Origin of the sequence: Chromobacterium sp. LK1, from assembly GCF_001043555.1 — a bacterium.
Classification (GTDB): Bacteria; Pseudomonadota; Gammaproteobacteria; order Burkholderiales; family Chromobacteriaceae; genus Chromobacterium; species Chromobacterium aquaticum.
This window is the reverse complement of sequence record NZ_LDUI01000008.1, coordinates 56,892-112,967: the sequence shown is the minus strand read 5'-3', so window position 1 is coordinate 112,967 and position 56,076 is coordinate 56,892. Positions and strand designations below refer to the sequence as shown.

The following is a 56,076-nucleotide window of genomic DNA, read 5'->3' as shown; positions in this document are numbered from 1 at the left end:
CCAACACGCGGCAAGCCTGGAGCAGGCTAACCCACGCGCGGATACTGCCGCGCCAGATAGTCCCAGAACGCCTTCAGCGCCGGCCGCCTGCGCTTCTGGTCCAGATAGAGGCGGATTTCCATTTCCACCTGCCAGCCCTCGTCGCCGGCGGCGGCCAGCAGCCCTTCGAGCAGTTCGCGCCGTACCGAGCTTTCCGGCAGAAACGCCAGGCCATGCCCTTCCAGCACCATATGCTTGAGGCCTTCGGCCATGTCGGTTTCGTAATTGAGCGCCAGCCTGGCCGGCTGCGGCGCCTGCTCCAGGATCACATCGCTCATCAGCCGGAAATAGGCATTGCTGGCATAGCCGAGGAAGGGCTGCGGCCGTTCCATGCTGCCGGGCAGTTGGTGACGCGGCCGGCCATTCTCCGCGATCGAAAACGGCCGCAAGCGTTCCACTCCCAGCCGCAGGCCCAGATAGCGCGGATCGGTCAACTCCACCGGCTGCTTGGGATGGTGGTAACACATCAATAGATCGCTGCCACCCTCGACGAAGGCCAACAAGGCGTCGTGCACATTGCTGGCCTGCAGGCGGCAAGGCAGCGCGCCGTAGCCCTGCTGAACCTGGGACAGCCACTTGGGGAAGAAGGAGAAGGACAGCGTGTGCGGCACCGCGAACTCCAGCGTGCCCGCGGCCAAGGGCTGCAAGCCGCGCAGCAAGGCGCGGGTGGTGTTGAGCTGGGACAGCATGCCCACCGCCTGCTCGCGGAACAGAACGCCGGCTTCGGTCAGCCGGGTGGGATAAGTGGTGCGGTCGATCAAGTCCGCGCCCAGCCAGCTTTCCAGCGATTTGATCCGCCGCGAAAACGCCGGCTGGGTCAGGTGGCGCAATTCCGCCGCGCGGGTGAAGCTGCCGGTTTCCGCCAGCACCAGAAAGTCCTCAAGCCACCGCGTTTCCATCGCGCCGCTCCGCCAGGAAGATTCAAGAGCTGCGATAGTACCGCAAGCGGGGCCAAAGCCGTCGACCTTTGACCTGCTTCAAGCCCAAAGTCATAAACCGGGTTAGAATGAAGCAACTATCCGGCTCCACCTGCATGCATATCACTCACTTTATCTGGCAGAGGCTGCTGGGCATGGCGCCCGGCGAAATTCAGAGCGGAGACACCCTCTGGCTGCTGAGCCCGCGCCAGCACATGCCGCTGCTGGCGCAGCGGCGCGCGCTGATGCTGCTCAATCGCTGCCGGCTGTTCGCCATCCTGTTTTCGGTGCTGACTCCGGCCTGGGCGGTGATAGACCTGCTGACCCTGCCCTACCCGCTGTCCTTGCAACTGACCGCGCTGCGCTTGCTGGTCACTGCCGCCTTCATCGCGCTGGCGCTGTGGCAGCCGATGGATGGCCGCCTGCGCTCGGCCTATCGCGGCATCGCGCTATTGTTCGCCACGCCCACGCTGTTCTACATCGCCTCCCACCTGCTGCTGCGCCGCTACCATCTGGAGGGGCTATCCGCCGCCATCGGCGCCGGCTACGCCTTCCTGCCCTTCGTGCTGCTGGCCGGGCTGGCGATCTTTCCGTTGACGCTGCTGGAGAGCCTGGCCTTTGCCAGCCCGGTGCTGCTGGGCTTCATCCTGGCCGGCCTGCTGGACCTGAGCGGCGCCAACCTGCCCAGCTTCGGCGGCGAGTTCTGGCTGCTGTCCTTGCTGGCCGGCGTGTCCGCCATCGCCGGTATCAGCCAGCTGGCCTTCATCATCGTGCTGGTTCACCAGGCGATACGCGACCCTCTGACCGGGGTATTCTCGCGCCGCAGCGGCGAGGAAATGCTGGGCTTGCTGCAAATGCAGGCCCAGCGCGCGCGGCAGCCGCTGAGCCTGGCCTTCATCGATCTGGATCATTTCAAGGCGATCAACGATCGCTACGGCCACCTGGCCGGAGACCAGGTTCTGCGCCATTTCGCCGCGCTGATGCTGGCGCGGCTACGCCGCAGCGACATCCTGGTGCGCTGGGGCGGCGAGGAGTTCGTGCTCTTGATGCCCGGCGCCACTCGGGAGCAGGCGGCCCAGGTCATCGCCCGCTTGCGCGAACAAGGCCTGGGCGAGCGGCCGGACGGCAGCGGCCTGAGCGCCAGCGTCGGCGTGGCGGAACTGTGGCGCGATGACTGCGCTGACTGGTGCGCGCTGGTGGACCGCGCCGATGCTCGCATGTACCAGGCCAAGCAAGCCGGCCGTGACCGGGTGGTGTCGACCGGCTGACGCCGGCTTTACCCCGCGGCCGAGTTTGCTTATCGTTGAGCCCTGATGATCCATTCCCTCCCCCTGCCCGCCGCTGGCCGCCGCCCGCTGGCCGTCGCCATCGCGCTCAGCCTGCTCGCCCATGTCGCGTTGTTGCTGAGCCGTCCCGAAGCCGGATCTCCGCCACAGCCCGCGGACTCCGCGCTGCGCGTGCAATTGCGTGCCGCCGAGTCCGCTCCGCCGGCCCAGCGACAAGCCGCGCCGCGCCCAATGGAAGCCAAGCCGGCAAGCGCGCGTCCCGCCATCCAAGCGGCGCCCGCCACGCGCGCGCCTCGGGTCCAGCCGCAAACCGCGCCATCCGGCGCGACCCTTGTACCTCCGCCAGCGGACGACACGACAAGGCCGGCGCTGACGCTGGACGGCCTGCGCCGGCAGGTGCGGGAACAAGCCGCCGCCGCGCCGGAACAAAAGGCCGCGCCGCTGCCGGCCGATCCCGCCAAAACGAAAATGGCCCGCTCGATTGAGCGGGCCGAAAAGCCTGACTGCAAAACCCGCTATGCCGGGCTGGGCCTGTTGGCGATCCCGGTGCTGGCGGTGCAAAGCGCGCGCGAAGACGGCTGCAACTGGTGAGCCGGCCTCAGTTCTGCAGCACCACCCAGTCCTGAGTGGCGTCGGCGGCGCGAAACTCGCGCACCGCCTGTTGCAGCAAGGCAAACGCCGCCGGCGCGTCCAACCGCCGGCAAGCCTCGTCCATGTTTGCCAGCAGATCACGCATCTCCGTCTCCGACAGGCAGTACTCCTGGGCACGCATGATGCGTTCGTGATCGGTGGCCAACACGTTGTCGCCGATCAGCAACTCCTCGTACAGCTTTTCCCCAGGCCGCAGACCGGTGATGCGGATCTCGATGTCGCCGCCGGGCCGGGCCGCGTCCTTCAACTCCAGTCCGGACAAATGCACCATGCGCCGCGCCAGGTCGATGATGCGCACCGGCTGGCCCATGTCCAGCACGAACACATCGCCACCATCGCCCATCGCGCCGGCCTGGATCACCAGCTGCGCCGCTTCGGGGATGGTCATGAAGTAGCGGGTGATATCGGCATGGGTCAGCGTGATCGGCCCACCCGCCTTGATCTGCGCGCGGAACAGCGGCACCACCGAGCCGGAGCTGCCCAGCACATTGCCGAAGCGGACCATCACGAAACGGGTGGCGCTGCCGCGCGCGTGGCGGGTCTGCAGCATCAGTTCCGCCATGCGCTTGGTGGCGCCCATCACATTGGTGGGGCGCACCGCCTTGTCGGTGGAGATCAGCACGAAGGTATCGACGCCGCAATCCTCGGCCGCGCGCGCGGTGGTGTCGGTGCCGAACACATTGTTGACGATGCCGGACACCGGATTGTGCTCCACCATGGGCACATGCTTGTAGGCGGCGGCGTGGTAGACGGTGTCCACCTTGAACGCGCGCATCACCTGGACCAGCCGCTGGTAGTCGGTGACCGAACCCAGTATCGGCGTGCGCGGCAGCCCGGCGGCGGCGCCGCGGGCCAGCTCCTGATCTATCGCGTACAAGGCGTATTCCGACTGCTCGAACAACACGATGCGCGCCGGCTGGTTCTTGGCGATCTGGCGCACCAGTTCCGAGCCTATGGAGCCGCCGGCACCGGTCACCATCACCACCTTGCCGCGGATATTGCGCGCCAGCAGCTCGGGCTTGGGCGGCACCGGGTCACGACCCAGCAGGTCCTCGATTTCGACCTCTTTCAGTTCCTCCACCCGCGCTTCGCCGGACACCAGGTCCGCCATGCCGGGTAGCCGCTTGATCGGCACCCGCAGCAGTTCCAGCGCTTCCAATATCTCGCGCTGGCGGCTGCGACTGACCGAAGGCATGGCCAGCAAAATGCTCTTGGCTTCCAGGTCCTTGACCAACTGCGGCAGCTCGCGCGGCGGATGCACCGCCACGCCGCGGAAGGTGCGGCGGTGCAGCTCGGGATTATCGTCGACAAAGGCCATCGGCCGGTACTCGCGGCCGGCTTGCAGCGCCAACATCAATTGCACGCCGGCGCGGCCGGCGCCGTAGATGATCACGTGCTCGCGCGGCGCGTCCACCGCGTCGATGCGCCGCACCAGGCCGCGCAACAGGAAGCGGCTGCCGCCGATATAGGCCATGGCGAACACCCAGAAGATGATCACCGAGGTGCGCGGCATCGCCCAGATGTGCGCCATCTGTATCACCGCCTGCAATACCAGCACCGACAAGCTCACGCCGGAAAACACCGTCACGATGATCTTGTCGTCCAGGTATTTGAGCACCGCGCGGTACAGGCCCAGCTTGATGAAGATGGGAATCGCCCACAACGGTGGCACGATGAAGATCCACAGATGCGGATTGAGCTTGGGGTCCCAGTAGCCGCCGAGGCGCAGGAAAACCGCGCTCCACAAAGCCAGCGGCAGCAGCAGCGCGTCCATCAGCGCCAGCATCGCCATCTTGTTGTGGCGGGAGAAGGCCAGCAATTTTTCAAACATGGTCATTCTTTCGCGTCCGGCGGCCGTTGATACAGCGCATCCGGACAACATTCCTCATTGTCTTGGCCATCGCCCAGGCTCAGCAGCGCAAAGCCGTGCGCCTCGTAGAAACGGCGCGCGCGCTGATTGGCCTGGAACACGAATAGCCGGCAGGCCGGCGCCGGCGGCGCCAGCACTTGCTCCAGCAAGGCCCGGCCGACTCCGCCGCCGCGATGCCCGGCGCCGACATAAAGCTGGTCCAGCCATAACGCGTCGTCTTGCAGCGACGTGGCGGCGAAGCCGGCAATCTCGCCGTTCCGCTCCGCCAGCCATGCGCGGCCGGACGGCAGCAGCGCGCCGGCGAACCAGGCATGCACCGCAGCATCGGCATGCGCCAGCGGCGCGTAGCTCATCTCGCGGCGGCAGGCCAGATAAATGTCCGCCAGAGCGCCAGCGTCGGCGGCTCCGGCCAAGCGGATGGAAATCGTCATCGGCTGACGATCCGCGCCAGCGTGGCGACGATGATGCGCACATCCTCGAACAGACTGTGGCTTTCGGCGTAGCGCACGTAGTACGCCAGTTTTTCCGGCAGCACCTGCTCGATGTAGGCGCGCTCCGGATCCTCGGCCCGGCCCAGGATTTCGTTCTCGTCTATCATCTTGATCGACGCCCAGTCGGTGATGCCGGGGCGCACCGACAATACGATGTCGCGGACTTCGTCCGGGTAGTGGGCGACATACTTGGGCACCTCGGGCCGCGGGCCGACCAGGCTCATATCGCCGCACAACACATCGATCAACTGCGGCAGCTCGTCCAGCTTGGTCTTGCGCAGCAAGCGGCCGGCGCCGGTGACGCGCGCGTCGGCGCCCACGGTCAACTGGCCGTGGCACTCGGTGTCCACTTGCATGGTGCGGAATTTGTGGATGCGGAACAGCGTGCCGTTGCGCCCCACCCGCACCTGGCGGAAAAACACCGGGCCAGGGGAATCCAGCTTCACCCACAGCGCCACCGCCAATAACGGCAAGGCCAGCACCGCCAGGCCGAGGCCGGCGGCGGCGATGTCGAAGCCGCGCTTCAGCAGCCGCGAGCCGTGGCGGCTAGGCCGGCAGCAGGGTGGCAGCAGCTCGCCACCCTTTTTTTCCAACCGCTCGCTCATGCGCCCAGAATCTCGCGCACCGCGGCGATCACACGGCTCTGATCCGCGTCCGTCATCCGGGTATACAGCGGCAGCGTCACCTCGGCTTCAAACGCCGCATCGGCCACCGGGAACTGCTCGCGCGTCAGTTGATAGCCGTCGCGCCACACCGGCTGGCGATGCAGCGGAATGAAGTGCACCGAGCAACCTATGCCTTTTTCCGCCATCCGGGCGATGAAGTCGTCGCGGCTGATGCCGGCCTCGGGCTTGATGCGCACCGGGTACAGATGCCAGGCGTGATTGCTGCCCGCATCCTTGGGACGCGCCGGCAGAATCAGCGGCAGATCAGCCAGTTCGCGGTCAAAACGCTGCGCCATCGCCTCGCGCAGTTCCTGGAAGCGGCGGATCTTCTTCAATTGGTGAATGCCCATCGCCGCGGCGGTGTCCGGCATATTGTATTTGAAGCCCGGAGCAACGACTTCGTAGAACCAGGCCGGGGTCTTGGACACATAGCGGTCGAAGGCGTCGCGGCTGATGCCGTGCAGACGCATCACCTTGCAGCGCGCAATGATGTCCTTGTTCTTGGACACCACCATGCCGCCTTCGCCGGTGGTCATGGTCTTGTTGGCGTAGAAGCTGAACACGGTGACATCGGAGTCCAGCGTGCCCACCAGCTTGCCCTTGTAATAAGTGGGCAGCGCGTGGGCGGCGTCTTCGACGACCTTCAAGCCGTGCTCGCGGGCGATGGCGATAATCTCGTCCATCTCGCAGGCGAGGCCGGCGAAATGCACCGGCATGATCGCCTTGGTCTTGGCGGTGATCGCCGCGCGGATAGCATCCGGGCGGATATTGAAGGTGGCCGCGTCCACGTCCACGCACACCGGATCCGCGCCCAGGTAGCGCACCACTTCGGCGGTGGCGGTGAAGGTGTAGCTGGGCACGATGACCTCGTCGCCGGGGCCGATGCCTATCGCTTCCAACGCCAAGTGCAGGCCGGCCGTCGCCGAGTTGACCGCGATCGCCTCGACGCCGTCGCCGATGAACTGCGCGAAGTCGGCCTCGAACTGCTTGGTCTTGGGACCGGTGGTGACCCAGCCGGAGCGCAGCGCGTCGACCACTTCGTTGATTTCGTCCTCGCCGATGTCCGGCAGGGCGAAGGGCAGGAATTTTGTTTCGCTCATATCATTCTTTCCGCTATCGTAAGCACGGCGGGCCTCGCCTGCCGTCATATGAAATCTTTTAGCCCCGCCCGGCGCCTTAGCGTCGGCAATCTCCAGAATCGCCGTCATACGGCAACACTCGCGGAGCCCCCAAGCGCACGACTTTCAACAAGCGCGCCGTGTCGTTCACGTCGCTAGGCGTCAAGTCGGCGATATAACGATCCACCTGCACCGTCGCTTTACCCTTCAGTTCGCAGGTCTGTTTCTGCTTCAGCAAGGGCAAGACATTAAACATGCGCTTGGCCTGGGCGGTATTCTCAAAACAGAACCAACGACTTCTATCATCGCCTCGCTCTCGCGGAATCCGCTTCGCGGACAATTTTGTCGGCGTGAAACAAAATTGATCGCCCACCATGTCCATATCACTTGCGCCACGGGCGTAAACGTATTCCCCCTCCAGCAATACAGAGCCGGAATAGAAATATTGGCTACCTTCCACTTTCTGTTTCACCAAACCATCGGCGCAAGCCTGAGTCACGCATGCGGCTACCAGCAAGCCTAGATCCTTTTCCACTTTGCCAAAGTACTGCAGCCGCTTCTTGTAGGCATCGCGCACGCACAAGGCATCCTCGCACTTGTTGCGCACTTCCTTCAGCCAGCGCGCTTGTTCCTTGCCGTAGGGATCAAGCCGTTTGCCAGTATCGCCGTCTATGCCTTTAGTCTCATCCTGAATCGCGGTGAAACGCTTGGCCAGTTCCGAATCCAGCGACGACAGCTCTGCGTCGGCACAGATCATTTTTTCCACCTCCAGCTTGGCGTAAGCGCAGTTGAAGCCGGCGGACTGGGCTGGCAGCGTGACCAAGCCTATGCAGACGGTCACCACCGCCATCCAGGTTTTCTTCATCATATTGTTCTCTTTCTTCTTAATCGCCACATCCAGCGGAAGGCCCAAAAACGGGCTTCCTGCCTACAATTCGGTTACAGCCTCACCGCCGCCAAGAAGCGCCGCGCCAGCACCGCGTAATCATGGTGCTCCAGCACATAGGCCTGACCCGCCGCGCCCATGCGCGCGCGTTCCTCGGCCGGCGTCGCCGCCATCCGCTGCGCCGCGTCGGCAATCGCGGCCGGGTCCTCGGCGCCCACGCTGATGCCGGCGCCGGCGTCCTGCACCATATCGTTGCCGGCCTCCACCGAATGGATCACCGGCTTGGCGGCCATCAGGTAGTCGAACAGTTTATTGGGGTTGATGCCAAAGCGGTAGATGGGCAGCTTGCGCCAGCCTATGTAGAGGGCGTCGCACTCGGCGAGGAAGCCCGGCACCGCGCGCTTGGCGATGGATGGCAGGAACATCACATTGTCCAGCCCTAGCTCGGCCGCGCGCGCCGCCAAGGCCTCCTTGTCCGGACCGTCGCCGACCAGAACGAAAGTTACCGGCGCGTCCCGCATCAGCGCCGCCGCCTCCAGCAGATAATCCAGCGCATTGGCCAGGCCGTGCCCGCCGGCGTAGCCGATCAGGAAGCGCCCTTGCGCTTTCAGTTCCGCCAGCCGCATCCGGTGCTCGGTCGGCAGGGCCTCGGCCTCGCCGCGCCATTCGGCGACGTCGACGCCGTTGGGGATCACCGCGTACTTGGCCGGATCCATGCCGTGCGCCACCATATAGTCCTTAGCGCAGGGCAACATGGACACCACGGTGTCGGCCTTGCGGTAGCCGAAATCCTCGGCCCATTGCAGCAGGCGGATGAAGGGATGCTTGGGCGACATGCCGCCCACCTCCACCGGGGTCAGCGGCCACAGATCATGCACCTCGTACACCAGCCGCGCGCCGGTCTTGGCGGCAATCCACGCCGCCGGCACGGTATCCAGCGGATAGGTGGAGGAGGCGATCACCACGTCCGGCTTCCACTGCTTCAGGTAGCGGCCGGACAGCCCCATCACCCGGGCCAGGAAACTGAAGATATTGAGCACGCGGCCAAGCCCGTTGCCCTCGTAAGGGCGGGTCTTGCACCAGGTATAGCGGATGCCGTCTATGTCTTCGTCGCGGTATTTGCCATCCACTTGCGGATGGGTCTGGCGCAGATGGGAGACATCGGCGGCCAGCATATTGACTTCGTGGCCGGCCTGCGCCCATTCCCGCGCCAGATAATAGGGACGGAATTCCATGCCGTGCCGGGGACTGCCGGCATAGTGGTTGATGTAGAGAATTTTCATGATTTACAAGGTCGCGTACAGCTTGACCAGCTTGTCGGCCTCGGCCGCCCAACTATATTTGTTCAATACCGCCTGCTTGCCGGACTCGCCCAGCGCGCGCATGCGCGGCTCGTCGGCCATCAGCTCGTTGACGGCGGCGGCGATGGCGGCCGGGTCCTGTGGGTCCACCAGCAGGCCGCAGCCGGCGTCGTCCACGATCTCGCGCCACACCGGAAAATCCGACGCGATCACCGGCATGCCGGCGGCCATGTATTCGAATAGCTTGATCGGCAAGGCGTCGACGTAGTTCGGCGTCGGAAACAAGGTCACCAGGCCGATCTTGCTCTTGGCCAACACCTCGGCCACGCCCTTGCGGTCCAGCACGCCCAGGTCGTTGACCCGCGCCCAGCCCGGCCGCGCCGATACCCGGGCCTTCAGATCGCTCTCGCTCCACGGCCCGGCCAGGTTCAGCCGCGTCGCGGTGTCCGGCAAGGCCTCGACGATGGGTTCGATGCCGCGTATGCGCGAGATGCCGCCGATATAGCACAGCTCGTTGCGGCGCTGCTCCCACGGAGTGTCTCGCACCAGCTCTTCCAGGATGGGGAAATTGCACACGTCCAAGGCACGCGCGCCCAGCTTCTCGAAACGCTTGCGGATGTGCGGCGTCGAGGTCACCACCGCGTCGAAGCGGCGCGCCGCCCAGTCTTCCAGCGTCTCGAAACCGCTGGACACCAGGGGGCGCACCGCGCCGGGTATCCAGTACTTGGCCAGAATCTGGCGCGGCACGTCCTCGTGCACGTCGTAGACCACCTTGATGCCGGCCTGCTTCAGGCGCAGCGCGGCTGGGATCAGTTCCGGGTCGTGGAAGTGGACCACGTCCGGGCGCAGCTTCAGCGCCGCCTGATACACGCGCTTGACGGTGCCGGTCATCCGCGCCAGCCGGCCGCCGGTTTTGGGGCCGACGTCGTGGAAGCGCACGCCGCGGTTGATCTCTTCGCCCTGGCCGTCGGCCACGATCAGCGTCACCTCGTGCCCGGCGGTGGCCAGGCTCGCGCACTCCTTGACGAAGATGCGGATGTCGTGGCGCGGATGGGCGGAAGTGAGATGGGCAATTTTCATATTGAGGCTCTGTTTAACCGCCGCCGGCTCCGCGCGACGACATCGTTCAAGCGTCGCGAGTCCGCGGCAAAGTGTCCTAATGATCCGGGTTCAGCAATTCCCGGTACAACTGGGCGAAGCCGGCCATATTCGCCTGGTGCAGGCCCTTGTCCGCCACCAGCCGGCGATTGAGCGCGGCGACTTCGTCCAGCCGCGCGTCGTCGCCGGCCAGTTCCATCGCGCGCAGCAGTTCCTCGCCCAAGCGTCCGACATCCTCGGCGATCACCCCGTTGAGGCCGTCTATCACCCATTCGCCGTTGGCCGGCAGATTGGACAATAAGGGCAGGCAGCCATGGCCCATCGCCTCCAGCAGGCTGATGCTGGTGGCGTCCGAACGCGGCACGCTGACGAAGACCCGGGATTCGGCGTACATCCGCCCCAAGGTCGCGCTGTCGACAAAGCCGGCGAAATCCACGCGGCTCAATCCCAGCTCGGCGGCCAGGCGTTTCAGCGCCTCGGTTTCGCTGCCGCTGGCGGCCACGCTCAAACGCCAATCGCCAAAACGGCCGCTGCGCTCCACTCGCTGCCAGGCGCGCAGAATGGCGTCGATGCGGTAGAGCGGCTTGTGCAGCCGGCAGGACAACACCGTGCGGCCCTTGCCGGCGCTGGCCGCGGGCGCCGGCAACGCGTCTATGCCGTAATTGAGCAGGCGGATGCGGCAGCCCTCGCCGGCCAGCTCGCGGATTTTCGCCGCCATGTGCAGCGAATCCGAGGTGATCGCGTCGGCGGCGAGTAGATTGGCGCGCACCATCGCCCGCATCAGCCGGTTGCGCTCCGGCAGCAGCAGCACGTCGGAGCCCCAGGCAGTCAACACCGTGGGCAGGTCCAGGCTGGCCGCGGCGCGGCTGCCATGCCAGGCCACGCTATTGGCCTGGTGGATATGCAGCAGCCGCGGCCGCGTTTCGCGCAGCCAGGCGCGCAGCCGCGCCACCGTGCCCAGCGCCGCCAAGCGGAAATCCACGCGCAGGCTGCCGGCCAGCAGCGCGGCCACATCGGCCGGCGCTTCGCCGTTGCAGGCCAGGTACACTTGCTCCACATGCGGCGCGATGCCGCGCAGGAAGCGCCAGGTATGCACCGAGGCCGAGCCTATCACCGCGATGCTGGCGATCTTGTCTCTCAGCGGCTCAGCCATGCGCCCAGGCCTCGTACAAGGGCAGCAGCTCCGGATGCTCGTCCAGCCACTTGGCGTCCAGTTCGCGGGTATCGCCCACCACCCGCGCCGGGTTGCCGGACAGGATGGCGAAATCGGGATAGCTGCCGGCCGGCACATAGCTGTAAGCCGACACCATGCTGCCCTTGCCCAGCTCCACGCCCGGCATCAGCACCGAGTGCGGACCGACGAAGCTGTAGCGGCCCAGCTTGGTGGGCTTTTTCAGATAGCCGACGTGATTGTTGCTTTCCAGGTAGCGGTCGCCGTACAGGCGGATGGCCACATGGCTGGAGTGGGTCAACAGAGAAACGTAATTGGTGATCTGACAGCCTTCGCCGATATACAGGCCGCCGGAGGCGTCGATCAGATTGAAATGACCGATGTAGACGTTGTCGTCCACCATCAGCTTGTTCACATGTTCGATGCGGGTCATGTTGGACACCCGGGTGCGTTTGAGGAACACCCCGTCGCCGCGGGTGAATCCATACACCATTCTGGGCTGCACCCACGCCGACAGGCGGAAGCGGATGCGGCTGAATAGAGCGTGCCAATTCATCGGGCTGCCTTGTAAAGCCAAGAGAAATAAGCCAGGAAGTAAGCGGCCATCACCACCGACACCAGTTGGAAGGTGGCCACCGCGTCGTTCCATAGCGCGAAACCGGCCCACATCGTACCCAGAAACAGCATGGCTTGCAGCAAGGACCACAGGAAAGCCTGCCGCTGACGGTTGATCACCGGCGGCACCATGCCCAGCGGCGAGGCGACGAAGTGGAACAGGATGTAGAGCGACATCGCCTCCGCGTAGCGGCCGGCGGTGGCCCAGTTATGGCCGAACACCAGCGAGAACAGCGGCTCGCCGGCCAGCTGTATCACCAGGAAGGGCAGCAAGGCCATGCCGCCCAGGGTCAGCATCATCTTGCGCAGAATCGGGCGCAGCGGCAGGCGCTGATTGCGGGCGTCGGCCAGCTCGCGGTAGGCCACTTGCGCCACCGCCTGACCGATCAAGGCCGCCGGCAGCTTCAACACCCGCATCATCAGGCCGTAAAAGCCCACCGAGGCGGTGCCGGCCAGCATGGTCAGCGCCACCAGCGTCGCCGAATCCAGCAAGGCGGTGCTCAAGGCGTGCGGCGCGTTGATCTTGGGAAACTCGATATAGGCGCGCGCCACCTCGCGCATGCCGGCGCGGCTGAGTTCGTGACGCCAGGCGAAGCGGGCCTTGAGATCCTGCCAGGTCTGCGCCAGCAAAGAGCCGAACTGGCCGGCGAGCTGGCCCAGGATCAGACCGGCGGCGCCGGCCCCGGCCCAGCCCAAGCCGACCTGGGTGGCGGCCATGCTCAGCGACTGCAGCATGCGGCCGTTGGCATTGGCCTGGTAGCGACGGTGACGGTTGTTCCAGTTGGTCCAGGCCTGCATCAAGCCGGCCAAGGCGATGGACAAGGGCAGCAACAGCAGCCACGGCTCCAGTTCCGGCGCGCCCAGATGGCGGGCGATATGGGCATGGCCGTCGAAGGCCACCACCACGCCCACCAGCAAGGACAAGAGCAGCGCGCAGGCGATAGACAGGCCCATCAGATTGCTGGCCCGCTTCTCCTCGGCCGGCAGCACGATGGCCATCTCGTAACGGGCGGTGGCCAGCACCGCCAGCGCCGACATCCAGGAGACGTAGACCGCCTGCACTCCCACCTCGTGCGGGTTGTACAGGCGGGTGATCAAGGGCGACACCAGCAGCGGAATCACCTGCGCCACCGCCGCCCCGGTGATCAGGGTGATGATGTGGCGGATGAAGCCGCTCTTGGGCAGACGGGACAACAACACGCTCATGCGCTCAGGCCAGCGCCTGCTTGACCGCGGCGACGATGGCGTCTTGCGTCGCCTCGTCCAGGAAGGGGTGCATCGGCAGGCTCATCACGCGGCGGCCGGCGGCCTCGGACAGCGGGAAGCTGCCCTCGGGCAGGTTCAGGTGGGCGAAGGCCGGCTGCAGATGCAGCGGAATCGGGTAATGCACCGCGGTGGGCACGCCCAGTTCCTTCAGCTTGGCCTGTACCGCCTCGCGATCGTCCACCTCGATGGTGTACTGCGCGTAGACATGGCTGTTGCCCTCGGCGATCACCGGCACCCGCGCCACCTCGCGCAGCAGCGCGCTGTAGCGCGCGCCGATGCGCTCGCGCGCCGCCACTTCGTCGGCGAAGCTCGGCAGTTTGGCCAGCAGCACAGCGGCCTGTATGGTATCCAAGCGGCCGTTGAGGCCGATGATGGGGTGGTGATAGCGGCGGTCCTGGCCATGCACGCGGATCTCGCGCATTTTCTTGGCCAGCGCGTCGTCATTGGTGAAGCAGGCGCCGCCGTCGCCGTAGCAGCCCAGGGGCTTGCTCGGGAAGAAGCTGGTGCAGCCTATGGTGGACAGATTGCCGGACTTCTTGCCGCGCTGGCCGGCGCCAAAGCTCTGCGCGCCGTCCTCGATCACCGCGATGCCGTGCTTGGCGGCGATGGCGTTGATGGCGTCGAAATCGGCGCACTGGCCGTACAGGCTCACCGGCATGATGGCGCGGGTGCGCGGCGTGATCGCCGCTTCCAGCAGCGCCGGATCCAGGTTGTAGCTGATGGGATCGATGTCGACGAACACCGGCTTGGCGCCCAGCAAGGCGATCATCTCGCCAGTGGCGATGAAGGTGAACGGGGTGGTGATCACCTCGTCGCCGGGGCCGATGTCCAGAGCCATCATCGCGATCAACAACGCCTTGGTGCCGTCGCAGACGCCGATGGCGTGCTTGGCGCCGGTGTATTCCGCCAGCCCCTGCTCCACCTCCTTCACTTCCGGCCCCATGATGTACTGGCCGTGGTCCAGCACCGCGTGGATGCGGGCGTCGATATCGGCTTTCAGATGCTGGTATTGCGCTTTCAGATCAATGAACTGGATGGACATAAGAGGATCAACCCCAAATCAATTTTTGAAAGATATCGCCTATAGGGCGACACGCAGAACGACTGAGAAGCGCCCTGGGGCAAGGCCGCATCAGGGATGCTTGTCAGTCGTGCTTGAGCGGCGAGCAATGATTGCCGCCCACCTCGTAATGCTTGGCGCAGGCCGGACAGCTATGGGTGCCGATGTCGTTGGCCAGCCGTTCGCCGCAGGAACACATCCAGCCGATGCGCTTGGCCGGCGTGCCCACCATCAGCGCATAAGCCGGCACATCGCGGGTCACCACCGCGCCAGCGCCGATGAACGCGTACTCGCCTATGGTGTGGCCACACACCACGGTGGCGTTGGCGCCGATGGACGCGCCCTGCTTCACCAAGGTGCGGCGGTACTCATTCTTGCGCGCGACATGGCTGCGCGGATTGTTGACATTGGTGAACACCATGGACGGGCCGCAGAACACATCGTCCTCCAGCGTCACCGCGTCATAGATGGACACATTGTTCTGCACCTTGACGTTGTCGCCGATCAGCACGTCGTTGCCGACGAACACGTTCTGGCCGAAGGAACAGCCGGCGCCGATCTGCGCGCCGCCACAAATATGGACCCAGTGCCAGACGCGGGTGTTCTCGCCGATCTCTGCGCCTTCGTCGACGATGGCGCTGGGGTGGATGTGAACCTGGCTCATTTTTGCCGCTCCCATTTATCCAAAATTTTATCCAGGCGGCTTAGTTGTTGCTCGGAGCGCGCCATGGACCGCTCCTGGCGAGCCAATAATTTCTCGCTGCGCGACCATTGATCTTCCACGCTGCCGGATTGAGCCGCGCGGGCGTCGGACTCGCGCTCCACCTGCCGATGGCTGTTGAAAGCCGAAAACATCAGCATCAAGCCGCCACCGACCAGCCAGAACCCCAAGCCCCACAACGCGCCATCCAGAACCTTCCGCATCATGCCTTGGCCTCAATAATCCAAAGGCAGGCTGACGCGGCGGCCATCGCGCGCGGACAGATACATCGCGATCAGCAGCTCCAGCGACTTCAGCCCTTCGCGACCATCGGTCTCCGGCGTGGCTTCGCCGCGCATGGTCTTGATCACATTGTCGTAGTACAAGGGATGGCCGAAGCCGTAAACGCTGGTGGTCGCGTAGCTGGCTTGCTTGATGTCTTCGTCCATCGCGTGCGGCTCGGAAAACTCCCAGTGCTGGATCTCGTTGACCGCCATGCCGCCGACGCGCACCGAGCCCTTCTCGCCCAGGATGGTGATGCTGCCTTCCAGGTTCTTCGGGTAGGTCAGCATGGTGACGTTCATGCTGCCCAGCGCGCCGCTGCGCCATTTGACGCTGACCGTGCCGGTGTCTTCCACCTCGATATTGCGCGCCAAGGTGGCGGTGTAGGCCTGCACGCTTTCCACCGGGCCGATCAGCCAGTCCAGCAGATCGACATAGTGGCTGGCCTGGTTCATGAAGGCGCCGCCGTCGAACTCCCAGGTGCCGCGCCAGCCGGCCGCGTCGTAATACTCCTGCGGCCGGGTCCAGAACACATTGACGTTGACCATGTAGACGCGACCGAAGCGCTTCTCCTGCATCGCCCGCTTCAACAGCTGCAAGGTGGCGTTGCGACGGTTTTGCTTGACCACGAACAGATGCTTGTTGGCGCGATCGGCGGCCTTCACCATCTCCAGGCCGTCTTCCCAGCGCGTGGCCATCGGCTTTTCCGTCATCACATGGAAACCGGCTTCCGAGCAGGCGATGCTCTGACTTGGGTGCAGGCCGGAAGGCGTGGTCAAAATCACGATATCGGCGTCGGTCTGCGCCAGCAGCTCGCCCAGGCTGGCATGGCCGCGCGCGCCGGTGCGCTCCACCGCGGCTTGCAAGGCGGCCGGGTCGATGTCGCAGACGTCCACCAATTCAGCGCGCTCGGCATGCTGCTCCAGCGCGCCGAAATGATTGTTGGCGATGCGGCCGCAGCCCACCAGCGCAAAGCGGATCTTGCGATCGGTAATCGGAGGGGTAACTATCATTTGAAAGTCCAGTAACGCACTGAATACACCAGTGTCTTCACATATTCGGACAGCACCGCGCCGGCTTCGTTGACGGCCAGCGTATGGTACAGATCATTGCCGGGATAGACGAAATGCATGCCCCAGTCCACTTCCGGCCACACCTGGCGGAAAGTGGTCAAGGCGCGCGCGGAATGGTACCAGGAGGTCACCAGCAGCGCCCGCTTGGGTTGGAACGCCTGCAGCGAGACCCGGGTCTGCTCGGCGTTCTGGAAGGTATTGCGCGACACGCATTCATAAGCGATGCGCGGCGCCGGCACGCCGGCCATCACCAGCCGGTTGACGATCAGCTTGCAATCGCCCTCGCCGCTGACGAAGACCCGCGGCGCCACGCCGCGATGATACAGTTCGGCGGCGCCGATCACGCGCTGGCCGCTCTCGCCGCCCAGCACCACGATCCAGTCCGCCTTGGCCAGCGGCGCGTCCACCGGCAGCCAGTTCTTGGAATAGCGCAGCAACGGCAACGCGACGACGCCGGCCAGCAGCGCGGCCAGCCCCAGCCAGGCCAGGGCCACGCCCAAACGCGGATAGCGTCGCCACATGGATCAGGCCTTGACGATGTTGGCGGCCGGTTCCAGATACTTGCCGCGGCTGTCCACCACCAACTGCGCATGCGCCTTGATCTGCGCATAATCGAACTTGTCGTGGTCGGTGGCCAGCAGCACGCAGTCGTAGCCGGCGATGGCTTCATTGCTCAGCGCCACGCTGGACAGCTCGAAACGATGCTCGCGCATCTTGGGGAACACCGGCACGTGTGGGTCGCTGTAAGCCACTTCCGCGCCCAGATCGCGCAGCTTCTCCATCAGGAACACCGACGGGCTTTCGCGCATATCGTCCACGTTCTTCTTATAAGCGATGCCCAGCACCAGCACGCGGCTGCCGTTGATCGCCTTCTTGCGCTGGTTCAACGCGGCCGCCACTTTGGACACCACGTAGTCCGGCATATTGCTGTTCACTTCGCCGGCCAGTTCGATGAAACGGGTGTTGACGCCGTATTCACGCGCTTTCCAGGTCAGGTAGAACGGGTCGATCGGAATGCAGTGGCCGCCCAGGCCCGGGCCCGGATAGTAGGGCACGAAGCCGAAAGGCTTGGTCGCTGCGGCGCGGATCACTTCATGGATGTCGATGCCCATCTTGTCGGCGACGATCTTCATCTCGTTGACCAGGCCGATATTCACCGCGCGGTGGATGTTTTCCAAAAGCTTGGTCATTTCCGCGGCGCGGGTGGAGGACACCGGCACTACCTTGTCGATCACCGCGCTATACAGCGCCACGCCGATTTCCTGGCAGGCCGGGGTCACGCCGCCGCAGACCTTGGGAATGGTGCGGGTGGTGAAGTTCGGATTACCCGGGTCCTCGCGCTCCGGCGAGAACACCAGGAAGGCATTGTCGCCCACCTTCAGGCCGCGCGATTCCATGCGCGGCAGCAGTTCTTCGTCGGTGGTGCCCGGATAAGTGGTGGATTCCAGCGACACCAGCTGGCCTTCGCGCAGATAGGGCACCAGGCTGTCCATGGTGTCCAGCACGAAGGACAGGTCCGGCTCGCGGTATTTGTTCAGCGGCGTCGGCACGCACAGGATCAGGGTATCGGCTTCCGGCACGCGGCTGAAGTCGGTGGTGGCCTCGAAGCCGCGCTCCAGCGCGGTGGCGATGCTGTCGGCGGAGATATGCTCGATATAGCTTTGACCGGCCATCAAGGCATCCACCTTGGACTGGTCGATATCGAAGCCCAGTACTTTGTAACCGACTTCGGCGAAGCGCAGCATCAGAGGCAGGCCGACATAGCCCAGGCCAACGATGCCGATGACGGCGGATTTATCTGCAATCCGATTGAGCAATTGCTGCTTGATCACGGTGTAAGTCCCAACAGTATGTAAATACGATAGCGGCGGACCCGACATTGACGACAAGCGGCGCGGAAGCGAAACCGCCCGCGCCGCGCCTGTCCTAAACTGTCCGGTCCACCGCCATAAAGTTCATGCAACGGCAAGCCAGCTTGCCGCCTTCCGTTTCTGTCCGTACTGATCTGCCTCAGAATCCGCTTATCCGGACTCGTTTCGCGCAGCGCGCCATCCGCCTCAAGCCGGCATGGCTACAATGCCGGCATTATACGCCTCTTCCCGCGCGTCATTGGGTAAGCAAATGTACGTTGACGCGCCGCTTCAGACCAGTAAATGCCCCGCAGTGTGCTGGTTGGTCATTTTCAAACGGCTGACGAAATCGACGAATTCCAGGCCAAAGCGGCCCTCCAGCTCATCGGCGCGTTTCTTCAAGGCCTCCCACTGCGTCAGCGTCGGGCTCTGACGGAAAGCCATCACCGCCACATTGCCGTGACTGGCCGCCGGCAGTTCCAGCACCCGGCCCTCGAACACGTTCAACAGCCGCTCGATGAAGGACTGATAGCGTTTGTCCCCGCTCCACCAGTTGGTGACGAACACCCCCTTGGGGCTGAGCGCGCGCTTGCAGTCCTCGAAGAAATCCTCGGTGGTCAGAGCGTCGACGATCTGCAGGCCATCGAAACCATCCACCAGGATGGCGTCGGTGGAGCCACGGAAAATCTTCACGTAATCGGCGCCGTCGGCTTCGACGATCTCGAAGAAATCGCCCTCCTCCGGCAGCTGGAAAAAGGCGCGCGCCACCGCGATCACCTGCGGATTGATGTCCACCGCGACGCTGACCGCGTCCGGCAGGTATTCATCGATGAAACGGGCGAAGGAGCCGCCGCCCAGGCCGATCTGCAGGATGTGCTGCGGCGCGTCGTTCCACAGCAGAAAGCCCATCATCGCCCGACTATAGCTGAGCACCAGATCGGCCGGCTCATCCAGGTCCATCGAGCTCTGTATCGTTTCCGAGCCCAGATGCAGCGAACGGATATTGCCCTCTTCCGAGATCTCCACCTCCGGCATTTCCTCCACTGCGGCGCGCACGCGGCGGCGGAACGGATGCAAGGCCCTACGCGCCACAGCCCGACCCCTCGTCCGCCGGCTTGCGCGAATCCAGAATGCTGATGGTGCGCTTCTTCGGCGCGGCCTCGGTCTCGTCGTCCTGCGGCGGCGGCGGATCGCGGAATTCTTCCTTGTCGAAAGCGGTGTCGCCGCCCTCGAACGGCGCGTCGCCGGTCTTCAGACCGGCGAAATCGAACAGCCCGGTATCGGCCAGGTGGGACGGCACCACGTTCTGCAAGGCGCGGAACATGCTCTCCAGCCGGCCGGGGAAGCGGCGATCCCAATCGTTGACCATTTCCTTGACCACCTGACGCTGCAGATTGGGCTGCGAGCCGCACAGATTGCACGGGATGATGGGGAATTCGCGCAGCGCGGCGTAGCGTTCGATGTCCTTCTCGCGGCAATAGGCCAGCGGGCGGATCACCATGTGACGGCCGTCATCGGACACCAGCTTGGGCGGCATCGATTTCAGCTTGCCGCCGTAGAACATATTCAGGAACAGGGTGTGCAGGATATCGTCGCGGTGGTGGCCCAGCGCGATCTTGGTCGCGCCCAGCTCATCGGCCACGCGATAAAGAATGCCGCGACGCAGCCGCGAACACAGACTGCAAGTAGTCTTGCCTTCCGGCACCAGCCGCTTGACGATGGAATAGGTGTCTTCCTCGACGATGCGGTACTCCACGCCGATGGAATCCAGGTATTCCGGCAACACATGCTCAGGAAAGCCCGGCTGCTTCTGGTCCAGATTGACCGCCACGATGGAGAAATCGATAGGCGCGGACTTCTGCAGGCCGCGCAGGATGTCCAGCAAGGTATAGCTGTCCTTGCCGCCGGATAGGCAGACCATCACGCGGTCGCCCTCTTCTATCATATTGAAGTCATTGATGGCGTCACCCACATGGTGGCGCAGGCGCTTGGCCAGTTTATTGCCTTCAAACACGGCCTTTTTGGCCTTGTCGTCGAGGACGCTGCTTGCTTCGGACATGGAGTACGGCTAAGAAATTGAAAAACAGGCGATTTTACTTTTTTTCCGCGACGAAATCCACGCCGGCGAACAAGAGCCGCGCGCAGCCGCCCCTTCCGTGTCTACAGCACCACGCTGCGGCCGCCATCCACCGCCAGAATCTGGCCGGTCACATAGCCGGCGTCCAGCAGCAGGAAAGCCACCGCCTGGGCGATGTCCTCCGGCACCCCGGCGCGGCGCAAGGGAATGCTGGCCTCTATCGCCTGACGCGCCGCGGCGTCGAAGGAGAGTTCGTCTTCCGGCCACAGGTTCACGCCCGGCGCCACGCCATTGACCCGCACCGCCGGCGCCAGCTCTATCGCCAGGCTGCGGATCAGCTGCGCGTGGCCGGCCTTGGCCAGGTTGTACACCACATGGCGCGCCATCGGCCTATCCACGTGGATGTCGGAAATGCCGACGATGGCGCCGCGCCGCCGGCTCAATTCCGGCGCCAACGCCTGCGCCAGGAATAGCGGCGCCTTCAGATTGCTGCCCATCAAGTCATGCCAGGCCGCCTCGTCGATCCGGCCCAGCTCGGTGGGAAAGAAGCTGGACGCGTTGTTGACCAGGCCGTCCAGCCGGCCGAAAGCCGCCACCGCCTGCGCAGCCAGTGCCGGCAAGGCCGCCGTGTCCAGCAAGTCCGCCTGCGCCAGCCGCGCCGAATCCGGCCGCGCCGCGTTCAACTCCGCCGCCAAGGCCTCCGCCGCCGCGCGCGAACCGCGATAATGCAGCACCAGCCGGACCCCGCGCGCGTGCAAATGGCGAGCGATGCCCGCGCCTACCCGCCGCGCCGCGCCGCTGATCAATACCACTCGCTGCTCGCCGCTTATCTCCCGCTCCACCATTTCCGCTCCTCTGACTCTCCGCCCGCCGCCGCAGGCTCCCACACACGCGTTGCGCCGCGATGACGCCAGCCGCAATCTCTATTTCTTGCCCATGCACGGCTGGGCCACCGCCAAGGCCGCCTGGTTGGACAGCGGCAAGGCGAAACGCGCCACCAGCTTGCCGTGCTTGCGGCTGGCGCCGTCTATCGTCACCAGCAGTTCCTTGTGCGTGGCGGACTGCCAGGCGAAGAATTCGCCCCGAGACGACCACTCGAACACGAAGCGGCCGCTCGCCTCGTACCAGCCGGCGAAATGGCTGTCCACGCCGCGGCGCAAGCCCGTCATGTTCAGCTTGAGCTTGCGACGCTCGCCCAGGCCACCCGGCCCCTCGAACGGGCGCGCGTCCCAACCGCCCAGTTGATCGGACAGATGCAGCGACAGCCGCAAGGGCGGACTATCCGCGCGGCAGGCCAATTCCAGCCGCGCCGGGAAACGGCTGCGCCCCACCGTCGCCTCGCCGTCCAGGCTGGCCACTTGCAAAGGATTGTCCGGAAACGGTTTCGACACCACCCACTGCGGCGGCGCCGCCAAAGCCTGGGCGACCAGCAAGCCGCCCGCGCCAGCCGCCATCAAACGGTAAAATAGGCCCACCCTCTTCTCCTGTCCGCCAGTTTCCACCACAATCGCGCCACATTGTAGCAGGATGACCGCCATGACCACCTTACCCGCCGCCAGCGCCGACGCGCTGGCCACCAGCCAAAGCCTAGTCCACGCCATCCAGGCAGAAATCCGCCAACGCGGCGGCTGGATACCGTTCTCCCGCTACATGGAACTGGCGCTGTACGCGCCCGGCCTCGGCTACTACGCCGCCGGCAGCCACAAGCTTGGCGCGGCCGGCGACTTCACCACCGCGCCGGAAATGAGCGCGCTGTTCGGCCGCGCGCTGGCGCGCCAGTTGGCGGAGCTGCTGCCGCAAACCGCCAATGTGGTCTATGAATTCGGCGCCGGCACCGGCAAGCTGGCGATCGACATCCTCGGCGAATTGCAAGCGCTCGACGCGCTGCCGGAACGCTATTGCATCGTCGATCTGTCGCCGGACCTGATCGAGCGCCAGCAACACAATATCCGCCAGGCGCTGCCGCAGCTGGCCGATCGCGTGCAGTGGCTGAGCCAGCTGCCGGAGCGGCTGGACGGCGTGATCATCGGCAATGAAGTGCTGGACGCCATGCCCTGCGAGCTGATCCGCTGGAGCCCCGAGGCGCAACAGCGCGGCGTGGCGCTGGACGGCGAGCGCTTCGTCTGGGAAGACCGTCCCATCCAGGATCCGCAGCTGCTGCAACTGGCCCGGGCCATCCAGCCGCGGCACGACGACTATGTTTCCGAAATCAGCCCGGCCAATATCGGCTTCCTTCATACCCTGGCGCAAAAGCTGGAGCGCGGCGCCATCCTGCTGCTGGACTACGGCTTCCCCGCCGCCGAGTACTATCACCCGCAGCGCCATATGGGCACGCTGATCGGTCATTACCGCCACCACACCGTGGACGATCCCTTCTTCCTGCCCGGCCTGATGGACCTGACCTGCCACGTCGATTTCAGCGCGATGGCCCAGGCCGGCATAGACGCCGGCCTGGACTTGATCGGCTACACCACCCAGGCCCAGTTCCTGATCAACGCCGGCATCACTCAATTGCTGGAACAACTGGACCCGGCGGATGCCGCCGGCTATCTGCCGCACGCCGCCGCGGTGCAGAAGCTGCTGTCGCCGTCGGAAATGGGCGAGTTGTTCAAGGCCATAGGCTTTGGCAAAAACGTCAGCATAGACTGGAGCGGTTTCCTGCGCGGCGATCGCTGCTATACCTTGTAAGCTAAGCACCGCGAGAATCTTGTTGACAGCCGGCTTTCGGCTGCGTATATTTCGCGTCTCGGTGCACTCGTGCATCGAAAAACGTGGCGAATTAGCTCAGTCGGTTAGAGCGACGGAATCATAATCCGCAGGTCCGGGGTTCGAGTCCCTGATTCGCCACCACAGTTTGCAAAGAATTGTTTTCGACAAGTCTTCACGGCGAATTAGCTCAGTCGGTTAGAGCGACGGAATCATAATCCGCAGGTCCGGGGTTCGAGTCCCTGATTCGCCACCAATATGAAAAAAGGTCAGAGCAATCTGACCTTTTTTCGTTTCCGCGCCGCCCGGCGTCTTCATCCCGTTTCAGACTCCCGCATCCTCGATGGCATAATCGCGCTCATTCTCTATGACCCGCCGGATTGCATCCATGCCATTGACCCGCCCCCTGTTCGCCGCCTTGTTGGGCAGCGTCTTGCTCAGCGCCTGCCAGACCGCCCCCGTCCAACCCGACCCCAAGAAATTGAGCGCCGCCTATCTGGACGCCGAATTGGCACAGCTCAAAGCCGATATGCTGGATTGGGTGCCGCTGAATGACAAAGGAGAAATCCACACCTGGCAGATCGAGCAGACCCGCTTGCTGGAGTGCTCACCGTGGAAACCCGGCAAGAGTGCCCTCGGGCGCGGCCTGTGCATGGCGCGCAAGGAAGACCTCAACGCGGCCGAGCTGCAAGCGCTGGGCGAACAGCTCAAGGTGCTGTCGGCCCTGGCCGACGATTACGGCCTGCTGGCGCAACAATATCGCAGCGGCGCGCTGGACCGCGCTGCCTATATCGCCGCCGCTCAGCGCAGCACCCGGCTCTGGCGACCGCAATTGCTGCGCCATTGCATCGCCAAGCAGCGCAGCGTGCTGGACAGCCGCGGCGACGACAATATGTGCAACCCCAATCCCAAGTACGGCCTGTCGGTCGACGCCGCCGGCGCCGTCGTCGCCGGTCAGCGCGGCAGCGGCGCCAGTTATGAGAAAACGCCGCTGGTCGTCGGCTATCTGCCCGGCCTGTTCAAACGCTGAAGCCGCCCGGGGCGAGCTCCTGCCCGCCTATAGTGAAGCATCGCGACCCGGGAGCCCTTCATGCGCAGCTTGCCTCCAGCACTTGCCCGCGCCCTCCGGCTCCTGGCCTGCGGCGCCGCGCTCTGCCTCGCCACGCCCGCCTTGGCCGCCGAGCCTTGCGCCCGAGCGCTCAGCGTCGGCTGGGACAACTGGCCTCCCTATCATTACCTGTCCGCGCGCCAGCAACTGGAGGGGTATTCGGTGGCGGTGCTGAACGAAGCCGCGCGCCGCGCCGGCTGCCAACTGCACTATCAGCAAATGCCATGGCCGCGCACCTTGCTGCGCTTGAGAACCGGCCTGGTCGATGTGGCGATGGGAGCGCTGAAGACACCGGAACGCGAGCGATACGCGCTATTCGTTCCGGCCTACAACCCGGCCACGGTGCGGCTGTGGGCGCTGCGCGAACAACAGGCGCGCTGGCCGGTACACCGACCCGAGGACCTGGCCAAGCTCGGCGCGCTCACGCTGGGCATCAATCGCGGCGACAGCTTCGGCGGCGAGCTCGACGCCTGGCTGCAACATCCGCCGGCCACGGTGACGCTGGATCAGGCTCCCACGCTGAGCACGAATATTCAGAAACTGCGCGCCAAGCGCATCGACCTGCTGCTGGCCAATTCCGCGGCGATGCGAGCCGCCCTGCTCGCCCAGCCCGGCGAACCCGCCATCCTGCCGCTGCCGCCGGTCTGGCGCGTCGGCGAAGCCTATTTCGCCTTCAGCAAGGCCGGCGTGCCGGCATCAGTGGTAACGGCTTTCGAGCAGGCGCTGCGCGGCATGAAGCAGGACGGCACCATCGCCGAACTCTACCAGCGGCACTTCGACGCGCCGTTTCCGGAGTAGCGCGCTCTCATTGCCTGCGTCCGCTTCCTCATGGCATAGTGGCGCGCACAAAAACATGCATTCATCCCTTTCGTTCAGCCGCACCCTCATTTCGACAAAGGATTCCCCATGCAAAACCGCCTGATCGGCGCGCTGCTGGCCACCTTGTGCGGCGGCGCCGTCGCCGCCAATGTGCCCAGCCAGATGCTGGCAGCCAACACCCAAGCCTGCGTGCAAAGGCCGGCATGATGTCGCAAAAAGGAATGGACCCTTACGCGCCCAAGGACAAGAGCAAGCAGCCGGCGTATTGCGGCTGCGTCAGCAAGAAATACTGGGATCAGGTGCCGCAGGCCGATTACGACGGCATGATGGCCGAGATGAGCCGCGGCGAACAGCACGGTCCGCGCGGCAAGGCCATAGACAAGGCCTTGGACCAGCGCATGGAGAACGCCAAGAAGTCCTGCCGCGGCTAGCCGTCGGCGTCGAGCAGCCGTTCCGCCAGCGGCAGCAGCAGGGTTTCGGCCAATTGCGCGAACAGCGGGTCTTGCAGCGGCGCTTGATTGCGAAAGGCCAGCGCGATCGCCGCCTCGTCCTTCTGCGCCACGCTGCCCTCGCGGACAAAGCCCGGCTCCCATTTTTCCAGCGCTTTCAGCATCGCCTTGTCGCGCCGCTCCGGCTCCGCCGCCAGCGCCTCGGCATAGGCCCAGCCGGTACGGCCGAACCAGGGCAGCGGCTGATCCTGGCCCTGGCGCCAGCGCGCCAGCCACGGCTCCAGCAAGGCCAGCGCGTCCGGCTCGTCTTCCAGTTGCAAGCCGCCGGCGTCGTCATAGCAGGCGGTACGGCAGGCCACGCCCGCCGGCCGCGCCGCGCACAGCAGCAGGTGGCTGAGCCACAGCGCCACGCGCTGGGCGGCATTGATCTTGCCAACGACGAAGCTGAGCTGCCCCTCCGGCCGCAAGCCGGTCAACTCGCCCACCACGGTGCAGCCGCCTATGCTCAGATGCAGCGGCTGCGGCGGCAGCGTGTCCTCGGTCAATGCGGCCGGCAGTCGCGCCGCCAGCCTGACGCTGGAGCGCGCCTCCTCCACCAGCCAGGCCTGGCCCAGCGCCGCCGGCGGCAGCAGGCCGGCGGCGGCGACGCGCTCGCGCACCGGCGCTTGCGGACGACGGTGCAGCATTGCTTCCACCAATTGCGCGCGCACCGCGCGGCTGGCGTCGCCATCCAGCGCGAACGGCTCGCGCACCGGCAATTCATCTTCGCCACCGAACAGCCGTATCGCCAGCCGGTCCGCCAGCCAGGCGCGCACCGGGTTGCGCCAGAAGCGGATGAAATCATGCAAATTGACCACACCGCTGAACGCCGCCGTCGGCAGCTCGCCGGCGAAGGGGCGCGGCGCGGTCAAGGGCTGAGCCAGCGCGGCGGCGAAAGTGGGCTCGAAACTGGCCAGCCGCGGGTCCACGCCATCGTAAGCGGCGGGCGAGAACGGCTGCAGCGGATGGCGCACCGTCAGTTCCCGCGCCAGATCCTGCCCGCACATGGAGGAGAAACAATCCAGCAGTTCGGCGATCAGCGGCGACGGCGGCAGCGGCTCGCCGCTGCGGGCGGACTGGCCGACATAGGACAGATACAGTTTTTCCCGCGCCGACAGAATCGCTTCCAGGAATAGATAACGGTCGTCGAAACGGCGCGAACGATCGCCGCGGCGCGGATGGCGCGCCACCAGGTCGAAGCTGACCGGGCGCTCGTCGCGCGGATAGGCCCCGTCGTTCATGCCTATCAGGCACAGTACCCGGAAAGGGATGGAACGCATCGGCACCATCGCGCAGAAGGTAACGCCGCCGGAGAGAAAGCCCAGCGGCGAGGACTGGGTCAGCTTGCGCTTCAGCCAATCACGCACCACCGGCAGGCCCAGCGCCTGTTCAAAACCGGCCAGCTCAGTGTCCGTCGCCAGTTCCGCCAAGGCCGCGCGCAGCGTCTCCAACGCGTTCTCCTCGTCGGCGTCGGCGTCGAACAGGCGCTCGCAAGCTTGCTGCAAACGCTCAGCCCACTGCGCCGGGCTCGCCGGCCGCGCCCATTCCTCGGCCACGCGCTCCAGCTCGCGATAGCAGGCGGAGAAGCGTCCCAGCGCCTCCGCCAACTGGCCCTGGGCGCTGCCATGCGGCAGCAAGCCGGCGAACAGGCCGCTGTCGTCGCCGGCCAGCGCCGGCGGCAGCACCGCGCCCAGCAATAGTCGGTCCAGGCCCCAGCGCCAAGTAAACAACGGATCGGCCGGCAGGCCCAGCGCCGCCTTGTGCGCGGCGTCGCGACCCCAGCGGATGCCGGATTCCCGCACCCATTGCTGGATGAAGGGCACATCGGCATCGCCCAGGCCGAAACGGCGCAGCAAGGCCGGCGCATCCAGCAGCGCCAGCACCTGGTCGGCGGTGAAGCGGGAGTCCGCCAGATCCAGCAGCGCGGCATAACTGGCCAGCAGCGGCTCCTCGCGCACGATGCGGCGGTCGGCGATGCTGTAGGGGATGTCCGGCGCGGCGTCCTCATGCGCGCGGGCGCCGAACACGGCGTCGATATAGGGCGCGTAGCCATTGATGTCTGGAGTCAGCACCGCCACGTCGGCGGGGCTCAGGCCCGGCTCGTCGCGGAACATCGCCAACAACCGGTCCTTCAGTATCTCAAGCTCGCGCATCGGACCGTGAGCGGCGTGGATCTGCACCGAGTCGTCGCCGGGCGCCAGCGGCCGCGGCGCGTCCTTGGGATCGTTCAACTGCAGGATGTCGCGCTGCAGCCGCGCCAGCAGGCTGTCTCCGTTCGGCGCGGCGAACAGCGGCCGCGCGTCCAGCTCGCTGTCCTCCGCGATCAGTTCGAAGAAATCACGGCCCTGCTTGCCCAGCGAGGCCAGCAAGGGATGGCCCTCGGTGGCGAACAAATCTCCCTTCTGCTGCAGCTTGAGCTTGCGACGCGCATCGACGATGTCGCCCCAGTACGCTTCGCAGGGGTTGAGGGTGAACAGGCAGACATCGGTGAGCTGGGCCAGGCGCTTGACCAGGGCCAGATACATCGGCGCCAGGCTGGCGATGCCGAACAGCGTCACCCGTTCCGGCAGATGCTCGGACGTGAGTTCGGCGAAGAACTCATCCAGCATGCGCACGCGGTGGCGGCTGGGGTCGCTGCCAGCCAAACGGCGCCACAGCGCGGCCTGCCAGGCTTCATCATCGCCCAGGCCCAGCAGTTGGCCCGCCTCCCAGGCGCGGATCCAGTCCGGCCGGAACACCAGGTATTGGTCAAAGATGTCCGCCACCTTGCCGGCCAGCTCGAAGCAGGCCGCCTCGCCGCCCTCCAGATAGCGCAACAAGGCGAGAAAAGGCTCGCCCTGCAAGGTCGGCAGCAGTTCCATCAGCCGCCAGCTCAGCACTTCCGGCGCGAACGAGGATTTGCGCGGCAATTCCGGCATCACCCGCTGCATCAGCCGCCAGGCGAAAGCGGCCGGCAGCACAAAGTCCAGATTGGCGGCGACGCCATTGCTGCGCGCCAGATCCAACGTGATCCAACGCCCCATGCCGCGACTTTGCACGATCACGGTTTCCGGCGCGAACGGGTCCGACAGCGGCAGGCTCTGGCTCATGCCGCAAAACAACTGACCCAGTTGCTCCAAGCGGTTGGACTGGTAAAGAAGCAGCATGCGAAAAATCGGTGGTGGTGAAATCAGCCCAAGTGTAGCATCCGTGGCCGGCCGGCGGCGGCCAACGCCGCGCGGCAGATCCTGCCGCGTCAAGCCGATGGCCGCGCCGCTTTGTTTCTTCGCCAGGAATACTAATGGCATATTGATGCCAATCAATACCAATATAAATCCAATAACGCTAAAATATGACATTTACCTGTCAAGGCTTTGTCGTGAGCTCACCCGCCCGGCCGCAACGCCAATCCGGCTTCACCCTGATCGAGATGATGGTGGTGGCCGCCATCGTCGGCATCCTGCTCTTGGTGGCGGTGCCCTCCTACCAACGCCATGTGCAGGCGGCCAAGGCCAATACCGCCAAAAGCGACCTGATGGCGCTGAGCCTGGCGCTGGAAAACCACAAACTGCTGCATCTGAGCTATCCCGCGGCCAGCGCCGACAACGCCAGCGCCATCCGCTCCGCGCTGGGCAATGCCAGCTGGCAGCCGGCGCAAGCGGAATTCAGCTACCGCTACCAGCCGCAGGGCGCGTCCTTCCTGCTCACCGCCAGCGGCGTCAGCGCCCAGCTGTCCGGTTGCGTGCTGCAGCTCAACGGCGCCGACCACAGCGCCAATACCAGCAGCGCCGCATGTCAAACCCAATGGTGAGCCCGCCGCGTCGCCAAAGCGGGCTGACGCTGATGGAACTGTGCGCGGCCCTGGCCCTGATCGCCCTGCTGGCCCTGCTCAGCGTGCCGCTGGCCCAGGGCTGGAGCGACGCGCACAAGCTGGCGCTGGGCCGCAGCCAACTGGCCCGCGCCTATGCCCAGACCCAGGCCGCGGCGCTGAGCAATCCGCAAGCAGCCCCGCCGGAACAAGCCGCCGCGGTGCTGATGGCCAGCGCGGAAGGCCAGCTGTGCGTGTTCGCCGGCACGCCGGCCAGCGGCACTCAGGGCGCGCACTGCCAGGGCGCCGCCATCTGGCGCGGCGTCACGCCGCGGCCGGTGACACTGGCCAAGCACTGCCAGGCAGCGCCCGCCGCGCAATGCCTGGCGCTGGACAACCGGGGCCAGCCGCTGCCGATCCAGGCGGCCGGTGTCGATTGCGGCACGCGGCTCGCGTATTGCATTCGCGGCACCCAACAGGAGCTCAGCGGTGACTTATAAGGCTCAAACCGGCATCAGCCTGCTGGAAAGCCTGATCGCCATGCTGCTGCTGATGCTGACCGGCCTCGGCATCGTCTTCGTCAACGCGCGCAGCCTGGGCAGCCAACAACAGCTGCAACAACATGCGCTGGCCTTGAGCAAGGCGCGGGAGCAGTTGCAGCAAGGCACGCTGCCCTGCGACAGCGCCGGCGACTGGCAACTGGCCAGCGGCGTCGCCGCCACCGCCCGTCTGAACTGCAACACCGTGCCAGCGGTGACGCTGCGCGGGCAGCCGCAGAACGGCGGCGCCGAGATCGCCGCCAACGCCAGGCTGCGCGGCCAGACCCTGAGCGTGCGCGATGCGGCCTCCGCCCCTCTCTCCCTGAGCAATCATGAATAAGCGCGCCGCCGGTTTCACTCTGCTGGAGCTGCTGATCGGCATGCTGCTGGCCTTGATCACCACGCTGGCGATGCTGACGCTGTATCGCCAGACCGCGCGCAGCCTGTTCCATCCGGAGCAAGGCAGCGCCAGCCTGGCGCAGCAGGACGGCCAACTGATGGCGGCCTTGCTCAGCGTGCAGCAGCAGGCGCAGGAAGCCGGCTTCGGCGCCGCCGGCGGCCGTGGACAAAACCTGCAGCTGCTGTCGCTCAGCGATTTGCGCGTGGACGCCGACGGCACGGTCACCGCGCTCAGCGTCGCGCCGACCGCCTCCGGCACCGCCAATGCGGCGGCATGGCGCTACCGTCCCAGCCTGGACGCCAATGCTTACGCCTGCCGCGGCGTGGCCAGCCTAGGCGCGGCCGGCCAGGCCAGCACGCTCTACCTGCTGCAGGCCGACGCCTGCGCCAATCTGGACGACACGCTGGCGCAAGCGTCGCAGTGGCGCGCGCGCGCCTTGAGCGGTCCGCTGCCGGCGCGGCGCCGGCTCAGCCTGGAACTGCGGCTGACCCAGTCCTGCTGGCCCTACGCCGCCGCCACGGCCAGCCAGACCTATCCCCTGCTACTGCTCAATTACCGCGACACGCAACGGGACGAAATCCGCAGCTTCGCCAGTTGCCTGACCAATCTGGCGGACCCGACATGAAGCCTACCTCCCTCCCGAGCCGCCAGCGCGGCGTCGCCGCGGTGCTGATGGTGCTGCTCACCGGCATGGCCCTGACCGCGCTGGCGCTGGGCGGCATGCACCATCTGCGCGGCCAGCAGGAACTGACCCGCTCGCTGCGCGGCAATAGCGAGGCGCAGTGGCGCGCCTGGACCGGCGTGGAGCTGGTGCGGCAATACTTGTCGGCGCTGACGCCACAGCAGATCGATGCGCTGGAGCACGACGGCGCCGAGCTCAACCTGGACCGCGCCAGCTTGCCGGTGGCAAGCCGCGCGCTGGCCGACGCGCTCCGGATCAAACTGCTGCCGGCCCCGCGCGCCGCCGGCGCCGTGGTCAAAGACGATAAGGTTTCCGCGTGGATCACCGCGCGCAGCGACGACGCCAGTGTCACGCTGGAAGTGGTCTATCAACTGGGCGGCGCGCCCGTACCCCCCAGCGCCAACGCGGCGGCGCAGATCCGCGGCGGCCTGTCCACCAGCGGCAATATCCGCGTCACCGGCGCCAAGGACGCGTTATTGCAAGTGGAAGGCGCGGTGGACACCAGCGGCAGCCTGATCGGCGTCAGCGCGATCCAGGCCACCGGCGACATCCTGTTCCAGGGCAACCCGGCGCGCGAAGACGGTCAGGCCCCGCTCAGCCTGTGGAGCAATGGCGACATCCGCGTCAACAGCGGTCAGTTCCTGACGTTGAAAGCGCGCGGCAACATCACCATGGGCAGCGGCAGCGATGTGGAAACCGCCGCCGCCAATGGCGCGGTCAGCAGCAGCGGTGAGCGGGTGGGCCGGTTGGCCGCCATCGGCGATGTAACCCTGGCCGCCAACGTCGCCATTTCCGCGCAATTACTGAGCCAGGGCGATGTGCGCACCAGCAGCAGCAACCGCCTGAACGCGCTGCGCGCCCAGGGCCAGCTCGACAGCCGCGGCAACGCCAATATCGACGACGGTATCATCGGCGGCGCCTTCAGCCACAACGGCGCGCAGATTTTCGACGCCACCGGCCAGCCGCGCCAACCGCCGCCGGGCACGGTGCGGGTGCGCCACCAGGCCGGGCTGAAAGTGCCGCTGGAGCCGGTGCCGGAATTCCGCCTCGGCGCCACCCGCATCAACGCCAACGATTACCGAGACGCGGCCAATCTCATCATTTACTGGGACCCGGCCGACCGCTCCGCCGACGCGCTGCAGCGCATCCGGATCAGGCTGCAGCATATGGCCGGCGTGCCGGACGGCGCGGTCTACCGGCTGGGCCGGCAGCGCGCCGATGACTGGCAGCGCAACGATCTGTGTCCGGCGCTGCAGCCGGATGGCAAGCGCTGCGCGCCGGTCTCCGGCCAGCCGGTCTTGCGCCTGTGCGAAAGCGACGCGGAAAGCTGTCTGGGTGGCAGCAATGCGCAACAGTGGCTGCTGAAACTCAAGCCGCCGCAGGGCATGCTGCCCGGCGTGGTGCTGTTCGAAGGCAATCTGTCCCTGTACGGCAGGCTGGACAACGCCATCCTCGCCACCGGCCATATCGAAACCAGCAGCAATGTCGAACTGTGGAGCCTGCGCCAGGCCGGCGCGGCGCGTGTGTGCCGCAGTCCGGACTTTCCGGACGCCTACCCGCTGAACCACTGCAGCGTGGACCGCAATGCGTTGCGCGAATCGCCGCTGCTGGGGATCGCGCTGCTGGCCGGCGGCTACGACGCGGCCCAGGCCTTCAGCGGCGGCAAAATCAAGCTGGGCGCCAGCAATCGCATCCATGGCGCGGTGCTGGCCGGCGACACCCTGGACACCGCCGGCAGCACCCATATCTTCGGACCGGTCAGCGCCGCGCTGCAAAGCCGGCCGCCCGGCAGTCCACCACCCTCTCGGCCGCTGAACAGCCTGGGCGCGGAAACCGTGATCGACATCAGCGGTCAGAACGGTTTGCCGGGCGAAGGCGGCGGCACGCCGAACCCGCAAGCGGGCGCGGCGCGGGTATTATGGGCACGCTACCGTTAAGCGCCGTCCAACCAATTAACTTGGGATACCCATGTACCCTTATCTGATCGTCAAACACGCCCATATGGGTTTCGCCTATCTGTCGATTCTGCTGTTCGCCGCGCGCGGCGGCCTGATGCTGAGCGGCAAACAGCACATCCTGGCGCTGAAGCCGCTGCGCATCCTGCCGCACGTGATCGACACCCTGCTGCTGGGCTGTGCCATCGCGCTGGTGGTGATGGGCGGCTGGCCGGTTCTGCAAAGTCCCTGGCTGCTGGCCAAGCTCGCCGGCCTGGTGCTGTACATCGTGCTCGGCACCATCGCGCTGCGCCGCGGCAAAACCAAGCAGACCCGCTTGATCGCCTTCATCTGCGCGCTGGCGACGGTGCTCTACATCCTGCTGGTGGCCAAGACCAAGATGGTGGTGCCGTTCTTCTAGCAAGCCGGCTACGATCAAGCGCGTGTCGCGAGGCGCAACGCCCCAGCTCGCAAACAAACGCCGAGCCCTCCGCCCGCGCTTGACCCAGAACAAGGCCCCGCGACGCGGGGCTTGTTATTGTCGGCGGGTTTTGAACCGGACCGACCAAGATGGCTCTGCATACATCCCTGCCCGAGCTAGTCTGCCCCGCAGGCAGCCTGCCGGCGCTGAAGGCCGCGGTGGATAACGGTGCCGACACCGTTTATCTGGGCCTGAAAAACCAGACCAACGCCCGCAATTTCGCCGGGCTGAACTTCGACGACGCCAGCGCGCGCGAAGGCATCGCCTATGCGCATCGCCACAACCGCAAAGTGCTGCTGGCGATCAACACCTTCGCCCAGGGCGGCGACTCCAGCCGCTGGCGCGCGGCGGTGGACCAGGGCGCGGCGCTGGGCGCCGACGCGCTGATCCTGGCCGATCTGGGCCTGATGGCCTACGCCGCCGAACGCCATCCGCAGCTGCGCCTGCACATGTCGGTGCAAAGCTCGGCCACCAATTACGAAGCCATCAATCTGGCGCGCGACATGTTCGGCATCCGCCGCGCGGTGTTGCCGCGGGTGCTGACGCTGGACCAGGTGCGCCATGTGATCGAGCACACCGATGTCGAGATCGAAGTATTCGGCTTCGGCAGCCTGTGCGTGATGGTGGAAGGCCGCTGCCAGCTGTCCAGCTACGCCACCGGCGAATCGCCGAATACCCACGGCGTGTGCTCGCCAGCCAAATTCGTGCGCTGGGAGCCCGGTGAGCGGCGCATGAACGCCCGCCTCAACGACATCCTGATCGATAGCTACCGCGACGACGAGCCCGCCGGCTATCCGACGCTGTGCAAGGGCCGTTTCGAAGTGCGAGACGAAACCTATTACGCGCTGGAAGAACCCACCAGCCTCAATGTGCTGGACATGCTGCCGCAGATCATCGCCAGCGGCGTGGCCGCGATCAAGGTGGAAGGCCGCCAGCGCAGCCCGGCCTATGTGGCCCAGGTGACGCGCGCGCTGCGCGAAGCGCTGGACGCCGCCGGCCGCGACGGCGCGCGCTTCCAGTCGCGCCCGGCCTGGCACCAGGCGCTGGACAAGGTGTCGGAAGGGCAACAGCAAACGCTGGGCGCCTACAACCGGCCATGGAAATGAACGCCGCCCGCGCAGAAAGCCGCCTATGACTACCATCAATCTGCAACTGACGCTGGGGCCGGTGCTGTTCTTCTGGCCGCGCGACACCCTGCTGGACTTCTACGCCGCCGCCGCCGACTGGCCGCTGGACCGCATCTACCTGGGCGAAGTGGTGTGCTCGCGCCGCCAACAGATGCGGCCGCAGGACTGGATCTCGCTGGCGCGCGATCTGAGCGCCGCCGGCAAACAAGTCACCCTCAGCTGCCAGGCGCTGCTGGAAAGCGAATCCGACCTGCGCCGCGCGCGCCAATTGGCCGCCAACGGCGACATCGCGCTGGAGGCCAACGACCTGGGCGCGATCAAGCTGGCGCGCGAACACGGCCTGCCCTTCGTCGCCGGCCCGCATCTGAACATCTACAACGCCGACACCCTGAAGCTGATCCGCGGCTGGGGCGCCGAACGCTGGGTGCCGCCGGTGGAAATGGACCGCGCCACGCTGGCCGAGCTGCTCGCCCGCTACGCCGAAATCGGCGCGCCCATCGCCACCGAAGTCTTCGCCTGGGGCAAGCTGCCGCTGGCGCTGTCGGCGCGCTGCTTCACCGCCCGCCATTACAATCTGAGCAAGGACGATTGCCAGTTCCGCTGCCTGGACCACCCGGACGGCCTGGCCATGCGCACTCAGGACCAGCAGGACTTCCTCACCCTCAACGGCATTCAGACCCTGTCCGCCGGCTGCCACAGCCTGCTGCCGCACCTGGCCGAACTCGCCGCCGCCGGCGCCGGCGCGGTACGCATCAGCCCGCAGTCCCGCGCCACCGGCGACATCGTCGCGCTGTTCCGCCAGGCGCTGGACGGCGCCGATCCGGCCGCCCAGCACGCGGCCAGCAGCCCGTTCGCCGACGGGGCGCTGGTGGACGGCTACTGGCGCGGCCAGGCCGGCAATCAAGCCATAGGAGCATCGCATGCGCATTCCTGATCTCGCCCTGCCCTCCGCCGCGGCCACGCTGCTGTCCCGGCTGCCGGCCACGCCGCCAGCCTGGCTGCTGGCGGCCAGCCTCAACCAATTGGCGCGCCGCGGCGTGCTGCCGGCGGAAATGGAACTGCTGGCCGGCCGCCGCTTCGCCATCCGCGTGCTGGACGCCGGCCTGACGCTGCGCTTCCGCGCCGACGCTCAAGGCTTCCACGCCGACTCCGCCGACGGCGACGCCGATCTGCGCTTGTCGGCGACGCTGGCAGACTTCGCCCGCATGATGCTGCGCGAGGAAGACCCGGACACACTGTTCTTCCACCGCAAACTGCAGATCGAGGGCGATACCGAGCTGGGACTCATCGTCAAAAACCTGCTGGACAGCGTGGACTGGAGCGCCACGCCGCTGGCGCGCTTCATGGCCGCCTGAGCGCCGAGCGCGCGCGCGGCTTGTGGCCGGGCCAAGTTTGGGCTAATCCGAAAAGAATAAACACAAAGCAAAGCCGCCTCCCGGCGGCTTGCCATCATCGGAAACGGCCCAAGCCCCATGAAGCCACGCCTGTTCAGCCCACGGCTGATCCTACTAGACCTGGTCATCCTGCTGCTGGCCAATCTGCTGATTTTCTGGCTGGCCGACCGCTTTCAGCTGACTTCCGCGCCGGCTGACCATAGTCACCTCATGGGCCTGGCGCTGGTGCTGTGCGTCAATCTGGTGCTGTCGCTGGCGCTATTCGCTTATCGCCGCGCGCGCGAATCCCACGCCATGCTGCAGGAACTGAACACCATCGCCGGCCAGGACGCGGTCACCGGCCTGGCCAACCGCCGCCAGGCCAACACCATCCTCGACCGCGAAACCGAGCGCTCCTACCGCACCCGGCGGCCGTTCTCGGTGCTGCTGCTGGACATCGACCATTTCAAGGACGTCAACGACAACTACGGCCACTTGGCCGGCGACCAGGTGCTGGCCGCTTTCGGACAACTGCTGCAGAAACGCGCGCGCCAGCTGGACACCGTGGTGCGCTGGGGCGGCGACGAATTCCTGGTGATCTGTCCGGAAACGGATCAAACCGGCGCGCTGGCGCTGGCGGACGATATCCGTCAGCGGCTGGCGCAAACCGAGCTGCCGGCGGTGAAGCATCTGAGCACCAGCATAGGCGTGGCCACCCAGACTCTGGACGATATGCCGGAAACCCTGCTGCACCGCGCCGACATGTATCTGTACGCGGCCAAGAACGCCGGCCGCAACCGCGTGGTGGGCGAGGCCGGCAGCGCCAGCCGCGAGCGCCGCCTCGCTCCGGAGGAATGACTCACCACCCCAGGCGGTCCCTCAAGCCATACCACCAGGCGCCCAGCGTCAGCATCGGCACCCGCAGCGCCCGCCCACCAGGGAAGGGGTAATGCGGCAGGCCGGCGAAATGGTCGAAGCGCGCGCTGTCGCCGTCTATCGCCTCCGCCAGCAAGCGCCCGGCCAGATGGGTATAGGTGACGCCATGGCCGCTGCAGCCTTGCGAATAATAGATATTGTCGCCCATGCGCCCGGCCTGCGGCAGCCTAGACAGCGTCAGCGAGAAATTGCCGGTCCAGCCGAACTCGATCTTGTAATCGGCCAGCTGCGGGAAAGTCTTCAACATCTTGGGACGAATCAAGCGCTCCACCTCGCCCGGATCGCGCGCGCCATAGACGGTGCCGCCGCCGTACAACAGCCGGTTGTCAGCGGTCAGCCGGTAGTAGTCCAGCAGGAAGTTGCAATCCTCCACGCAGTGATCGCCCGGCAGCAGGCTCTTGGCCAACGCCTCCGGCAGGCGCTCGGTGGTGATCACCTGGGTGCCGCAGGGCAAGCTCTTTTCCGCCAGCGCCGGCACCAGTTCGCCCAGGTAGGCATTGCCGGCCACCACCAGGAAACGGCTGCTGATCTCGCCGCCGGCGGTCTCCACCCGCACTCGGGCGCCGGGATGAATCTTCAGCGCCGCCGATTGCTCGAAAATCCGCCCGCCCAGCGATTCCAGCGCCGCCGCCTCGCCCAGCGCCAGGTTCAAGGGATGGAGATGGCCGCCCCAGTTGTCGAGCAAGGCGCCGGCATATTGCTGCGACGCCACGATGCCGCGCATGCCCTCGCGGTCGATCAACTGCAGGCCGGTATGGCCATGGCTCTCCCACAGCCGCTTCTTGGCCGCCAGTTCGTCCAGCTGCTTCTGAGTGAAGGCGGCGAACACATTGCCGGTTTTCAGATCGCACTGGATGCCGTAGCGCTCAATGCGCTCGCGAATGATGCGACCGCCCTCGAAAGCCATCGCGCCCAGCGCCGTGGCCGCCGCCTTGCCGTGGCGGCGTTCGATCACGTCCATGTCGCGGCTGTAGCTGTTGACGATCTGGCCGCCGTTGCGTCCGGATGCGCCCCAGCCCACCCGCGCCGCCTCCAGCACCGCCACCTGATAGCCGCGCTCGGCCAAGTGCAGCGCGGTGGACAGGCCGGTATAACCGGCGCCTATCACGCAGACATCCACTTGCTGCACGCCCTGCAACGGCGGGCGCATCGGCGCGGGATGGGCGGATGCGGCGTAATAAGAGCTCGTGTGTTCCAGTCGGGCCGGCGCGTTCATGGCAGTCTCCTTGGCGAGCCGGACGCGGCGGGGCTTATTGGGCGCGCGGCGGCTTCGTTCATGATTTGTATAAAAATACAATACACGCGCTCATTATAATTAACAACAGCTAGCCGAAAGGAGGATGCCGCCAGCGCTCGCCCCGCTATCCGCGTTGGAAAACGGCAACAAAAAAGCCAGCGCTCGCGCTGGCTTTTTTGTTGCCGAATCCGAAGTTCAGACGGCGTTCTTCTGCGCCGCCTTGCGTTTGGCGCTGAGATCCAGCCCCGGCAGGTCCGCCATGATGTCAGGATGGTCCGCCAGCTTCTCCACCACGAAGTCCACGAACACACGGGTACGCGGCGCGATATGGTCGCGATGCGGGAAACAGATGTATATGGAACGCTCCAGCGACACCATATCGGTCAGCACCGGCTCGAGTTCACCGGAACGGATCAGGTGCACCACCTCGTGGCCCGGCAGTTGGGCCACGCCCATGCCCAGGCGCGCCAGTTCGGCCACCGCTTCCATCTCGTTCAGCGTATAAGTGCCGTTGACCTCCAGCGGAATGCGTTCGCCCTTGCGGTCGAACTCCCATTTGAACAAGCGTCCGGACGTGGGGAACTGGAAGTTGATGCAATCGTGGTTGCTCAACTCCTCCGGCGCGCTGGGACGGCCATGCAAGTCCCAGTACCCGGGCGAAGCCACCACGTAGAGCGGCATCTGCGCCAGATTGCGCGCCACCATGCGGCTGTCCGGCATCATGCCGGAACGCACGCCCACATCGTAGCCGTCCTCGATCAGGTCGCTGAAATGATCGTCCAGGCCGAAGAACACGCGCACCTTGGGATAACGTTCACAAAACTCGCCCATGATGGGCAGGATGAAACGCCGCCCAAAGGAATTGGGCATGCTGACCCGCAGATGGCCGGCCGGTTCGTCGCGGCTGGCCTTGAGCTGGTTGATCGCCGAATCCAGATTGTTCACCGGACCGCGGCACTGGGCGTAAAAGCGGCGTCCGTCCTCGGTCAGCGTCAATTGGCGCGTGGTGCGGTTGAACAGGCGGACCTCCAACTCCTGCTCCAAGCGGGCGATACTCTGGCTGATAGCGGCCGGCGACACGCCGAGCTTGCGCGCGGCGTCGGAGAAACTGCCGTTTTCCGCCGTGGTCATGAAGACCATCAATGCTTTTAAGGTGTCCATATCAGGGATGTTCCAGGCTCGGCATTGCTCACCCTTTTTATGCCAGTCAGCCTGGGGGGATTTGACAATGCTGATAACATTATTAAGTAGTATCTCTTTAAAAAGGGTACACCAAACCCTTAGGCGATTAAAGGAGAACTTGCAAATTGTTCTGAATGCATCTTCGCGACAAACTCACGCCTGAAACAGGCCTACCACGCAGCTTCCCCGCTGCACCGCCCGCGTAGCGCGTTTTGTCATATTATTTTTACTACATAGTTGAAAATACATTGCACTATTTTCTATGCAATCCAAGTATGCACCCGATTCAGTCCGAATGCCATGAGTTTGTTGCAACAGACTCAATGAAACCGCATCAAGTTGGCAACAATATGCCGATGACGCGTCACAAAGCTTTCCTACACGCTTGAACGCCAGCCCCCAGATCGCCTCCCGCCGCCAACCACGCCCCCCGGCCAAGCACCAGCATCTCCTGCCGGAAAAACACAATATCTATGCAAGACAAAACAGCAAACCACTATTACTAGTTGCCAGACGCTTGATCCGCATCAAGTTATCGCCATCTGCGCGACACAAGCGACAAAACACTATTTATAGTGGAGCCCATTCGGAACCATCACTATATATAGCAATGAATACTGCTTCCGCGCCTACTGCTCCGGTCGATGCCATCGCCGCGATCGATGAATATCTGGACCGCGCCGATTGGCGAGTCAATGCCAACGCCAATCAGGGCTATAGCCTGGGCGGCCTGATCCTGAACATCGCCGGCAAGCTCACCGCCAATTACTGGCTGGAGCGGGTGCTGGCGCCGGAAGTCGCGCTCGCCCACCGCCAGGGCGATCTGCACATCCACGACCTGGACATGCTGTCCGGTTACTGCGCCGGCTGGTCGCTGCGCACCCTGTTGCAAAACGGCTTCAACGGCATTCCCGGCAAGGTGGAATCCGCCGCGCCGCGCCACCTGTCCTCGGCCTGCGGCCAGATCGTCAACTTCCTCGGCACCCTGCAAAACGAATGGGCCGGCGCGCAAGCCTTCAGCTCCTTCGACACCTATCTGGCCCCCTTCGTCAAAAAAGACGGTCTGAGCTATGAGGCGGTGCGCCAGTGCGTCCAGGAACTGATCTACAACCTCAATGTGCCCAGCCGCTGGGGTACCCAGACGCCGTTCACCAATCTGACCTTCGACTGGACCTGCCCGGACGATGTCGCCGAGCAGATCCCGGTGATAGGCGGCGAGGAAATGCCGTTCCGCTACGGCGATTGCGCGCGCGAAATGGCGATGATCAACCGCGCCTACATCGAAGTGATGCTGGCCGGCGACGCCAAGGGCCGCGCCTTCACCTTCCCGATTCCCACTTACAACATCACCCGCGATTTCGACTGGCACGGCGAGAACACCGATCTCTTGTTCGAAATGACCGCCAAATACGGCCTGCCCTATTTCCAGAACTTCGTGAATTCGGACCTGGAGCCGCAAATGGTGCGCAGTATGTGCTGCCGGCTGCAGCTGGACTTGCGCGAATTGCTCAAGCGCGGCAACGGCTTGTTCGGCAGCGCCGAGCAGACCGGCTCGGTCGGCGTCATCACCCTCAATTGCGCGCGCCTGGGCCATCGCTTCGCCGGTGACTACCCAGCGCTGATCGCAGAAACCGACCGCCTGCTGGAACTGTCGCGCGACGCGCTGGAGAAAAAACGCGCCGAAGTGCAGGCGCGCATCGACGATGGCCTCTATCCCTATACCCGCCATTTCCTCGGCTCGCTGCGCAATCACTTCAGCACCATAGGCGTCAACGGCATCAATGAAATGATCCGCAACTTCAGCGCCGACCGCATCGACATCGCCAGCGACGAAGGCCACCAACTGGCCTGCGATTATCTGGACCACATTCGCCAGCGCATGGTCGAATTCCAGGAAAGCACCGGCCACCTGTACAACCTGGAAGCCACCCCGGCGGAGGGCACCACCTACCGCTTCGCCAAGGAAGACCGCAAGCGCTATCCCGGCATTCTGCAGGCCGGCAGCGACGCCCATCCGTATTACACCAACTCCAGCCAATTGCCGGTGGGCTTCACCGACGATCCGTTCGAAGCGCTGCAACGCCAGGAGAAGCTGCAGCGCAAATACACCGGCGGCACCGTGCTGCATCTCTATATGACCGAGGCGATCAGCAGCGCCCAGGCCTGCCGCGAGCTGGTACGGCGCGCGCTGTCCAATTTCCGCCTGCCCTATATCACGGTGACGCCGACCTTCTCGATCTGCCCCAAGCACGGCTATCTATCCGGCCATCACGAATTCTGCCCGCGCTGCGACGCCGAACAACTGGCTCGCCAGCAAGCCTGACCTCAAGAAAGGAAACCGCATGACGCCTCCCCTCCGCATCCCCGGCCAAGACGCCGCCCCGCTCCGCGACGAACAACGCACCCGCTGCGAAGTCTGGACCCGGGTCATGGGCTATCACCGCCCGGTGCAATCCTTCAATATCGGCAAGCGCGGCGAGTTCGATGAACGGGTCTGCTTCAGTGAAACCGCCGGCAACTGACGCCGCCTCGGCCCGCATTGGCGGGCTGACGCCGTTCTCCAGCTGCGACTGGCCCGGCAAGCTGTGCGCGGTGGTATTCCTGTCCGGCTGCCCATGGCGCTGCGGCTATTGCCACAACCCGCACCTGCTGCGACGCGGCAACGGCGAAGCGCGCTGGCCGGACATTCTGCGCTGGCTGCAAAGCCGGGTCGGCCTGCTCGATGGCGTGGTGTTCTCCGGCGGCGAGCCGCTGCAGGAGCCGGCGCTGCCGGCGCTGCTGGAGCAAACGCGGGCACTGGGCTTCGCCACCGGCCTGCACACCGGCGGCGCCTATCCGCAACGCTTGCAACAGGCGCTGCCGCTGCTGGACTGGGTTGGGCTGGACATCAAGACCGGCTTCGACGCCTACCCGGCGCTGACCGGCCTGCCGCGTAGCGGCGAGCAAGCGCGGCAATCGCTGCAGCTGCTGTTGCAAAACAACAGTCAATTCGAGTGCCGCAGCACCATACATCCGCGCTGGCACGACGAGGCGCAGCTCGCCGAACTGGCGCGCCGACTGGCGGCGCAGGGCGTGAGCGACTACCACTGGCAACAACTGCGTCCGCCGCCGTCCTCCGCGCTGACCGCCACGCCTCCCGGCTGGCCGGCGCCGGCCCTGTTAGAAGAAATCGCGCCGTTGTTCCAGCATTTCAGCTACCGGGAACACTGACAGAAGGTTCAGTACCCCAGCCCTCATCACGCGCCGCCCGCGCGGCGCCCCGCTCCTCCCTCCCGATTCGACTGGGCCGAATAGCATCAAATAAGCCATTGATCAATATAATTATTTCCACTTACGGATTTTTGGACAGGCAATTTGTTATAATGTCGGCGACGAATGCAACAGCCGCTGTTCTTAGCACCAGAACAAGGAGTTAGCGCTTCCCATGCCTTTTGCATGTGGGCTACTATCCAGCAGCGTAAAACCACAAGATCAAGAAAGATTTGCTCATGGTCATCTCAAATTCCGCGATAGCACGGCCGCTGCCCAGCGGTTTGTCTGCGAGTCAGCAATGGACATTGCTGGAATGGATTCACCTTGCCGGACAAATCGAAACCGAAGCCGAGCTCAGGGCTTTCCTTGACCTCATCATCAGCCATGCGCCTTCCGAGCACATCGTCCTGGCCTTGGGACGTGTCAATCAGCAACAGCAGATCCAGCGCCTGGAACGCGTGCTGAACGTCAGCTATCCGGTCGAATGGACCGAGCAGTACATGAAGGAAAACTACTCGCAGTGCGATCCGATTCTGCGCATCCACCTGGGGCAGGGTCCGGTGGCGTGGAATGAGCGCTTCAGCCGCGCCAAGGGCAAGGACGAGAAGAAATTCATCGCGGAAGCTTCGTCGGTGGGCCTGGGCGACGGTCTGAGCTTCAGCGCGGTGTCGCAACGCAACAATCTGGGCTGCATTTTCTCGCTCAGCGGCAGCGAAACCGCCCATGACAGCAATCTGGTGGCCATGCTGGATTGTCTGACGCCCCATCTGCACCAAGCCGCGGTGCGCGTGGCCAATCTGCCGCCGGCCACTCCCAGCTCCATGCCGCTGTCGCAGCGCGAATACGACATTTTCCACTGGATGAGCCGCGGCAAGACCAATTGGGAAATCGCCACCATTCTGGACATCAGCGAGCGCACGGTGAAATTCCACGTCGCCAACGTCATCCGCAAGCTGAACGCCAATAACCGCACTCACGCCATCGTGCTTGGCATGCATTTGCTGCCGCCACCCGGCCTGGTCGTCACCGGCCCTTAGCCCCCGTTCCAACTTTGGATTTACAGGCTAAAGCCTGTTCAAAGGCTGCCATGCGCCATGGAATGTTGCTTGCTGAGCACAGGAACGCGCATTGCCACCGGCCTTGCCTCGCCCTTGATTCGCTGGGCTTTGAACAGGCTGTCGCCTTGTTTTTCAATCAGAACGGCATCGAGGCCGCGGCATGCCGCGTTTCAAACTCGTACCAGGCGCGGGAGCGCTCCGGCGGCGCCTTGATGCCCTTGCGCAAGCCCAGAATGAACTCCGGCTCCGCCTGCGGCCAATCGACATAGCCCGCCATCGACAGCACTCCACCATCCAGATGCATGGGCACGCCCACCGGCACCACCGGGAAACCCATGCGCACGATATGCCGGTAGAACACCGGCTCCACCACGAAGTACATCCGCTTGACCCCGCGCAGCAGCGACCACTCCAACAGGCTCAAATACAACAGCCGTCCGGCCTCCCGCATCCGTTGCGGCGAAGCGCGCTTGTCGACGGCGAAGCGGGTGATTTCTGCCGCGCTCTCGCCCTTGCTGATGCTCTCGCCGGGAGCCAGCAAACGAGAAAACTCTCTCTCTATCATGAAAGGCCGCGTGCCATGAGTCAGCCGCACCGAGCCCAACACGCCCTGCGTATCCCTTACCGCCAAATTGTCGGAAAAACCGTCATACTCGTCGCGGTCCAGGCCATCCACGCTAGGCGCCACCCAGTTCAGTTGCTCACGGAAAACAAGATGGCGAAATTTCAATAAATCGATCTCCCAGTTGGTTCCATTCACTCGATCGACCAACATATCGCCTAGTCCGATGGGGAAAAAATGCGCCATTACTCTCTCCTAGTCCGTTTTTCTTGCGGTGGGAGCACTGTAAGTGCTGGTTTCCACAGCGAAATCTGACCAAATGGACAGGAAATGGAGTTCTATGCCGTGCTAGTGCCTTGGCAAAAAAACCTTTTGGCAGCGCACACAAAAAAGCCACTGCAACCCTTTTTCAATCACAAATACATGCAATTGTCATTTATTGATTTCTGAAATTTCTTGCTGTAAGAATATCCTTACTGAAATCAAAAGCTTGCACTACCTCATATCATTCTCATGGCAAAACAAGTCCTTGAGTGGATGATCTTTTTTCGTAAATAGAAAGAATCCAGTCCTTATTTATTGCTCTAGAGCAAAGACTCTTAAGCCGCCGGCGCTTAGCATCGAGCTGTTTTTTCACCCATCGCGGCAACGTTGCTAAATGACCACAAATCTCTCCCGCTATTCCCCGCTCCTGATAGGCGGCCGCGCGCTGCTCCCCATCGTGCAAGGCGGCATGGGCGTAGGCGTCTCCGCCAAGAGCCTGGCCGGCCATGTCGCCCGCGCTGGCGCGCTGGGCACGGTGGCCAGCGTTGATCTGCGCCACCTGCACGCCGACCTGGTCGAGCAATCGCAATACGCCGCCGGCCAGGCGGAGCTGGACCGACTCAATCTGATCGCGCTGGATCGCGAGATCCGCGGCGCGCTGGCCAATGCCCAGGGCCAGGGCATGGTGGCGGTCAATGTGATGAAGGCGGTGGCCTCCTACCCGGACTATGTGCGCCAGGCCTGCGCATCCGGCGCCGATGCGGTGGTGATGGGCGCCGGCCTGCCGCTGGACCTGCCCGAGCTGACCGCCGACTTCCCCCGGGTGGCGCTGATCCCCATCCTGTCCGAAGCGCGCGGCATCGGCATCGTGCTCAAGCGCTGGATGAAAAAAGGCCGGCTGCCGGACGCCATCGTCATCGAGCATCCCAAGCACGCCGGCGGCCACCTGGGCGCGGCCAGCATCGGCGAGCTCGACGCCGAGCGCTTCAGCTTCCAGAAGGTGCTGGACGAAACCCGCCAGCTTTTCAAGAGCCTGCAGCTGGAGAGCGAGCGCATCCCGCTGATCGTCGCCGGCGGCATCAACAGTTTCGAGAAGATGAAGACCTGCATCCAGGACTTCGGCGCGTCGGCGGTGCAGATCGGCACCGCCTTCGCCGTCACCCGCGAGGGCGACGCTCACGATAATTTCAAGCGCACGCTGGCCGAGGCCAAGCCGCAGGACATCGCCGAATTCATGAGCGTGGCCGGCCTGCCGGCGCGCGGCGTGCTGACCCCCTTCCTGAAGAGCTATCTGAAACGCGAAGCCAAGCTGCAGGCCAACGCCAAGGCCGACCCGGCGCGCTGCACCCAGAGCCTGAATTGCCTGAGCGCCTGCGGCCTGCGCGACGGCGTGGCCAAGATGGGCCAGTTCTGCATCGACCTCAAGCTGGCCGCCGCCTTCCGCGGCGAGGTGAGCAAGGGCCTGTTCTTCCGCGGCGCCGATCCGCTGCCCTTTGGCGACGCGATGCGCAGCGTCAGCGAGACCATCCGCTATTTCCTGACCGGCGAAAAACCGGCCGATCTCGCGGCCGGCTGAGCCGGCACGGCACGCTCCGACATGACAAAGCCCCGCATGGCGGGGCTGTGTCGTTCAAACCCGGGCAGCCGGGCACCTCCTCATCCTGCCGTTCAGAACGCCGGGATCACCGCGCCCTGGTACTTGCTCTCGATGAACTTGCGCGCTTCCGGGCTGGCCAGCGCGGCGGCCAGCTTCTTCACGCCGGCGCTATCCTTGTTGTCGGCGCGCGCCACCAGCAGGTTGGCGTACGGCGAGGTGGTTTCGATGAACAGCGCGTCGCGCTTGGGATTGAGCTTGGCTTCCAGCGCGTAGTTGGCGTTGATCAGCGCCAGGTCCACCTGCGGCAGCACGCGCGGCAGCGTGGCGGCTTCCAGTTCCTTGATCTTCACCTGCTTGGCGTTGGCCGCGATGTCCTTCACCGTCGGATACAGATTGTTGCGGTCCTTCAGCTTGATCACGCCGCCTTGGTCCAACAGCAGCAAGGCGCGGCCGGCATTGGTCGGATCGTTGGGAATGGCCACGGTCGCGCCCTTGGGCAGGTCCGCCACTTTCTTGAACTTGCTGGAGTAGGCGCCGAACGGCTCGATGTGCACCGGCTTGCTGGCCACCACCAGCTTGGTGCCGCGGTCCTTGTTGAATTTATCCAAGTAGGGAATGTGCTGGAAGAAGTTGGCGTCCAGGCGCTTCTCGGACACTTGCAGATTGGGCTGCACGTAGTCGTTGAACACCTTCACCTCCAGCTTGACCCCTTGCTTGGCCAGGGTCGGCTTCAAAGCCTCCAGGATTTCCGCGTGCGGCACCGGCGACGCGGCCACGGTGACGGTCACCGGCTCGGCGGCCAGCGCTTGCGCGCCCCATAGCGCGGTCACGGCGGTAAAGGCGAAGCGAGCGATATTCTTTTTCATGATGCGATTTCCTCTATTCAACACAATGTTGGGTTCAAATCTCTTGGGTTTTCGATGCGGCCGCAGCGCAGAGCGCTCAGCCGCGTTGACAGCGCAGCACCAGCCGGTCGCCGAAACTCTGTATCAACTGCACCAGCAACAGCAGCAACACCACGGTCACCACCATCACCTCGGTCTGGAAGCGCTGGTAGCCGTAGCGCACCGCCAGATCGCCCAGCCCGCCGCCGCCGATGACGCCGGACATCGCGGTATAAGACACCAGCGCCACCGTGGTCACCGTCGCCGCGCCCACCAGGCCGGGCAAGGCCTCCGGCAGCAACACATGACGCACCACCTGCCACAGGCTGGCGCCCATGGACTGGCTGGCCTCGATCACGCCGCGGTCCACCTCGCGCAGCACGTTTTCCACCAGCCGCGCGAAGAAGGGCGAGGCGCCGGCGACCAGCGGCGGAATCGCGCCGGCCACGCCTATCGAGGTGCCCACCAGCTTCACCGTCAGCGGGATCATCACGATCAGCAGAATCACGAAAGGCAGGGAGCGGAACACATTGATCAGAAAGGACAGCACCGCATACAAGCGCGGCCGCGCCCGCAACTGACCCGGCGACGTCACGTACAGCAGCACGCCCAGCGGCAGGCCGAACACCACGGTGAACAATAGCGACGCGCCCAGCATGGTCAGGGTGTCCAGCGTGGCCAGGCCTATCTCCGGCCAGTCCATGCTCAATAATTGCGCCCAATCGAAACCATCCATCACAGCACCTCGCAACGCACGCCCTGGCGGGCGAATAATTCCGGCAAGCTCTCCAGCGGAGCTTGCGATTCGATCACGCCGGCCACCAATTGGCCAAACGGCGTGCCCTTGATCTCGGACAGCGTGCCGCTGACCAGATTGAAGCGGGCGCCCGCCTGCTTGCCCACCACGTCCAGCACCGGCTGCAGGGTGGGCGCGCCGACGAAGGTCAGCTTGATCAGCGGCGCGCCCACGCGCTGCTGCCAAGTCTGACGCGCCTCCTCTTGGTACAGCCCGGTTTCCGCCAGCAGGCCGCGGGTCACTTCATGCCGCGGATGCAGGAAGACCTCCAGCACCGGCCCCTGCTCCACCACGCGGCCGTGATCCAGCACCGCCACCTGGTCGCACAGCTGGCGGATCACCCGCATCTCATGGGTGATCAGCACAATGGTCAGCCCCAGCTGGCGATTGATGTCGGCCAGCAGGGTCAGGATGGAATCCGTGGTTTCCGGGTCCAGCGCCGAGGTCGCCTCATCGCACAGCAACAGTTCGGGATGATTGGCCAGCGCGCGGGCGATGCCTACGCGCTGCTTCTGGCCGCCGGACAGCTGCGCCGGGTATTTGTCGCGGTGGCCGGCCAGGCCCACCAGCGCCAATAGCTCGTCCACTCGGGCGTCCATCTGGGCCGCGCTGACGCCGCCGGCCAACTCCAGCGGGAAGCGCACATTGGCGGCCACGGTGCGCGACTTCAACAGATTGAAATGCTGGAACACCATGCCGATGCGCTGGCGGCGCAGCTGCAGCTGCCGGCTGTCCAGCGCGGTCAGCTCGGTATCGCCCAGGCGCACCGCGCCGCGGTCCGGCCGCTCCAGCAGGTTCAGGCAGCGCACCAGGGTGCTCTTGCCGGCGCCGGAACGGCCGATGATGCCGAACACCTCGCCCTTGGCCACTTTCAGGCTGACATCGTCCAGGGCCAGCACTTCGCGTCCATCCACGCGGTAATGTTTGTATAAGTTTTCTATCGCAATCATGTCTTGCCTCTGATCTCGCCGTCCGTCCACGCCACTGCCTGGCGATTGCGATCCAGTCTATAAGCAAGCCACATAAAACCTAAAGAACTATGAATTTACCCATTTATTCAAATTAGAAATATAACGAGCAAATCGCCGCGGATTTGACCCTATCCATCCCAGCCGCCGGTGATTTTTGCTACATTGCTCTTTTGCCCGAATACCGATACAGCACGTCATGACCGCCTTTACCAGCTGCAATCCCGCCACAGGAGAAGTCGTCTACACCCGCGCCGCCTGGCCGGAATCCCAATTGCCCGTCGCGCTCGCGCAGTTGCGCGCGGCCCAGCGCCGCTGGCGCGCGCAAAGCGTGGCCGAACGCGCCGCGCAATTGCTGCGCGTCGCCGATCAATTGCAGGCCCACCGCGAGGAGCTGGCCGGCCTGGTCACGCTGGAAGTGGGCAAGCGCACCGCGGAATGCCTAGCCGAGATCGACAAGTCCGCGCAATTGATCCGCTATTACGCGCAGCTGGCGCCGGAACTGCTGGCCTCGCTGGAGATTCCCACCCAGGCCAGCCGCAGCGGCGTGGCCTTCGAAGCCCTGGGCACGGTGCTGGCGGTGATGCCGTGGAACTACCCGATCTGGCAGGTGCTGCGTTTCGCGGTGCCGGCGCTGATGGCCGGCAATGCCTGCCTGGTCAAGCCGGCGCCGTCGGTGCCGCAATCCACCCAACGTCTGCTGGAACTGGCGCGTGCCGCCGGCCTGGAGACACTGGAAGTGGCCTGGATAGACCATGACCAGGTGGAAGAGGCCATCCGCCAGTGCGATGCTGTTGCCTTCACCGGCTCCACCCAGACCGGGCGCGCCATCGCGGCACTGGCCGGCCGCCATCTGAAGAAAACCGTGCTGGAACTGGGCGGCAGCAATCCCTTCATCGTGCTGGCCGACGCCGATGTCGCCGCCGCCGCGCAGGACGCCGCCAACTCCCGTTTCCGCGACGCCGGCCAAAGCTGCAACGCCGCCAAGCGCATGATCGTGGTGCCGGAGATCGCCGACGCCTTCATCGAGGCCTTCTGCGCCGAGGCCGCCAAGCTGCGCGCCGGCGATCCGCGCCACCCGGCCACCACCTTGTCGCCGCTGACCCGCGCCGATCTGCGCGAGGCCTTGCACGCCCAGGTGCTGGACGCCGTCGCCCACGGCGCCGAGCTGCGCCTGGGCGGCCAGATGCCGGTCACGCCCGGCTTCTTCTACCCGGCCACGGTGCTGGACCGGGTCAACCCGGATTGCCGCGTCTACCACGAGGAAGTGTTCGGCCCGGTGGCCAGCATCTTGCGCGCGCGCGACGAGGCCGACGCGCTGCGCCTGGCCAACGACACCCCGTTCGGCCTGGGCGCCAGCATCTACAGCGCGGACAAGGAACGCGCTTGGGCGCTGGCGCGCCAGATCGAGGCCGGCAGCGTGTTCATCAATCGCCACACCAGCTCGGACCTGCGCCTGCCTTTCGGCGGCGTCAAATCCTCGGGCTATGGCCGCGAGCTGTCCGAGTTCGGCTTGTACGAGTTCGTCAACGTCAAGACCTACTGGCAGAAGTAGTCCCGCGCGCAGCGCACGCGGAATGTTCAGTCGTCCGCCATGTCTTTATCATGACGGACATGATGAACCGCTTGCTCTTGCCTCCTCCGCCGGCGCTGGCCCCCTTGCTGCGCTATCTGCACCTGCAGCTGGACAGCGCAGGCGAAATCCAACTGCCGGCCACGCCGTGGCCGCATATCGGCGTGCTGCTGGCCGGCCGCAGTCAGACCGTGATCGACGGCCTGATGGTGGCCACTTCGCCGCGCGCCTTCGTCAGCGGCCCCATCACCCGGCCGATCACCCTGCGCGTCGCGCCGGGCACTCGCTTCATCAGCGCGCTGCTGCGGGTGGGACAACTGCCGCGGCTGCTGCCGCTGGACTGTTGGCGCTTGAGTGATCAGGTCTGGCCGCTGGAAGAATTGATAGGCGGAGATGAGGAGGCCAAGCTGTGCGACAGCCTGCAAGCCTGCCCCCAGCCGCAGGACTTGGCCGATGTCTTCGGCCGCTGGCTGCTCAAGCTGGCGGCGGAGCGGGAATTGCGCCAGCCGCGCGCGCTGCGGCTGCCGGTGGCGCGCCTGTTCGAACAGGACGCCGCCACGCTGGCCGCCGACTGCGGCCTGAGCCTGCGCCAGTTCGAGCGCCGCTTCCTGGCCAGCTACGGCCTGCCGCTGCGCGACGCTCGCCGCCTGCTGCGCTTCGTCAATATGCTGGGGCTACTGATTTGCCGGCCGCAGGCCGGCGGCAAGCTGGCGGCGCTGGCGCAGGACTGCGGCTACTTCGACCAGGCGCACATGGCGCGCGATTTCCGCGCGCTGTCCGGCTTCACGCCGAGCGAGATGCTGCGCCGGGTGCACGGCGCCGACGACGCCGCGCTCAGCCTGCTGCAATACAGCCCGGCCGAGCGCAGCCTAGTGCTGGGGCCGGACAATAGCGATGTGCAATTGCTGGACCTGCTGCCCTGAGCGCCTGCGCAAAGTCTCGAGCTAGAGCGAGACAAGGCGAAAACAGCTGAGGAAGCGGAATGTACCCGCGGAACATGGGCATTTCGACGCGGAACTCATCGTGTAACGCTCCACGACGCGCAGCGGATCGTGAACAGGTTCTTACTCCCGCTCCGGCAGCCGCGCGCGCAGTGTCTCGCAATGCGCCTGCCAGTCCAGCAGCCGGCGCTGCAACAGCGCCAGCGCCTGATCCTGGCTCTCCCACTCGGTCACCAGCTTGCGCTGCTCGCTGAGCGGCGGCAACGGCACCCAGGCCTCGGCCAGCGCGGAGAAATCCAGACACGCCTCCTCCACCGCCGCGCCCAGGCGCTCCAGGCAGAAACGCCACCATTCGGATTGACGATAGCAATCGAAGAAGGCCGGCAACAACAGTGTCTCGTCCAGCACAAAGCCTTGTTGACCATCGGCGGCGAGCAAGGCCAGCTCCTTCTCGTTGCGCGCCAGCCCACCCTGGTACAAACGCGCCGGATCAAAGGCGAAAGCCTGCGGCGGCACGCTCAGCCCCTGGCCGCTGCCGGCCTGGCGCCAGCCGTCGGCGACGGGCTGGCACAACTCGCCCGATGCCGTCTCCGCCAGCGGCGTCGCCAGCTCGCCGAGTTTGCGCAGCTCCCAATTGCCGGGAATCACGCCCAGCGGGCTGGGCTTGAACGACTGGTGCGGGCTCCATTTGCCCATGCGCCGCGTGCCATAGCCGCGGTTGAGCAAGGCCTGGATCCGGCTAGGCCGCAGCTTGCGGCTGGCCGCGTACTGGCTGGACAGCAGTTCCAGCTTCTCCTCGGCCAGGCTCAGGCAGCCTTCCAGCTCGCCCGGCTCCAGCTGCCAGCCCTGCTCGGTCAAGAACGCGGCCAGGCGCAGGTCCAGCGCCTGCTCCTGCTCTTGCAGCCCGGTCAGCTCGGTGGCCAGCGCCTCGGCATCCACCACCTCGGCGGTTTCGTCCGGCGCGAAATAACGCTGCAGATTGAGATTGCCGCGATGCCCCTGTTTGACCTCGCGCAAGCCCACCACCCGCAGATAATCCGGCTCCTCCCGCTCATCTTCCACCGCCGCGCGGTAGGCGCGGAGAATGTGCTCCACATCCTCGGGCCGCAGCGCGTTCTGCGCGCGTCCGCGCGCGAAGGCCTTGCTGGCGTCGATCAATATCACCTTGTTGCGCAGCGGCGCCGGCTTGTTCTTGTTCAACACCACTACGCAGGTGGGCATGCCGGAGCCGTAGAACAGCGCCGGCGGCAGGCCTATCACCGCCTCGATGCGGTCGCCGGACTGGCCGTGGCTGCCGAACAGCAGGGCATTGCGGATGCGGCCCTCGTCGCCGTCGCGGAACAGTACGTCGTGCGGCATCACCAGCGCGGCGCGGCCATCCTCCTTCAACGTGGCCAGCACATGCTGGACAAAGGCGTAATCGCCGAAGCTGCGCGGCGGAATGCCGTAGCCGAAGCGCTTGTGCTCGTCGACCAGCTTCTTGTAATTGGGCTCGGCCGGTCGTTTGCGGCGGCGCTTCTTGCCATCGGCCGGCGGCGCTTCCGCCACCTCGGCTTCCAGCGGCGTCCACCAGTTCTTCACCGTGAACGGCAGTTGCGCCACGGCGCGGTCGAAACGCGGCAGCAGGCCCTCCGGCGACAAATGCCCGGGCGCCACCAGGGTGTCCCCCAGTTCCAGCTTCATTTCCACACCGTGGAAATACGCGCACAGCTTGGCCATGGCCCAGGTGGCAGGTAGTTTTTCCTGGCCGAAGATTTCCAGGTCCACCGTGCCGTCCGCCCGTTTTCCGCCGGGCCGGCCGGCCATCATCCGCCATGCGTCGAATAGCGTGCCGGCCGCGCCGCAGCTGGGGTCGTACAGGCTGTGTCCCGCTTGCAGCTCCACCAATTCCAGCAGCAGCCGGCTCACCGGCGCCGGCGTGGAAAACGCGCCGCCGCGCTTGCCGGACTCCACCGCGTAGCGGCGCACCAGCCCCTCGCAGACCTCGCCCAAGCGGGACGGGTCCTCCAGGTCGGCATTGCCCAGCTTCAAGGCGCCGATATGGTTCATCAGCGGATGCAGCACCTCGTCGCTCAAGCGCTTGTGCCCCTGGTATTGCACCACGCTGAGCACGCCGGCCAGCGCCGGCCGGTGTTCCTCCAGCGCTACCACCGCCTTGTCCAGCGCCTCGCCTATGCCCTTCTTGCGCTCCTGCAGGCCGGGCCAGCGCGCCGTCTGCGGATAGATTCCGTATTGTTCCTGCACCACGCCGTCGGCGCGCTTGCGGCTCATGCCCTCGGCCGCCACCAATGCCTGCACCCGCTCCACGAACACATCGTGGCAGCGCTTGAGCACAAACAGGCCGAACACATGATTCTTGTAGTCGTAGAGATCCACCTGCTCGCGCAGCAGCTCCGTGGACGCCCACAAGTCTTGTTCCAACTGGTCCGGGGATAGCAAAGTCATAAGGCAACAACCAAGAAAAATGACAAACCCGGCTATTTTAGCCGCATCGCCGCCGGGCGTCGGCAGAGAATGGTCGCTCGGCAATGCTTCATGACAGGACAATTCATATTCATGTCATTCTTTCGTCATTAGGCGCGCCTAGACTGCGGCTCTCCCGCATCACACACGCACGACATCATCATGACTTTGGCCAAACGCCTGTGGCTGACCATACTCTTCACCCTCGCCAGCCTGGCGTTGGCCCTGGTCCTCACCGGGCAGCAACTGCTGGACCTGACCCAGGCGGTGGAACGCCATAGCGCGCGCCAGCAACTGAGCGCCAATCTATACCAGCTGAAAGCCAGCGTGCTGCAGCTGTCGCGGCTGGACCCGCTGCTGCCGGACAGCCCGGCGTTGCTGCGGCAGACCAGCCAGACCGTGGCGCAGCTGAGCCAGGACATCGCCGCCGGCCTGCCGGCCGCCGAGGCGCAAGCCTTCCGACTATCGGTCACCCCGCTGTGGAGCGCTTACCAGCGCAATCTGAACAGCGCGCTGACCATAGCCGAAACCGCGCCGCAAGACGCGCTGGCCATCCCGGAACAAGCCTGGCAGCAGCACCTGCAGCCGCTGGCGGCGCAGCTGGACCGCCTGCAGCGGCAGGAGCAGCAGCGGCTGCGCCAGGAAAGCGCGCAACTGCGGGACACGCTGGGCCGGCTGGCCTGGCTGACGCTGGGACCGCTGGGCCTGGCCAGCCTGGTGGTGGTGGCGATGCAGCTGGCGCTGGCACGCCGGCTGAAACGACAGCTGCAAGCGATGGCCGCCGCCGCCGACGCGCTGGGGGAAGGCAATCTGGCGATGCGGCTGCCGGCCCAGGGCCGCGACGAGCTGGCCGCCACCGCCAGCCGGCTGAACCTGTTCCTGGACAAGCTGAGCGAGCTGCTGCGGCGCGTGGAGGGCGATGCCCGCCGCAGCGGTGGCGATTGCCAGCGCCTGCAGTTGCTGACCCTGCAAGTAGCCGACGCCAGCCGCCTGCAAAGCGCCAAGGCCAAGCTCAGCAATGAAGCCGCCCACGCCGTGGCCGACAGCGCCCAGAGCGTGGCCGGCCATCTGCAACAGGCTGACGCCCACACCCGCCAGGCGGCGGCGGACACCGAGAGCGCGCGCGAACTGGGCCAGCGCAACGCCGAGGCGATGCAGGCGCTGGCCGGCAATATGGAGCACGCGCAGGCGGAAATGCGTCAGCTCAAGCACAGCCTGGACGATATCGCCGGCGTCAGCGGCCTGATCCGCGATGTGGCCGAGCAGACCAATCTGCTGGCGCTCAACGCCGCGATCGAAGCCGCCCGCGCCGGCGAAAGCGGCCGCGGCTTCGCCGTGGTGGCCGACGAAGTGCGCAAATTGTCCGAGCGCACCCGCGCCGCCACCGGCAGCATCTTCGACGCGCTGGGCAAGGTGGAAGGCGCCACCGGCTCGCTGCATGCCGCGCTGGAACAGGCCGGCGACGCCTGCGCCGACAAGCTGGATTCGCAGCAGGCGCTGGACCAGGCGCTATTGCAAGTGGACGCCGGCCTCGGCCGGCTGAACCGGCTGATGGCCGATATCCGCGCACACAGCGCCGCCCAGGCCCGCGCCGGCGGCGACATCCGTCAGCATGGCCACGAGGTGGCCCACCTCGCCGCCGCCATCGATCAGCAGATGCAGCAAGCCGCGCCGGTGATGCAGCACCTGGCCGACGCGGCCCAGGATCTGAACCAGACCCTGAGCTGGTTCCGCATCGATGCGCCGCAAACCGCCGCGGCCGATCCTGCGCCGAGCTGGCGGCTGCAACAGCAGCCAGCCTGACGCGCCGCGCCGCCGGCAATTAGGCATAAAATTGCCGGCGGCGAAAATTTCGAGCATTTATTCCAGACAAAGACTTGCCATGCGCTCATGCGCGCAATGATTTGCCCTTTTCATCGCCATTTTCAATCTTCTGTCATAAGCGAGAATACATTTCGTTACATACCGTAATGAAAAGCAAAGGTAGATTAGCCCCCTCTTATAAAAGAGCACATCAGACCGGGCCCACCCGGCACCCGGGACAAGCTCGCCGGCGCTCTCCGCGCCGACGCATCCAGCACGCCGTCATCCTCTATGCCATGCCTCCGCCCCGGACGGCCGGGCGAGCGCGTCGTGGCCGGAACTTGTCTCCATCGCTTGCCCGCCGTGTCCGGCGCTGACTCCACCGGGCCGTCGGGTTTTTAGAACCCGTCTTCGCCTTGCCGCGCGTTTGCGCGCGAGATCGCGAGCGGGCTCTTTGACAGGAGATACCTTTGACACAGCAACACTCGCGCCATATCGGCCCCATCGCCCTGATGCTGACCGGCCTGGGCTCCATCATCGGCTCCGGCTGGCTGTTCGGCGCCGCCCATGCCGCCCAGATCGCCGGCCCGGCCGCCATCGTCGCCTGGATAGTCGGCATGGTGATCATTCTTTCCATCGCCCTCAGCTACGCGGAACTGGGCGCCATGTTCCCGGAAAGCGGCGGCATGGTGCGCTACGC

54 protein-coding genes and 2 tRNA genes (1 of these 56 cut by a window edge) are annotated in these 56,076 nt (G+C 65.2%); 27 read left to right on the top strand and 29 right to left on the bottom strand.

Features of this window, described 5'->3' with window-relative positions:
- Window positions 1–26 precede the first annotated feature (26 nt).
- Complete coding sequence (locus tag VI26_RS05160) at window positions 27–938, bottom strand: LysR family transcriptional regulator (protein ID WP_048408670.1); 912 nt, start codon at window positions 936–938, stop codon at window positions 27–29.
- Window positions 939–1,045: 107 nt separating this feature from the next.
- Between VI26_RS05160 and VI26_RS05155 the strand changes: the two genes are divergently transcribed.
- Window positions 1,046–2,224, top strand: a complete 1,179-nt coding sequence (locus VI26_RS05155) for a diguanylate cyclase (RefSeq protein ID WP_231580957.1) — start codon at window positions 1,046–1,048, stop codon at window positions 2,222–2,224.
- 45 nt (window positions 2,225–2,269) lie between these two features.
- Window positions 2,270–2,833, top strand: a complete 564-nt coding sequence (locus tag VI26_RS05150) for a hypothetical protein (protein WP_048408669.1) — start codon at window positions 2,270–2,272, stop codon at window positions 2,831–2,833.
- 7 nt (window positions 2,834–2,840) lie between these two features.
- Here the strand turns inward: VI26_RS05150 and VI26_RS05145 are convergent, their stop codons facing one another.
- The 20 genes from VI26_RS05145 to VI26_RS05045 form a co-directional block, all read right to left on the bottom strand.
- Window positions 2,841–4,724 (bottom strand): nucleoside-diphosphate sugar epimerase/dehydratase, encoded by a 1,884-nt coding sequence (locus tag VI26_RS05145; RefSeq protein WP_048408668.1) that lies wholly within the window; start codon window positions 4,722–4,724, stop codon window positions 2,841–2,843.
- Window positions 4,725–4,726: 2 nt separating this feature from the next.
- On the bottom strand, window positions 4,727–5,194 hold the full coding sequence (locus tag VI26_RS05140; RefSeq protein WP_048408667.1) for a GNAT family N-acetyltransferase: 468 nt from the start codon (window positions 5,192–5,194) through the stop codon (window positions 4,727–4,729).
- Window positions 5,191–5,859, bottom strand: a complete 669-nt coding sequence (locus tag VI26_RS05135) for a sugar transferase (RefSeq protein ID WP_082150895.1) — start codon at window positions 5,857–5,859, stop codon at window positions 5,191–5,193. Before VI26_RS05135 ends, VI26_RS05140 begins: the two co-directional genes overlap by 4 nt.
- Window positions 5,856–7,019, bottom strand: coding sequence for a DegT/DnrJ/EryC1/StrS aminotransferase family protein (locus VI26_RS05130; protein WP_048408666.1), 1,164 nt, complete (start codon window positions 7,017–7,019; stop codon window positions 5,856–5,858). Before VI26_RS05130 ends, VI26_RS05135 begins: the two co-directional genes overlap by 4 nt.
- A gap of 76 nt (window positions 7,020–7,095) precedes the next feature.
- Window positions 7,096–7,905 (bottom strand): lysozyme inhibitor LprI family protein, encoded by an 810-nt coding sequence (locus VI26_RS23125; protein ID WP_156183748.1) that lies wholly within the window; start codon window positions 7,903–7,905, stop codon window positions 7,096–7,098.
- A gap of 71 nt (window positions 7,906–7,976) precedes the next feature.
- Complete coding sequence (locus tag VI26_RS05115) at window positions 7,977–9,206, bottom strand: glycosyltransferase family 4 protein (protein WP_048408665.1); 1,230 nt, start codon at window positions 9,204–9,206, stop codon at window positions 7,977–7,979.
- A 3-nt stretch (window positions 9,207–9,209) separates the two neighbouring features.
- Window positions 9,210–10,304, bottom strand: a complete 1,095-nt coding sequence (locus tag VI26_RS05110) for a glycosyltransferase family 4 protein (RefSeq protein WP_048408664.1) — start codon at window positions 10,302–10,304, stop codon at window positions 9,210–9,212.
- 76 nt (window positions 10,305–10,380) lie between these two features.
- Window positions 10,381–11,475, bottom strand: coding sequence for a glycosyltransferase family 4 protein (locus tag VI26_RS05105; RefSeq protein WP_048408663.1), 1,095 nt, complete (start codon window positions 11,473–11,475; stop codon window positions 10,381–10,383).
- A complete protein-coding gene (locus VI26_RS05100) occupies window positions 11,468–12,049 on the bottom strand; it encodes an acyltransferase (protein ID WP_048408662.1) in 582 nt (193 codons plus the stop codon). The genes VI26_RS05105 and VI26_RS05100 overlap by 8 nt, the downstream gene beginning before the upstream one ends.
- Complete coding sequence (locus VI26_RS05095; protein WP_048408661.1) at window positions 12,046–13,314, bottom strand: lipopolysaccharide biosynthesis protein; 1,269 nt, start codon at window positions 13,312–13,314, stop codon at window positions 12,046–12,048. Before VI26_RS05095 ends, VI26_RS05100 begins: the two co-directional genes overlap by 4 nt.
- A 4-nt stretch (window positions 13,315–13,318) precedes the next feature.
- Window positions 13,319–14,416, bottom strand: coding sequence for a DegT/DnrJ/EryC1/StrS aminotransferase family protein (locus VI26_RS05090; RefSeq protein WP_048408660.1), 1,098 nt, complete (start codon window positions 14,414–14,416; stop codon window positions 13,319–13,321).
- 103 nt (window positions 14,417–14,519) lie between these two features.
- Complete coding sequence (locus VI26_RS05085; RefSeq protein ID WP_048408659.1) at window positions 14,520–15,098, bottom strand: acyltransferase; 579 nt, start codon at window positions 15,096–15,098, stop codon at window positions 14,520–14,522.
- Window positions 15,095–15,361 carry a hypothetical protein gene (locus VI26_RS05080; protein WP_048408658.1) on the bottom strand — a complete coding sequence of 89 codons (267 nt, stop codon included), beginning with the start codon at window positions 15,359–15,361 and terminating at the stop codon, window positions 15,095–15,097. Before VI26_RS05080 ends, VI26_RS05085 begins: the two co-directional genes overlap by 4 nt.
- A 9-nt stretch (window positions 15,362–15,370) precedes the next feature.
- Window positions 15,371–16,429: a Gfo/Idh/MocA family protein gene (locus tag VI26_RS05075; protein ID WP_048408657.1), complete on the bottom strand. Its 1,059-nt coding sequence runs from the start codon at window positions 16,427–16,429 to the stop codon at window positions 15,371–15,373.
- The gene (locus VI26_RS05070; protein WP_048408656.1) at window positions 16,426–17,010 is read right to left on the bottom strand and encodes a YdcF family protein; all 585 of its coding nucleotides are present in this window, start codon (window positions 17,008–17,010) and stop codon (window positions 16,426–16,428) included. Before VI26_RS05070 ends, VI26_RS05075 begins: the two co-directional genes overlap by 4 nt.
- A 3-nt stretch (window positions 17,011–17,013) precedes the next feature.
- Window positions 17,014–18,318, bottom strand: coding sequence for a nucleotide sugar dehydrogenase (locus tag VI26_RS05065; RefSeq protein WP_048408705.1), 1,305 nt, complete (start codon window positions 18,316–18,318; stop codon window positions 17,014–17,016).
- A 312-nt stretch (window positions 18,319–18,630) separates the two neighbouring features.
- Complete coding sequence (locus VI26_RS05060; protein WP_048408704.1) at window positions 18,631–19,374, bottom strand: polyamine aminopropyltransferase; 744 nt, start codon at window positions 19,372–19,374, stop codon at window positions 18,631–18,633.
- A gap of 46 nt (window positions 19,375–19,420) precedes the next feature.
- Window positions 19,421–20,398: a tRNA 2-thiocytidine(32) synthetase TtcA gene (gene ttcA, locus VI26_RS05055; protein ID WP_048408655.1), complete on the bottom strand. Its 978-nt coding sequence runs from the start codon at window positions 20,396–20,398 to the stop codon at window positions 19,421–19,423.
- 101 nt (window positions 20,399–20,499) lie between these two features.
- The gene (locus VI26_RS05050) at window positions 20,500–21,258 is read right to left on the bottom strand and encodes a pteridine reductase (RefSeq protein WP_231580956.1); all 759 of its coding nucleotides are present in this window, start codon (window positions 21,256–21,258) and stop codon (window positions 20,500–20,502) included.
- 81 nt (window positions 21,259–21,339) lie between these two features.
- A complete protein-coding gene (locus VI26_RS05045) occupies window positions 21,340–21,891 on the bottom strand; it encodes a hypothetical protein (protein WP_156183747.1) in 552 nt (183 codons plus the stop codon).
- A 61-nt stretch (window positions 21,892–21,952) separates the two neighbouring features.
- Between VI26_RS05045 and VI26_RS05040 the strand changes: the two genes are divergently transcribed.
- The 6 genes from VI26_RS05040 (at window position 21,953) to VI26_RS05015 (ending at window position 25,480) form a co-directional block, all read left to right on the top strand.
- Window positions 21,953–23,104, top strand: a complete 1,152-nt coding sequence (locus VI26_RS05040; RefSeq protein ID WP_048408652.1) for a class I SAM-dependent methyltransferase — start codon at window positions 21,953–21,955, stop codon at window positions 23,102–23,104.
- A gap of 85 nt (window positions 23,105–23,189) precedes the next feature.
- Window positions 23,190–23,266 (top strand) — tRNA-Met (locus VI26_RS05035).
- A gap of 35 nt (window positions 23,267–23,301) precedes the next feature.
- Window positions 23,302–23,378 (top strand) — tRNA-Met (locus tag VI26_RS05030).
- Between the two features lie 132 nt (window positions 23,379–23,510).
- Entirely contained in the window at window positions 23,511–24,152 is a 642-nt protein-coding gene (locus VI26_RS05025; protein ID WP_048408651.1) for a hypothetical protein, read from the top strand.
- Between the two features lie 60 nt (window positions 24,153–24,212).
- On the top strand, window positions 24,213–25,028 hold the full coding sequence (locus VI26_RS23120) for an ABC transporter substrate-binding protein (RefSeq protein ID WP_053074237.1): 816 nt from the start codon (window positions 24,213–24,215) through the stop codon (window positions 25,026–25,028).
- Between the two features lie 227 nt (window positions 25,029–25,255).
- On the top strand, window positions 25,256–25,480 hold the full coding sequence (locus VI26_RS05015; protein ID WP_156183746.1) for a hypothetical protein: 225 nt from the start codon (window positions 25,256–25,258) through the stop codon (window positions 25,478–25,480).
- Here VI26_RS05015 and recC read toward each other — a convergent pair.
- Window positions 25,477–28,683: an exodeoxyribonuclease V subunit gamma gene (gene recC / locus VI26_RS05010; protein WP_048408649.1), complete on the bottom strand. Its 3,207-nt coding sequence runs from the start codon at window positions 28,681–28,683 to the stop codon at window positions 25,477–25,479. The genes VI26_RS05015 and recC overlap by 4 nt on opposite strands.
- 212 nt (window positions 28,684–28,895) lie before the next feature.
- Between recC and VI26_RS24940 the strand changes: the two genes are divergently transcribed.
- The 10 genes from VI26_RS24940 to VI26_RS04960 all read left to right on the top strand — a co-directional run bounded on the left by VI26_RS24940 (window position 28,896) and on the right by VI26_RS04960 (window position 36,718).
- The gene (locus tag VI26_RS24940) at window positions 28,896–29,327 is read left to right on the top strand and encodes a type IV pilin protein (RefSeq protein WP_053074236.1); all 432 of its coding nucleotides are present in this window, start codon (window positions 28,896–28,898) and stop codon (window positions 29,325–29,327) included.
- Window positions 29,309–29,824, top strand: coding sequence for a hypothetical protein (locus VI26_RS05000; protein WP_156183745.1), 516 nt, complete (start codon window positions 29,309–29,311; stop codon window positions 29,822–29,824). The genes VI26_RS24940 and VI26_RS05000 overlap by 19 nt, the downstream gene beginning before the upstream one ends.
- Window positions 29,814–30,203, top strand: coding sequence for a hypothetical protein (locus tag VI26_RS04995; RefSeq protein WP_048408647.1), 390 nt, complete (start codon window positions 29,814–29,816; stop codon window positions 30,201–30,203). The genes VI26_RS05000 and VI26_RS04995 overlap by 11 nt, the downstream gene beginning before the upstream one ends.
- Window positions 30,196–30,888: a prepilin-type N-terminal cleavage/methylation domain-containing protein gene (locus VI26_RS04990; RefSeq protein ID WP_048408646.1), complete on the top strand. Its 693-nt coding sequence runs from the start codon at window positions 30,196–30,198 to the stop codon at window positions 30,886–30,888. The genes VI26_RS04995 and VI26_RS04990 overlap by 8 nt, the downstream gene beginning before the upstream one ends.
- Window positions 30,885–32,882, top strand: coding sequence for a hypothetical protein (locus VI26_RS04985; RefSeq protein ID WP_048408645.1), 1,998 nt, complete (start codon window positions 30,885–30,887; stop codon window positions 32,880–32,882). The genes VI26_RS04990 and VI26_RS04985 overlap by 4 nt, the downstream gene beginning before the upstream one ends.
- A 31-nt stretch (window positions 32,883–32,913) precedes the next feature.
- A complete protein-coding gene (locus tag VI26_RS04980; protein WP_048408644.1) occupies window positions 32,914–33,300 on the top strand; it encodes a SirB2 family protein in 387 nt (128 codons plus the stop codon).
- Between the two features lie 149 nt (window positions 33,301–33,449).
- Window positions 33,450–34,466: a peptidase U32 family protein gene (locus VI26_RS04975; RefSeq protein WP_048408643.1), complete on the top strand. Its 1,017-nt coding sequence runs from the start codon at window positions 33,450–33,452 to the stop codon at window positions 34,464–34,466.
- A gap of 25 nt (window positions 34,467–34,491) precedes the next feature.
- A complete protein-coding gene (locus VI26_RS04970; RefSeq protein ID WP_197081388.1) occupies window positions 34,492–35,421 on the top strand; it encodes a U32 family peptidase in 930 nt (309 codons plus the stop codon).
- A complete protein-coding gene (locus VI26_RS04965) occupies window positions 35,408–35,842 on the top strand; it encodes an SCP2 domain-containing protein (protein ID WP_048408642.1) in 435 nt (144 codons plus the stop codon). The genes VI26_RS04970 and VI26_RS04965 overlap by 14 nt, the downstream gene beginning before the upstream one ends.
- Before the next feature lie 117 nt (window positions 35,843–35,959).
- On the top strand, window positions 35,960–36,718 hold the full coding sequence (locus VI26_RS04960) for a GGDEF domain-containing protein (RefSeq protein WP_053074235.1): 759 nt from the start codon (window positions 35,960–35,962) through the stop codon (window positions 36,716–36,718).
- 1 nt (window position 36,719) lies between these two features.
- Here the strand turns inward: VI26_RS04960 and VI26_RS04955 are convergent, their stop codons facing one another.
- Window positions 36,720–38,012 (bottom strand): FAD-binding oxidoreductase, encoded by a 1,293-nt coding sequence (locus VI26_RS04955; RefSeq protein ID WP_048408641.1) that lies wholly within the window; start codon window positions 38,010–38,012, stop codon window positions 36,720–36,722.
- A 216-nt stretch (window positions 38,013–38,228) separates the two neighbouring features.
- On the bottom strand, window positions 38,229–39,194 hold the full coding sequence (locus VI26_RS04950) for a LysR family transcriptional regulator (protein ID WP_048408640.1): 966 nt from the start codon (window positions 39,192–39,194) through the stop codon (window positions 38,229–38,231).
- A gap of 631 nt (window positions 39,195–39,825) precedes the next feature.
- Between VI26_RS04950 and VI26_RS04945 the strand changes: the two genes are divergently transcribed.
- The 4 genes from VI26_RS04945 (at window position 39,826) to VI26_RS04930 (ending at window position 43,504) form a co-directional block, all read left to right on the top strand.
- A complete protein-coding gene (locus VI26_RS04945) occupies window positions 39,826–41,538 on the top strand; it encodes a ribonucleoside triphosphate reductase (RefSeq protein WP_048408639.1) in 1,713 nt (570 codons plus the stop codon).
- Between the two features lie 19 nt (window positions 41,539–41,557).
- Entirely contained in the window at window positions 41,558–41,737 is a 180-nt protein-coding gene (nrdD, locus tag VI26_RS25140; RefSeq protein ID WP_048408638.1) for an anaerobic ribonucleoside-triphosphate reductase, read from the top strand.
- Window positions 41,718–42,425: an anaerobic ribonucleoside-triphosphate reductase activating protein gene (locus VI26_RS04935; RefSeq protein WP_231580955.1), complete on the top strand. Its 708-nt coding sequence runs from the start codon at window positions 41,718–41,720 to the stop codon at window positions 42,423–42,425. The genes nrdD and VI26_RS04935 overlap by 20 nt, the downstream gene beginning before the upstream one ends.
- A 278-nt stretch (window positions 42,426–42,703) precedes the next feature.
- Window positions 42,704–43,504 carry a LuxR family transcriptional regulator gene (locus tag VI26_RS04930; RefSeq protein ID WP_082150892.1) on the top strand — a complete coding sequence of 267 codons (801 nt, stop codon included), beginning with the start codon at window positions 42,704–42,706 and terminating at the stop codon, window positions 43,502–43,504.
- A 157-nt stretch (window positions 43,505–43,661) separates the two neighbouring features.
- Here the strand turns inward: VI26_RS04930 and VI26_RS04925 are convergent, their stop codons facing one another.
- Complete coding sequence (locus VI26_RS04925; protein WP_048408635.1) at window positions 43,662–44,333, bottom strand: acyl-homoserine-lactone synthase; 672 nt, start codon at window positions 44,331–44,333, stop codon at window positions 43,662–43,664.
- Between the two features lie 412 nt (window positions 44,334–44,745).
- On the opposite strand from VI26_RS04925, the gene VI26_RS04920 reads away from it, so the two are divergent.
- Window positions 44,746–45,927 (top strand): nitronate monooxygenase family protein, encoded by a 1,182-nt coding sequence (locus tag VI26_RS04920; RefSeq protein ID WP_048408634.1) that lies wholly within the window; start codon window positions 44,746–44,748, stop codon window positions 45,925–45,927.
- Between the two features lie 92 nt (window positions 45,928–46,019).
- On the opposite strand, the gene VI26_RS04915 is transcribed toward VI26_RS04920, so the two are convergent.
- The 3 genes from VI26_RS04915 to VI26_RS04905 form a co-directional block, all read right to left on the bottom strand.
- Entirely contained in the window at window positions 46,020–46,814 is a 795-nt protein-coding gene (locus VI26_RS04915; RefSeq protein WP_048408633.1) for a MetQ/NlpA family ABC transporter substrate-binding protein, read from the bottom strand.
- A gap of 76 nt (window positions 46,815–46,890) precedes the next feature.
- A complete protein-coding gene (locus tag VI26_RS04910) occupies window positions 46,891–47,568 on the bottom strand; it encodes a methionine ABC transporter permease (protein ID WP_048408632.1) in 678 nt (225 codons plus the stop codon).
- Complete coding sequence (locus VI26_RS04905; protein ID WP_048408631.1) at window positions 47,568–48,578, bottom strand: methionine ABC transporter ATP-binding protein; 1,011 nt, start codon at window positions 48,576–48,578, stop codon at window positions 47,568–47,570. The genes VI26_RS04910 and VI26_RS04905 overlap by 1 nt, the downstream gene beginning before the upstream one ends.
- Window positions 48,579–48,795: 217 nt before the next feature.
- Between VI26_RS04905 and VI26_RS04900 the strand changes: the two genes are divergently transcribed.
- Together VI26_RS04900 and VI26_RS23110 are read left to right on the top strand one after the other, a co-directional pair.
- A complete protein-coding gene (locus VI26_RS04900) occupies window positions 48,796–50,151 on the top strand; it encodes an aldehyde dehydrogenase family protein (RefSeq protein ID WP_048408630.1) in 1,356 nt (451 codons plus the stop codon).
- Between the two features lie 50 nt (window positions 50,152–50,201).
- A complete protein-coding gene (locus VI26_RS23110; RefSeq protein WP_053074234.1) occupies window positions 50,202–51,092 on the top strand; it encodes an AraC family transcriptional regulator in 891 nt (296 codons plus the stop codon).
- A 141-nt stretch (window positions 51,093–51,233) separates the two neighbouring features.
- On the opposite strand, the gene VI26_RS04890 is transcribed toward VI26_RS23110, so the two are convergent.
- Window positions 51,234–53,555, bottom strand: coding sequence for a class I SAM-dependent DNA methyltransferase (locus VI26_RS04890; RefSeq protein ID WP_082150891.1), 2,322 nt, complete (start codon window positions 53,553–53,555; stop codon window positions 51,234–51,236).
- A gap of 180 nt (window positions 53,556–53,735) precedes the next feature.
- Between VI26_RS04890 and VI26_RS04885 the strand changes: the two genes are divergently transcribed.
- Both VI26_RS04885 and VI26_RS04880 read left to right on the top strand, forming a co-directional pair.
- The gene (locus VI26_RS04885; protein WP_048408629.1) at window positions 53,736–55,376 is read left to right on the top strand and encodes a methyl-accepting chemotaxis protein; all 1,641 of its coding nucleotides are present in this window, start codon (window positions 53,736–53,738) and stop codon (window positions 55,374–55,376) included.
- Window positions 55,377–55,846: 470 nt separating this feature from the next.
- Window positions 55,847–56,076, top strand: partial view of an APC family permease gene (locus VI26_RS04880; protein ID WP_197081387.1) — the 5' end (the start) only. 1,408 nt of this gene lie beyond the right edge of the window; the window shows 230 of its 1,638 coding nt (coding positions 1–230); it begins with the start codon at window positions 55,847–55,849; its stop codon lies off the right edge, out of view.

Excerpts from the sequence above, each read along its gene's own strand:
- VI26_RS04960 (WP_053074235.1), top strand. The coding sequence starts at position 35,960 with ATGAAGCCACGCCTGTTCAGCCCACGGCTGATCCTACTAGACCTGGTC.
- VI26_RS04900 (WP_048408630.1), top strand. The coding sequence starts at position 48,796 with ATGACCGCCTTTACCAGCTGCAATCCCGCCACAGGAGAAGTCGTCTAC.
- ttcA (WP_048408655.1), bottom strand. The coding sequence starts at position 20,398 with ATGTCCGAAGCAAGCAGCGTCCTCGACGACAAGGCCAAAAAGGCCGTG.
- VI26_RS05095 (WP_048408661.1), bottom strand. The coding sequence starts at position 13,314 with ATGAGCGTGTTGTTGTCCCGTCTGCCCAAGAGCGGCTTCATCCGCCAC.
- VI26_RS23125 (WP_156183748.1), bottom strand. The coding sequence starts at position 7,905 with ATGATGAAGAAAACCTGGATGGCGGTGGTGACCGTCTGCATAGGCTTG.
- nrdD (WP_048408638.1), top strand. The coding sequence starts at position 41,558 with ATGACGCCTCCCCTCCGCATCCCCGGCCAAGACGCCGCCCCGCTCCGC.
- VI26_RS04975 (WP_048408643.1), top strand. The coding sequence starts at position 33,450 with ATGGCTCTGCATACATCCCTGCCCGAGCTAGTCTGCCCCGCAGGCAGC.
- VI26_RS04930 (WP_082150892.1), top strand. The coding sequence starts at position 42,704 with ATGGTCATCTCAAATTCCGCGATAGCACGGCCGCTGCCCAGCGGTTTG.
- VI26_RS04925 (WP_048408635.1), bottom strand. The coding sequence starts at position 44,333 with ATGGCGCATTTTTTCCCCATCGGACTAGGCGATATGTTGGTCGATCGA.
- VI26_RS23120 (WP_053074237.1), top strand. The coding sequence starts at position 24,213 with ATGCGCAGCTTGCCTCCAGCACTTGCCCGCGCCCTCCGGCTCCTGGCC.
- VI26_RS05145 (WP_048408668.1), bottom strand. The coding sequence starts at position 4,724 with ATGTTTGAAAAATTGCTGGCCTTCTCCCGCCACAACAAGATGGCGATG.
- VI26_RS05130 (WP_048408666.1), bottom strand. The coding sequence starts at position 7,019 with ATGAGCGAAACAAAATTCCTGCCCTTCGCCCTGCCGGACATCGGCGAG.
- VI26_RS04990 (WP_048408646.1), top strand. The coding sequence starts at position 30,196 with ATGAATAAGCGCGCCGCCGGTTTCACTCTGCTGGAGCTGCTGATCGGC.
- VI26_RS05000 (WP_156183745.1), top strand. The coding sequence starts at position 29,309 with ATGTCAAACCCAATGGTGAGCCCGCCGCGTCGCCAAAGCGGGCTGACG.
- VI26_RS04985 (WP_048408645.1), top strand. The coding sequence starts at position 30,885 with ATGAAGCCTACCTCCCTCCCGAGCCGCCAGCGCGGCGTCGCCGCGGTG.
- VI26_RS05115 (WP_048408665.1), bottom strand. The coding sequence starts at position 9,206 with ATGAAAATTCTCTACATCAACCACTATGCCGGCAGTCCCCGGCACGGC.
- VI26_RS05135 (WP_082150895.1), bottom strand. The coding sequence starts at position 5,859 with ATGAGCGAGCGGTTGGAAAAAAAGGGTGGCGAGCTGCTGCCACCCTGC.
- VI26_RS04915 (WP_048408633.1), bottom strand. The coding sequence starts at position 46,814 with ATGAAAAAGAATATCGCTCGCTTCGCCTTTACCGCCGTGACCGCGCTA.
- VI26_RS04910 (WP_048408632.1), bottom strand. The coding sequence starts at position 47,568 with ATGGATGGTTTCGATTGGGCGCAATTATTGAGCATGGACTGGCCGGAG.
- recC (WP_048408649.1), bottom strand. The coding sequence starts at position 28,683 with ATGCTGCTTCTTTACCAGTCCAACCGCTTGGAGCAACTGGGTCAGTTG.
- VI26_RS04885 (WP_048408629.1), top strand. The coding sequence starts at position 53,736 with ATGACTTTGGCCAAACGCCTGTGGCTGACCATACTCTTCACCCTCGCC.
- VI26_RS04965 (WP_048408642.1), top strand. The coding sequence starts at position 35,408 with ATGCGCATTCCTGATCTCGCCCTGCCCTCCGCCGCGGCCACGCTGCTG.
- VI26_RS05025 (WP_048408651.1), top strand. The coding sequence starts at position 23,511 with ATGCCATTGACCCGCCCCCTGTTCGCCGCCTTGTTGGGCAGCGTCTTG.
- VI26_RS05085 (WP_048408659.1), bottom strand. The coding sequence starts at position 15,098 with ATGAGCCAGGTTCACATCCACCCCAGCGCCATCGTCGACGAAGGCGCA.
- VI26_RS04920 (WP_048408634.1), top strand. The coding sequence starts at position 44,746 with ATGACCACAAATCTCTCCCGCTATTCCCCGCTCCTGATAGGCGGCCGC.
- VI26_RS04945 (WP_048408639.1), top strand. The coding sequence starts at position 39,826 with ATGAATACTGCTTCCGCGCCTACTGCTCCGGTCGATGCCATCGCCGCG.
- VI26_RS05140 (WP_048408667.1), bottom strand. The coding sequence starts at position 5,194 with ATGACGATTTCCATCCGCTTGGCCGGAGCCGCCGACGCTGGCGCTCTG.
- VI26_RS04905 (WP_048408631.1), bottom strand. The coding sequence starts at position 48,578 with ATGATTGCGATAGAAAACTTATACAAACATTACCGCGTGGATGGACGC.
- VI26_RS04970 (WP_197081388.1), top strand. The coding sequence starts at position 34,492 with ATGACTACCATCAATCTGCAACTGACGCTGGGGCCGGTGCTGTTCTTC.
- VI26_RS05040 (WP_048408652.1), top strand. The coding sequence starts at position 21,953 with ATGACCACCTTACCCGCCGCCAGCGCCGACGCGCTGGCCACCAGCCAA.
- VI26_RS04890 (WP_082150891.1), bottom strand. The coding sequence starts at position 53,555 with ATGACTTTGCTATCCCCGGACCAGTTGGAACAAGACTTGTGGGCGTCC.
- VI26_RS05070 (WP_048408656.1), bottom strand. The coding sequence starts at position 17,010 with ATGTGGCGACGCTATCCGCGTTTGGGCGTGGCCCTGGCCTGGCTGGGG.
- VI26_RS05060 (WP_048408704.1), bottom strand. The coding sequence starts at position 19,374 with ATGCCGGAGGTGGAGATCTCGGAAGAGGGCAATATCCGTTCGCTGCAT.
- VI26_RS05080 (WP_048408658.1), bottom strand. The coding sequence starts at position 15,361 with ATGATGCGGAAGGTTCTGGATGGCGCGTTGTGGGGCTTGGGGTTCTGG.
- VI26_RS05100 (WP_048408662.1), bottom strand. The coding sequence starts at position 12,049 with ATGAATTGGCACGCTCTATTCAGCCGCATCCGCTTCCGCCTGTCGGCG.
- VI26_RS05105 (WP_048408663.1), bottom strand. The coding sequence starts at position 11,475 with ATGGCTGAGCCGCTGAGAGACAAGATCGCCAGCATCGCGGTGATAGGC.
- VI26_RS05110 (WP_048408664.1), bottom strand. The coding sequence starts at position 10,304 with ATGAAAATTGCCCATCTCACTTCCGCCCATCCGCGCCACGACATCCGC.
- VI26_RS05090 (WP_048408660.1), bottom strand. The coding sequence starts at position 14,416 with ATGTCCATCCAGTTCATTGATCTGAAAGCGCAATACCAGCATCTGAAA.
- VI26_RS04955 (WP_048408641.1), bottom strand. The coding sequence starts at position 38,012 with ATGAACGCGCCGGCCCGACTGGAACACACGAGCTCTTATTACGCCGCA.
- VI26_RS05150 (WP_048408669.1), top strand. The coding sequence starts at position 2,270 with ATGATCCATTCCCTCCCCCTGCCCGCCGCTGGCCGCCGCCCGCTGGCC.
- VI26_RS04950 (WP_048408640.1), bottom strand. The coding sequence starts at position 39,194 with ATGGACACCTTAAAAGCATTGATGGTCTTCATGACCACGGCGGAAAAC.
- VI26_RS05160 (WP_048408670.1), bottom strand. The coding sequence starts at position 938 with ATGGAAACGCGGTGGCTTGAGGACTTTCTGGTGCTGGCGGAAACCGGC.
- VI26_RS05155 (WP_231580957.1), top strand. The coding sequence starts at position 1,046 with ATGAAGCAACTATCCGGCTCCACCTGCATGCATATCACTCACTTTATC.
- VI26_RS05015 (WP_156183746.1), top strand. The coding sequence starts at position 25,256 with ATGTCGCAAAAAGGAATGGACCCTTACGCGCCCAAGGACAAGAGCAAG.
- VI26_RS04980 (WP_048408644.1), top strand. The coding sequence starts at position 32,914 with ATGTACCCTTATCTGATCGTCAAACACGCCCATATGGGTTTCGCCTAT.
- VI26_RS05075 (WP_048408657.1), bottom strand. The coding sequence starts at position 16,429 with ATGATAGTTACCCCTCCGATTACCGATCGCAAGATCCGCTTTGCGCTG.
- VI26_RS23110 (WP_053074234.1), top strand. The coding sequence starts at position 50,202 with ATGACGGACATGATGAACCGCTTGCTCTTGCCTCCTCCGCCGGCGCTG.